This window comes from Mesorhizobium sp. B2-4-1 (assembly GCF_006442185.1).
GTDB lineage: Bacteria > Pseudomonadota > Alphaproteobacteria > Rhizobiales > Rhizobiaceae > Mesorhizobium.
In genome coordinates, this window is the sequence record NZ_VFVN01000008.1 from 223,515 (window position 1) to 281,185 (window position 57,671).

At 64.1% G+C, this 57,671-nt stretch carries 47 protein-coding genes (1 of these 47 only partly in view); 19 read left to right on the forward strand and 28 right to left on the reverse strand.

The features are described 5' to 3' along the window. Nucleotides 1-31 precede the first annotated feature (31 nt). Nucleotides 32-2,608 (reverse strand): response regulator, encoded by a 2,577-nt coding sequence (locus tag FJ949_RS21495; protein ID WP_140498886.1) that lies wholly within the window; start codon nt 2,606-2,608, stop codon nt 32-34. Nucleotides 2,609-2,852: 244 nt separating this feature from the next. On the opposite strand from FJ949_RS21495, the gene FJ949_RS21500 reads away from it, so the two are divergent. Further along, the gene (locus FJ949_RS21500) at nt 2,853-3,590 is read left to right on the forward strand and encodes a flagellar biosynthetic protein FliO (protein ID WP_181167579.1); all 738 of its coding nucleotides are present in this window, start codon (nt 2,853-2,855) and stop codon (nt 3,588-3,590) included. Between the two features lie 135 nt (nt 3,591-3,725). Here the strand turns inward: FJ949_RS21500 and dksA are convergent, their stop codons facing one another. Beyond that, on the reverse strand, nt 3,726-4,142 hold the full coding sequence (dksA, locus tag FJ949_RS21505; protein ID WP_140498888.1) for an RNA polymerase-binding protein DksA: 417 nt from the start codon (nt 4,140-4,142) through the stop codon (nt 3,726-3,728). A 271-nt stretch (nt 4,143-4,413) separates the two neighbouring features. Here dksA and FJ949_RS21510 point away from each other — a divergent pair, with 271 nt between their 5' ends. The 4 genes from FJ949_RS21510 to FJ949_RS21525 all read left to right on the forward strand — a co-directional run bounded on the left by FJ949_RS21510 (nt 4,414) and on the right by FJ949_RS21525 (nt 8,218). Further along, nucleotides 4,414-4,917, forward strand: a complete 504-nt coding sequence (locus FJ949_RS21510; RefSeq protein ID WP_140498890.1) for a histidine phosphatase family protein — start codon at nt 4,414-4,416, stop codon at nt 4,915-4,917. Between the two features lie 62 nt (nt 4,918-4,979). Beyond that, on the forward strand, nt 4,980-6,458 hold the full coding sequence (locus FJ949_RS21515) for a YcjX family protein (RefSeq protein ID WP_140498892.1): 1,479 nt from the start codon (nt 4,980-4,982) through the stop codon (nt 6,456-6,458). Beyond that, nucleotides 6,455-7,576 (forward strand): YcjF family protein, encoded by a 1,122-nt coding sequence (locus tag FJ949_RS21520; protein WP_140498894.1) that lies wholly within the window; start codon nt 6,455-6,457, stop codon nt 7,574-7,576. The genes FJ949_RS21515 and FJ949_RS21520 overlap by 4 nt, the downstream gene beginning before the upstream one ends. A gap of 90 nt (nt 7,577-7,666) precedes the next feature. Continuing rightward, nucleotides 7,667-8,218 (forward strand): hypothetical protein, encoded by a 552-nt coding sequence (locus FJ949_RS21525; RefSeq protein ID WP_140498896.1) that lies wholly within the window; start codon nt 7,667-7,669, stop codon nt 8,216-8,218. 86 nt (nt 8,219-8,304) lie between these two features. On the opposite strand, the gene FJ949_RS21530 is transcribed toward FJ949_RS21525, so the two are convergent. Beyond that, a complete protein-coding gene (locus FJ949_RS21530) occupies nt 8,305-8,571 on the reverse strand; it encodes a hypothetical protein (RefSeq protein WP_140498898.1) in 267 nt (88 codons plus the stop codon). 263 nt (nt 8,572-8,834) lie between these two features. Between FJ949_RS21530 and FJ949_RS21535 the strand changes: the two genes are divergently transcribed. Both FJ949_RS21535 and FJ949_RS21540 read left to right on the forward strand, forming a co-directional pair. Next, nucleotides 8,835-10,670, forward strand: a complete 1,836-nt coding sequence (locus FJ949_RS21535; RefSeq protein WP_140498900.1) for a monovalent cation:proton antiporter-2 (CPA2) family protein — start codon at nt 8,835-8,837, stop codon at nt 10,668-10,670. A gap of 12 nt (nt 10,671-10,682) precedes the next feature. Beyond that, entirely contained in the window at nt 10,683-11,228 is a 546-nt protein-coding gene (locus FJ949_RS21540) for a DUF924 family protein (protein WP_140498901.1), read from the forward strand. Here FJ949_RS21540 and folK read toward each other — a convergent pair. The 3 genes from folK to folP are packed head-to-tail and all read right to left on the reverse strand — an operon-like array spanning nt 11,220 to nt 12,945. Further along, on the reverse strand, nt 11,220-11,747 hold the full coding sequence (gene folK, locus FJ949_RS21545) for a 2-amino-4-hydroxy-6-hydroxymethyldihydropteridine diphosphokinase (protein WP_140498903.1): 528 nt from the start codon (nt 11,745-11,747) through the stop codon (nt 11,220-11,222). The two genes, FJ949_RS21540 and folK, sit on opposite strands and share 9 nt — an antisense overlap. Beyond that, on the reverse strand, nt 11,731-12,090 hold the full coding sequence (gene folB, locus FJ949_RS21550; RefSeq protein ID WP_140498905.1) for a dihydroneopterin aldolase: 360 nt from the start codon (nt 12,088-12,090) through the stop codon (nt 11,731-11,733). The genes folK and folB overlap by 17 nt, the downstream gene beginning before the upstream one ends. Nucleotides 12,091-12,093: 3 nt before the next feature. Next, entirely contained in the window at nt 12,094-12,945 is an 852-nt protein-coding gene (gene folP, locus FJ949_RS21555; protein WP_140498907.1) for a dihydropteroate synthase, read from the reverse strand. A 103-nt stretch (nt 12,946-13,048) separates the two neighbouring features. Here folP and FJ949_RS21560 point away from each other — a divergent pair, with 103 nt between their 5' ends. Continuing rightward, nucleotides 13,049-13,666, forward strand: coding sequence for a DUF922 domain-containing protein (locus tag FJ949_RS21560; RefSeq protein ID WP_181168435.1), 618 nt, complete (start codon nt 13,049-13,051; stop codon nt 13,664-13,666). A 241-nt stretch (nt 13,667-13,907) separates the two neighbouring features. Further along, entirely contained in the window at nt 13,908-15,383 is a 1,476-nt protein-coding gene (locus FJ949_RS21565) for an MDR family MFS transporter (protein ID WP_140498910.1), read from the forward strand. A gap of 11 nt (nt 15,384-15,394) precedes the next feature. On the opposite strand, the gene FJ949_RS21570 is transcribed toward FJ949_RS21565, so the two are convergent. The 3 genes from FJ949_RS21570 to FJ949_RS21580 form a co-directional block, all read right to left on the reverse strand. Next, complete coding sequence (locus tag FJ949_RS21570) at nt 15,395-16,429, reverse strand: NAD(P)/FAD-dependent oxidoreductase (protein WP_140498912.1); 1,035 nt, start codon at nt 16,427-16,429, stop codon at nt 15,395-15,397. A gap of 333 nt (nt 16,430-16,762) precedes the next feature. Further along, nucleotides 16,763-17,083, reverse strand: coding sequence for a 2Fe-2S iron-sulfur cluster-binding protein (locus FJ949_RS21575; protein ID WP_137931040.1), 321 nt, complete (start codon nt 17,081-17,083; stop codon nt 16,763-16,765). A 98-nt stretch (nt 17,084-17,181) separates the two neighbouring features. Next, the gene (locus FJ949_RS21580) at nt 17,182-17,550 is read right to left on the reverse strand and encodes an Hpt domain-containing protein (protein WP_140498914.1); all 369 of its coding nucleotides are present in this window, start codon (nt 17,548-17,550) and stop codon (nt 17,182-17,184) included. A gap of 272 nt (nt 17,551-17,822) precedes the next feature. On the opposite strand from FJ949_RS21580, the gene FJ949_RS21585 reads away from it, so the two are divergent. Beyond that, entirely contained in the window at nt 17,823-23,975 is a 6,153-nt protein-coding gene (locus FJ949_RS21585; RefSeq protein WP_140498916.1) for a kinesin, read from the forward strand. Between the two features lie 96 nt (nt 23,976-24,071). Then, the gene (locus FJ949_RS21590; RefSeq protein WP_140498918.1) at nt 24,072-24,686 is read left to right on the forward strand and encodes a 3'-5' exonuclease; all 615 of its coding nucleotides are present in this window, start codon (nt 24,072-24,074) and stop codon (nt 24,684-24,686) included. A 32-nt stretch (nt 24,687-24,718) separates the two neighbouring features. Here the strand turns inward: FJ949_RS21590 and FJ949_RS21595 are convergent, their stop codons facing one another. The 4 genes from FJ949_RS21595 to FJ949_RS21610 form a co-directional block, all read right to left on the reverse strand. Beyond that, a complete protein-coding gene (locus FJ949_RS21595; RefSeq protein ID WP_224518948.1) occupies nt 24,719-25,318 on the reverse strand; it encodes an ABC-type transport auxiliary lipoprotein family protein in 600 nt (199 codons plus the stop codon). Between the two features lie 94 nt (nt 25,319-25,412). Next, on the reverse strand, nt 25,413-26,786 hold the full coding sequence (locus FJ949_RS21600) for an MlaD family protein (protein WP_140498920.1): 1,374 nt from the start codon (nt 26,784-26,786) through the stop codon (nt 25,413-25,415). A 14-nt stretch (nt 26,787-26,800) separates the two neighbouring features. Next, nucleotides 26,801-27,619, reverse strand: coding sequence for an ABC transporter ATP-binding protein (locus FJ949_RS21605; RefSeq protein ID WP_140498922.1), 819 nt, complete (start codon nt 27,617-27,619; stop codon nt 26,801-26,803). Nucleotide 27,620: 1 nt separating this feature from the next. After that, entirely contained in the window at nt 27,621-28,808 is a 1,188-nt protein-coding gene (locus tag FJ949_RS21610) for an ABC transporter permease (RefSeq protein ID WP_140498924.1), read from the reverse strand. A gap of 77 nt (nt 28,809-28,885) precedes the next feature. Here FJ949_RS21610 and dgcA point away from each other — a divergent pair, with 77 nt between their 5' ends. Beyond that, complete coding sequence (dgcA, locus tag FJ949_RS21615; protein ID WP_140498926.1) at nt 28,886-29,869, forward strand: N-acetyl-D-Glu racemase DgcA; 984 nt, start codon at nt 28,886-28,888, stop codon at nt 29,867-29,869. Here the strand turns inward: dgcA and FJ949_RS21620 are convergent. Together FJ949_RS21620 and FJ949_RS21625 are read right to left on the reverse strand one after the other, a co-directional pair. Beyond that, entirely contained in the window at nt 29,840-31,054 is a 1,215-nt protein-coding gene (locus FJ949_RS21620) for an MFS transporter (RefSeq protein WP_140498927.1), read from the reverse strand. The genes dgcA and FJ949_RS21620 overlap by 30 nt on opposite strands. Before the next feature lie 129 nt (nt 31,055-31,183). Continuing rightward, nucleotides 31,184-31,999, reverse strand: a complete 816-nt coding sequence (locus tag FJ949_RS21625) for a UDP-2,3-diacylglucosamine diphosphatase (RefSeq protein ID WP_140498929.1) — start codon at nt 31,997-31,999, stop codon at nt 31,184-31,186. A gap of 117 nt (nt 32,000-32,116) precedes the next feature. Here FJ949_RS21625 and FJ949_RS21630 point away from each other — a divergent pair, with 117 nt between their 5' ends. The 3 genes from FJ949_RS21630 (at nt 32,117) to FJ949_RS21640 (ending at nt 36,655) form a co-directional block, all read left to right on the forward strand. Next, nucleotides 32,117-32,896 (forward strand): SDR family oxidoreductase, encoded by a 780-nt coding sequence (locus tag FJ949_RS21630; RefSeq protein ID WP_140498931.1) that lies wholly within the window; start codon nt 32,117-32,119, stop codon nt 32,894-32,896. A 160-nt stretch (nt 32,897-33,056) separates the two neighbouring features. Further along, a complete protein-coding gene (locus tag FJ949_RS21635; RefSeq protein WP_140498933.1) occupies nt 33,057-35,381 on the forward strand; it encodes an NADP-dependent malic enzyme in 2,325 nt (774 codons plus the stop codon). A gap of 77 nt (nt 35,382-35,458) precedes the next feature. After that, complete coding sequence (locus FJ949_RS21640; protein ID WP_140498935.1) at nt 35,459-36,655, forward strand: DUF2865 domain-containing protein; 1,197 nt, start codon at nt 35,459-35,461, stop codon at nt 36,653-36,655. Here FJ949_RS21640 and gltX read toward each other — a convergent pair. From gltX to FJ949_RS21665, 5 genes are all read right to left on the reverse strand, one after another. Continuing rightward, the gene (gltX, locus tag FJ949_RS21645; protein WP_140498937.1) at nt 36,573-37,946 is read right to left on the reverse strand and encodes a glutamate--tRNA ligase; all 1,374 of its coding nucleotides are present in this window, start codon (nt 37,944-37,946) and stop codon (nt 36,573-36,575) included. The two genes, FJ949_RS21640 and gltX, sit on opposite strands and share 83 nt — an antisense overlap. A 199-nt stretch (nt 37,947-38,145) precedes the next feature. Further along, the gene (locus FJ949_RS21650; protein ID WP_140498939.1) at nt 38,146-39,951 is read right to left on the reverse strand and encodes an ABC transporter ATP-binding protein; all 1,806 of its coding nucleotides are present in this window, start codon (nt 39,949-39,951) and stop codon (nt 38,146-38,148) included. Between the two features lie 375 nt (nt 39,952-40,326). Continuing rightward, nucleotides 40,327-40,740, reverse strand: a complete 414-nt coding sequence (locus tag FJ949_RS21655; RefSeq protein WP_140498941.1) for a GNAT family N-acetyltransferase — start codon at nt 40,738-40,740, stop codon at nt 40,327-40,329. A 48-nt stretch (nt 40,741-40,788) separates the two neighbouring features. Next, a complete protein-coding gene (locus tag FJ949_RS21660; protein WP_140498943.1) occupies nt 40,789-42,465 on the reverse strand; it encodes an NAD+ synthase in 1,677 nt (558 codons plus the stop codon). 62 nt (nt 42,466-42,527) lie between these two features. Further along, nucleotides 42,528-43,244 carry a DNA-3-methyladenine glycosylase I gene (locus FJ949_RS21665; protein ID WP_140498945.1) on the reverse strand — a complete coding sequence of 239 codons (717 nt, stop codon included), beginning with the start codon at nt 43,242-43,244 and terminating at the stop codon, nt 42,528-42,530. Nucleotides 43,245-43,333: 89 nt separating this feature from the next. Here FJ949_RS21665 and FJ949_RS21670 point away from each other — a divergent pair, with 89 nt between their 5' ends. Further along, on the forward strand, nt 43,334-43,894 hold the full coding sequence (locus tag FJ949_RS21670) for a DUF1003 domain-containing protein (RefSeq protein ID WP_140498947.1): 561 nt from the start codon (nt 43,334-43,336) through the stop codon (nt 43,892-43,894). Then, nucleotides 43,891-44,478 (forward strand): DedA family protein, encoded by a 588-nt coding sequence (locus FJ949_RS21675; RefSeq protein ID WP_140498949.1) that lies wholly within the window; start codon nt 43,891-43,893, stop codon nt 44,476-44,478. Before FJ949_RS21670 ends, FJ949_RS21675 begins: the two co-directional genes overlap by 4 nt. Nucleotides 44,479-44,500: 22 nt before the next feature. On the opposite strand, the gene FJ949_RS21680 is transcribed toward FJ949_RS21675, so the two are convergent. Continuing rightward, nucleotides 44,501-44,860, reverse strand: coding sequence for a diacylglycerol kinase (locus tag FJ949_RS21680; protein WP_140498951.1), 360 nt, complete (start codon nt 44,858-44,860; stop codon nt 44,501-44,503). Between the two features lie 77 nt (nt 44,861-44,937). Next, nucleotides 44,938-45,357, reverse strand: coding sequence for a GFA family protein (locus FJ949_RS21685; RefSeq protein ID WP_140498953.1), 420 nt, complete (start codon nt 45,355-45,357; stop codon nt 44,938-44,940). A 327-nt stretch (nt 45,358-45,684) separates the two neighbouring features. Between FJ949_RS21685 and FJ949_RS21690 the strand changes: the two genes are divergently transcribed. Further along, nucleotides 45,685-46,755, forward strand: a complete 1,071-nt coding sequence (locus tag FJ949_RS21690) for a diguanylate cyclase (RefSeq protein ID WP_140498955.1) — start codon at nt 45,685-45,687, stop codon at nt 46,753-46,755. Nucleotides 46,756-46,801: 46 nt separating this feature from the next. Here FJ949_RS21690 and FJ949_RS21695 read toward each other — a convergent pair whose 3' ends face one another. The 3 genes from FJ949_RS21695 to FJ949_RS21705 all read right to left on the reverse strand — a co-directional run bounded on the left by FJ949_RS21695 (nt 46,802) and on the right by FJ949_RS21705 (nt 52,108). Continuing rightward, on the reverse strand, nt 46,802-48,175 hold the full coding sequence (locus FJ949_RS21695; protein WP_140498994.1) for a 3-deoxy-7-phosphoheptulonate synthase class II: 1,374 nt from the start codon (nt 48,173-48,175) through the stop codon (nt 46,802-46,804). A gap of 136 nt (nt 48,176-48,311) precedes the next feature. Further along, on the reverse strand, nt 48,312-51,809 hold the full coding sequence (gene mfd / locus FJ949_RS21700) for a transcription-repair coupling factor (RefSeq protein ID WP_140498957.1): 3,498 nt from the start codon (nt 51,807-51,809) through the stop codon (nt 48,312-48,314). A gap of 11 nt (nt 51,810-51,820) precedes the next feature. Then, entirely contained in the window at nt 51,821-52,108 is a 288-nt protein-coding gene (locus FJ949_RS21705; protein WP_140498959.1) for a succinate dehydrogenase assembly factor 2, read from the reverse strand. Nucleotides 52,109-52,200: 92 nt separating this feature from the next. On the opposite strand from FJ949_RS21705, the gene recG reads away from it, so the two are divergent. Beyond that, on the forward strand, nt 52,201-54,309 hold the full coding sequence (recG, locus tag FJ949_RS21710) for an ATP-dependent DNA helicase RecG (RefSeq protein WP_140498961.1): 2,109 nt from the start codon (nt 52,201-52,203) through the stop codon (nt 54,307-54,309). On the opposite strand, the gene FJ949_RS21715 is transcribed toward recG, so the two are convergent. The 3 genes from FJ949_RS21715 to glmU all read right to left on the reverse strand — a co-directional run. Beyond that, nucleotides 54,261-55,013 carry a DUF502 domain-containing protein gene (locus FJ949_RS21715; RefSeq protein ID WP_140498963.1) on the reverse strand — a complete coding sequence of 251 codons (753 nt, stop codon included), beginning with the start codon at nt 55,011-55,013 and terminating at the stop codon, nt 54,261-54,263. The genes recG and FJ949_RS21715 overlap by 49 nt on opposite strands. A gap of 93 nt (nt 55,014-55,106) precedes the next feature. After that, nucleotides 55,107-56,930 (reverse strand): glutamine--fructose-6-phosphate transaminase (isomerizing), encoded by a 1,824-nt coding sequence (gene glmS, locus FJ949_RS21720; protein ID WP_140498965.1) that lies wholly within the window; start codon nt 56,928-56,930, stop codon nt 55,107-55,109. 174 nt (nt 56,931-57,104) lie between these two features. Beyond that, nucleotides 57,105-57,671 carry the 3' portion of a bifunctional UDP-N-acetylglucosamine diphosphorylase/glucosamine-1-phosphate N-acetyltransferase GlmU gene (gene glmU, locus FJ949_RS21725; protein ID WP_140498967.1) on the reverse strand. 792 nt of this gene lie beyond the right edge of the window, so 567 of the gene's 1,359 nt are visible here — the last part of the coding sequence; the start codon falls outside the window, past its right edge; the stop codon is at nt 57,105-57,107.

Genomic DNA, 57,671 nt, shown 5'->3' on the forward strand with positions numbered 1-57,671 from the left:
TCGGCCATTTCCCGATTTATGGGTTCACGGCCTAAGACTCCAGCATGTTCTTGACGATCGTTGCCAACTGCTTGAGCGAAAACGGTTTCGGCAGGAATCCGAAATGCGCGTCCGCCGGCAGGTTCCTGGCGAATGCATCCTCGGCATAGCCGGACACGAAGACGAACTTGATGTCCGGCTGGCGCTTGCGCAACTCGCCGAGCAGCGTCGGCCCGTCCATCTCCGGCATCACCACATCCGAAACCACAATGTCGACCTTGCCGCCGAGCGCTTCGAACACTTCCAGCGCCTCGACCCCGGAGGACGCCTCGTGCACGGTATAGCCGCGCGAGGTCAGAGCCCGCATGCCGCCCATGCGCACCGCATCCTCGTCCTCGACCAGCAGCACCGTGGCCGACCCGGACAAATCCTTGCCTGTCTCTGCCGACTTGGCAGGCACCGCTGCCGGTGCTTCCCCGGGTTCGCCTGCCTTCTTTGCCTCGGCGATGTGGCGCGGCAGGAAGATGCGGAAGACCGAACCCTTGCCGACCTCGGAATCGCAGAAGATAAAGCCGCCGGTCTGTTTGATGATGCCGTAGACCATGGACAGGCCAAGGCCGGTGCCCTTGCCGACCTCCTTGGTGGTGAAGAACGGTTCGAATATCTTCTTCAGCACGTCGGGCGCGATGCCGCTGCCGGTGTCCTCGACCTCGGCCACCACATAGTCCGCCGGAGTGAGTTCCCGGTAGGGAAAGGTCTTGCACTCCTCGGCGGTCACATTGCGGGTGCGCACCGTGAGGTCGCCGCCCGCCGGCATTGCATCGCGCGCGTTGACCGCCAGGTTGACCACCACCTGCTCGAACTGGCCGATATCGACCTTGACCGGCCAGAGATCGCGACCGTGGTCGATCTTCAGCTTGATGTCGTTGCCGACCAGACGGGCGAGCAACATCCTGAGATCGGCGAGCACGTCGGTGAGGTTCAGCACTTCCGGCCGCAGCGTCTGCTTGCGCGAAAAGGCCAGCAACTGCCGCACCAGCGAGGCTGCCCGGTTGGCATTCTGCTTGATGTTCATGATGTCGGGGAAGGATGGATCCGACGGCCGATGGTTGGTCAGAAGCAGATCCGACGCCATAATGATGGCGGTCAGCACATTGTTGAAGTCGTGCGCGATGCCGCCGGCAAGCTGGCCGACCGCCTGCATCTTCTGGCTTTGCGCCATCTGCCCTTCGAGCGCCTTCTGCTCCGTCGTCTCGACGGCGTAGACGATGGCCGACTCCTCGGCCCCCTCGCCGCCTGTACCGTCGGCGACCGCATTGACGTAAAAACGGATGTGGCGCTCCTCATTGCCGGGCAGGAGCGTGTCGATCGGCTCGATATCGGCCTGCCGCTGCCGTGCCTTTTCGAAGGCCGCGGCAAAGGCCGGGCGGTCACGTTCGTGGATGACCGTGTCGAGCCGCATGCGGCGGTCGACGGCGTCCCGGTCTACGACCGACGAAAACAGCGAAAGGAATGGCGCATTGGTGCGCAGGATGCGCCCGCTGGCGTCGACGCCGGCGATCGCCATCGGCGTCGAGTTGAAGAAGCGGGTGAACCGCACTTCCGAAGCGCGCAGGTCCGCCGAGGCGTCCTCGCCTTGCGTGCGGTTGAGCACGATCGTGCGCGTCGGACCGTTGAGGCCTTCGCGGCTGGCTGAAACGCGATGCATGAAGCGCACCGGCAGCGCCTCGCCCGTCATTGTCGTGAGGTCGAGATCGATGACCGCGTTGCGCGTCGTACCGGGGTCGGCCTTGACCGAGCGCACCAGCGCCATGCCGTCGCCGGCGACGATCTCCGGCAGGGAGACGGCGCCGGGCGTGAAGCTGGCAAGGTCGATGCCCAGCCATTCGGCGAGCGTGGCGTTGATATAGGTGACGCGGCCTTCCTGGTCGGCGGAAAAGAAGCCGGCGGGCGCGTGGTCGAGATGATCGATCGCCTTCTGCAGGTCCAGGAAGAAACGCTCCTGCTCGGCGCGTTCCTGCGAAATGTCGGCAAGTTGCCAGGCGAGCATCGGCGGCCGCTGGCCCGGCACGCTGAAAGCGCGGGCGCGGGCGCGATACCAGCGCGCGCCTGGCTCAGCGCCAGGCTTGATCGACTGCGCGAGCCGGAACTCGCCGTCGCCCGGCTGGCCGTCACGCAGGCCGGAGGCCAGTCGGTAGATGGTGACCGAAGCTTCCGGAACATCCGAAAGCAGCCCTTCGACCGTCTTCAGGTCGGCCGCGGAAGAGGCTCCGGTCATGTCGGCATAGGCGCGGTTGGCATAGACCACGCGGCCCTTGGTGTCCGTGACCAGAAGACCCTGCGACATCGAATCGACGAATGCCTTCGACAGTTCGTCGCCCGTCGAGCGTGGAGTGATCTGCACGAAGCCGATCGCCGTGGCGAACAGGAAGCCGACGCCGATCATCGCCAGCACGCCGAGCATGCCCAGCAGGAAAGGGTCGCCGAGCCGCTCGCGAAACAGGCCGAAAACGATCGCGGCCCCCGTCAGGACGGCAATGAAGATGACGAGCCGGGTAACGGCGCCCGGCCGCGTGTTCTGATCGACGATCGGTACCGGATAGAAATCGCCGCGCGTTTCCTTGGCCATGTGCCCCCTGCTCTTGAAGTCCGGTGTTCCGATACTCGCCGCAATGTGTGCCGACGCCCGCCCCTGTCGGGTTGAATCATATTCTCCTGGTCCCGAAAAGGCCCGGGCGGCAAATGTCAGATAAAAATGATGTCGGCCGGCCCTCCAGTGTTTCAAGCTGTTCATGAAGCGTGAAAGGCAACTTGCGGTAGCCCGCCGCAACGGTCTAGTGTCGCGTCACTTCCAAACCGATCAGGGGGAACCAATGCTGCAATGGCTGGATAGCGTAGCGGGCCCCGGCTATGTAGCGGCACTGCTGTGGACCTTCGCGGCGCTGGTCCTGCTGGTTATCGTCCTCATCATCGTCAAACTCGTTCGCAACCTGACCTTCGGCACCTTTGTCGCGGGCGGCCGGAACCGCAAGACGCGGCTTGCGGTCATGGACGCCACCGCCGTCGACAGCCATCGCCGCCTGGTGCTGGTGCGCCGCGACGACATCGAGCATCTGCTTTTGATCGGCGGCCCGACCGATGTCGTCGTCGAGCGTGACATCCGCCTTTCTGCGCCACGCCGTCCCGCGCTGACCGGAGATGGCGGTTCGCAGCAGCCTGTCGCGGTGGCAAAGCCGCGTGCGCCTCAGCCCACCCCGGCGCCGGCGAGACAGGCACCTGCTCCGCAGCCGGTGAGTGCAGCGCCACCCGCCCGCCAGCGCGCTCCGGAGCCGGTGCCGAAGCCGGCGGCGCAGGGTTATCAGCCGACCAATGTCACGCCGCTGCCTTCCTACGGCTCCGCAAACGTAAATGCCGTCCGGCATGCCCCGCCGCCGGCTTCACCACCGCCGGGGCAGGAAAGCATCGATGAAACGCTGATGAAGGAACTCGAGGTTTCGCTCGACCAGCCCCGCTCGAGCAGTCCGGCGACCAAGCCGGTGGCAAAAACACCGCCGTCGCTCGACGATGAGATGACCAGGCTTCTGGGCGAACTCTCCAGCCAGAAAAGATGAGCAGCGCTTGCGCCCGGTCCGAAAAACCGATCGGGGTTTTGCGCGCATCGCCCGGGTTCTGAAAAAAGAAATGGCCGGAAAACCGGCCATTTCGAGAGCGATATCGCTGAAATCTTCTTGAATGCAGACCGCAGGCTAATCGTCGCGATAGACCTTCTCGCGGCGCTCGTGGCGCTCCTGCGCTTCGATCGACAAGGTTGCAATCGGGCGGGCATCCAGCCGCTTCAGCGCGATCGGTTCGCCAGTCTCCTCGCAATAGCCGTAAGTGCCTTCCTCGATGCGCTGCAAGGCCGAATCGATCTTTGCGATGAGTTTCCGCTGGCGGTCGCGCGCCCTGAGTTCGATGGCGCGGTCGGTTTCCGAAGAGGCGCGGTCGGCTAGATCGGGATGATTGGCGTTTTCCTGCTGTAGGATTTCGAGGGTTTCGCGCGCTTCGCGCAATATGTCATTCTTCCAGGTGACGAGCTTTGAGCGGAAGTAGGATTTCTGCCGCTCGTTCATGAACGGCTCGTCTTCGGAGGGTACGTAATCGGCGGTAACGGCATCGTTCATTCGACTCACCCAAACAGCCCCAAATTTGGCGCCTATATATTCGCGGTCAAACGCCTGCACAAGCGCAATCGATTACCGATTCACGCAATTGTTAATCTGCCTCGAGGAGCGCGATTGAGGTGATTCGGGCTGGTCTTAGGTACCGGATCCTTCGAACTGGCGGCCGCCGGCTGATGATTCGTCATGTCCGAAAAACGACTGCCATTGTGCGCCACGCCGTTCTTATGGCTAATCACGGCACGGTTCGGGCTGTTGGCACGGTGGAGGTTGGGTGAGCAGGCTTTATCTGTTGAGGCACGCCAAAGCCGGATGGGCGCTGCCCGGCATGCGTGATTTCGATCGCCCTCTCGATGCGTCCGGCCGCGCTGATGCGGAGGCGATGGGCATCGCCATGCGGTCGCGCTCCTATGTGCCCGATCTGACGCTTTGCTCCACAGCCCGGCGCGCGAAGGAGACGCTGGAAGGCGTGGCCGGTCGGGCCGACACCGGCCGGGTTCTGTTCGTCGACGCGCTCTACAGCGAGGACGCGGCCGCGTACCTCAGCCTCATCCGGGACAATGGTGGGGTGGGTTCGATGCTGCTCGTCGGCCACAATCCGATGACGGAGGATCTCGCCATGGCGGTGTCCGGCGATGGCGAGGAAAGCGCCCGCGCCATGCTCAATCATGGTTTCCCGACCTCGGGCCTGGCGGTCGTGCGCTTCAGCGGCGATCTTGCCGGGGCCGCCCAGGGTGCCGGCTATCTCGAGGCATTCCTGACGCCGGCTGACCTCTGACGCCATTTCAAACCAGCATGGCAACGCCTATATCGGACCTGTCGCAGCCTCGAGAGACAATTTTGGCATCATCGCTGACCACTTTCACCGACGAGGCGAGAATTGCCCTCGACACGCTTTCGGGCCGCGCCAGCGGGCTTTTTTCGCCGTCGCTGCGGCTGGGCGTCACGGGCCTTTCCAGGGCGGGCAAGACGGTTTTCATCTCGGCCCTGGTCCACAATCTTATTCATGGCGGGCGCCTGCCGCTGTTCGAGGCGCAGAAATCCGGGCGCATCGCGCGCGCTTTCCTCGAAGAGCAGCCCGACGACGCGGTGCCGCGATTCCAGTACGAGGACCATATCGCCGCCTTGGTGAACGACCGCGTCTGGCCCGATTCGACACGCGCCATCTCCGAATTGCGGCTGACCATCGAATATGAATCGGCCTCCGGCTGGAACAGGATGTTTTCCTCCGGAAAACTGTCGGTCGACATCGTTGACTATCCCGGCGAATGGCTGCTCGACCTGCCGCTGCTCGGCAAGTCCTTCGCCGATTTTTCGCTCGAAGCCTTTGAAATGGCTGCGTTGCCGGTGCGCGAGGACCTGTCGCGCGCCTGGCGGGCGCTATCGGCCGAGATCGACCCGAACGCCGATGCCGAGGAGATGACGGCGCGCCGCCTGGCCGAGGATTTCGCCGCTTATCTCAAAGCCTGCAAGCTCGACGAGCGGGCGCTTTCGACCTTGCCGCCGGGCCGTTTCCTGATGCCGGGCGATCTCGAAGGCTCGCCCGCATTGACCTTCGCGCCTCTGGCCGGCCTGGGCGACAAGCGCCCGCGCAACGGCTCGCTGCACGCCATGATGGAAAGGCGCTACGAGGCCTACAAGACCCATGTCGTCAAACCCTTCTTCCGCGAACACATCACCCGGCTCGACCGCCAGATCGTGCTGATCGACGCCATGCAGGCGCTGAACGTCGGCCCCGGAGCCATGGCCGACCTGGAGCGCGCGGTGACCGAGATCCTCGCCTGTTTCCGTCCTGGACGCGGCAGCTTCCTCACCGATCTTTTCTCGCGGCGCATCGATCGTATCCTGATCGCCGCCACCAAGGCCGACCACCTGCATCACGACAGCCATGACCGCTTGCAGGCGATCGTGCGGCGGCTGGCAGACCGCGCCGTGGCGCGGGCGAATTTCACCGGCGCCGGCGTCGACGTCGTCGCCATGGCGGCGGTGCGCGCAACACGGGAAGGCACCGTCAAACAGGGCCGCGAGACATTGCCGGTCATCATCGGCACACCGCTCGCGGGCGAGACAATCAATGGCGACACCTTTGACGAGAAAGCTGAAACGGCCATATTTCCCGGTGATTTACCGGAGAAAATTGATGCTGTCTTCGAAGCTCCCGGGGGAGCGCACAGGCAGGACAATACCGACCCGGCGATCCGCTTCGTGCGTTTTCGCCCGCCAAAACTCGAGCGCACGGCCGAGGGCGTCATGCTGTCACTGCCGCATATCCGGCTCGACCGTGCCTTGCAGTTCCTGATCGGAGACCATCTGGCATGACCGCGCCCCGCAAGCCGGCGGCATTCCGCATCGAACCGGAGGCCACATCGCAGCAGGACGCGGCGCAGGCGCGCCGTGCCCAGGCCGGGGCGCCGGAGGCGCGCCGTGTCCAGACCGACACACAGCGCAAGCCCCGCGCGGTGAAGAGCGATGTCGCGCTGGTCATCCCGTCGGAGATCGACGTGTTCGACGAGCCGGACATCGTCGCTGCCGAACCGCCGCCGGCGGTCGCTCGCAGGAAACGTTCATTGCTTGGCTCCATCTTCTTCGGCGCGTTCGGGGTGCTGGTTTCGCTGGCCATCGGCCTGTGGACCGATCAGCTCATTCGCGATCTGTTCGCGCGCGCCGAGTGGCTGGGTTGGCTGGCCGCCGGCATGGCTGCCGTCGCCGTGCTGGCGCTGGTGGTGATCCTGATTCGCGAGTTCCTGGCGATCGCCCGGCTTGCCGAGGTCGAAAAGCTGCAGAAGCGTGCGCTCGATGCGATTGCACGCGACGATCCCAAGGCGGCGCGATTGGTGGTCGACGAGCTGTCGGCCTTCGTCGCGGCCAAACCCGAAACGGCTGCGGGCAGGCGCGCGCTGGCCGATCTGCGCGACGAGATCATCGATGGCGCCAATCTGGTGCGTCTCGCTGAGGCGGAGATCCTTGGCCCTCTCGACGCCAGGGCCAAGATCATGATCCTGGAAGCCGCCAAACGCGTGTCGCTGGTGACGGCCGTCAGTCCGCGTGCGCTCGTCGACGTAGCCTATGTCGTGTTCGAGGCCGGGCGCCTCATCCGGCGCCTTTCGGAACTCTATGGCGGGCGGCCGGGAACACTGGGTTTCTTTCGCCTGGCGCGCAGCGTGCTGGCGCATCTGGCGGTCACCGGTTCGATCGCCGTCGGCGACAGTTTCGTCCAGCAGATCGTCGGCCACGGCCTGGCTGCGCGCCTCTCCGCCAAGCTCGGCGAAGGCGTCGTCAACGGCATGATGACGGCGCGCATCGGCATCGCCGCGATGGAGACGGCGCGCCCCCTGCCCTTCAGTGCGGCAAAACGGCCGGGACTGGGTGATTTCCTCTCCGCGCTGACATCGTTCGCAAGCAGGAAGGAAAGCGAGAACACCCCGCCTGGCAAGTGAACGACGACCTTGGCAGTGACGAAGCATTAACCAATCTTGTTCATGGTCGCACTGGTTCCAAAACAGCCTCTTTGTTGCCGGGTGTCGTCGATGAAAAGCGTAATTCTGTCCAGCCTGTTGCCCCTGGCGGTTGCGATCACCACTGTCGCCGGCATTGCCGCACAGGCGTCCGCGGCGGAGCCGGACAAGCAGTTCTTCCGGTCCGCCGAAGGCAAGTGGGTGGGCCCGGGCGAGATCGTCGCCGGCAAATACAAGGGCACGAAGTTCAATTGCAGCTTCACCGGCTCGACGCCCGACGGCAAGATGGGCATGACGCTCGACGGCGGCTGCCGTGTGGGCATGTTCACCCAGCCGATGTCGGCCAAGATCGAGCGCAAGGGGCGCGATTACAAGGGCTCCTTCATGGGCGGCGCGGCCGGTGCCGGCCTCGATATCATCGGCGGCAATGTGGTCGATGCCCGCAAGGTGGTGTTCACCATCAACCGCAACCAGCTGCGCGGCGTCATGCAGGCACGCATCCCCGACGACAATTCGATGACGGTGACGGTTGCAGTGCGCGTCGCGGACCAGCTGGTGCCGGTGATCGGCATGAGCCTGAAGCGGGTCGACGCGATCGAAGTCGGCTCCATCGCGCCGAACTGAGCGCGTATCAACCGCCTGTAACCAAACACAAAAAGAGACGGCGGCCCATCGCCACCGCCTCCTTTTGAAGACGTCGATAGGAACGATCAGCCCTTGATCGCCGCCGTCACCTCATCATAGGCCTTGCAGGCGTCGGCCAGGGTCGTGGTGCCCTGATATTTGGTCGTCACCTCTTGCACCTTGGCCGTCAGATCGGCCGCCTTGGACGGATCCTTGGTAAGGGCCTCCTGCAGCGCGGCGGCCATGTCCTGCGCCTTCTTGGTGGCGACCTCGGCCGTGCACTCAGGCGCCTTGGAGCAAGCCGAGCCGGCGAGCACCGCCAGGCCGACGGCAACGAGCAAAAACTTCTTCATGTCAGTCATCTCCTCAAAAAGGGCGCGGCTTGATCGCCACACCCTCCACTGGCCGAAGCCGAGCGTGCTTAACCTCCGATTGCAGCCAGACGCAACGCGGCCTCGCGCTCAACTTGTGTAACGTGCCTGCAACATTGCCCGCCGCAGGATTCGGGCTGTTACATGCCCGCCGAAGCCCCTATCCTTGGGGCGCTGGCGCCTGATCCGAGGCGTCTTGACCCGACCGCACAGGCTGCGGTCCTCAAACGAGCGGAATGGCGGGAATGGCGGCAGAGGCAGCGGGCAGCGAGCTTGTTCAGGTGGTGGCGCTGCTCGCCGCGGGTGTTGTCGCCGTTCCGATCTTCAAACGTATGGGCCTGGGTTCGATTCTCGGCTATCTGGCCGCGGGCGTGGTGATCGGCCCGTTCGGCATCGGTGTGTTTTCCGAATCGGGAGCCATCCTCCACGTCGCCGAGCTCGGCGTCGTGATGTTCCTGTTCATTATCGGGCTGGAGATGCAGCCGTCGCGGCTCTGGGGCTTGCGCCGCGAGATCTTCGGCCTGGGCGCGCTTCAGGTCGGGGTCTGCGCGGTCTTGCTGACCGGTGTGGGAATAGCCGGAGGCTTTTCCATCGCGCAATCCTTCGTCGCCGGAGCCGGCTTCGTGCTGACCTCGACGGCGATCGTCATGCAGCTTCTGGAAGAGCGCGGCGAAATCGCCTCGCCCAAGGGCCAGCGCATCGTCTCCATCCTGCTGCTGGAGGATCTGGCGATCGTGCCGCTGCTGGCCCTGATCGCGTTCCTGGCGCCAGGCGGCACCGACACCAGCCTGTCGGAGCGGCTGGCCGAGGTCGGTATCGGCCTTGCCGCGATCATCGGCCTGGTGCTGGCCGGACGTTTTCTGCTCAACCCTTTCTTCCGTATCCTGGCGGATGCCCGCGCTCGCGAGGTGATGACGGCGGCCGCCCTTCTGGTCGTTCTCGGATCCGCCCTTGCCATGCAGCTCAGCGGCCTGTCGATGGCGATGGGCGCGTTCCTGGCCGGCGTGCTGCTGTCCGAATCGACCTTCCGCCACCAGCTCGAAGCCGATATCGAACCGTTTCGCGGCATCCTGCTCGGCCTGTTCTTTCTCGCCGTGGGCATGTCGCTCGACCTGCATGTGGTGGTTCAGAACTGGCGGCTGATCGCCGTCTATGTCGTTGCCTACATGGTCATGAAGGCGCTCGGCATCTACATCGTCGCCCGCATCCTGAAGTCGGGCCATCGCGAGGCGCTGGAACGCGCCGTCTTCATGGCGCAAGGCGGCGAATTCGCCTTCGTCCTCTATTCGGCCGCCGCTTCCGTCGGCATCATCGACGGCCAAGCCAACGCGACGCTGACGGCCATCGTCATCATCTCCATGGTGCTGACGCCGCTGGCGATCGTCGCGTTGCGGTATCTGACGCCGCGCGACGAGCTGTCGCTGGATGGCGTCGACGTCGCCGAAGGGCTGACCGGCAGCGTGCTGATCATCGGATTCGGCCGCTTCGGCCAGATCGCCAGCCAGCCATTGCTGCTGCGCGGCATCGACGTGTCGATCATCGACAACGATGTCGAGATGATCCAGGCGGCGGCCGATTTCGGCTTCAAGGTCTACTACGGCGACGGCACGCGGCTGGACATCCTGCACGCTGCCGGTGCCGGGCGCGCACGCGCCGTGCTCATCTGCGTCGACAAACCCGATGCCGCCGTACGCATCGCCGAGCTCGTCAAAGCCGAGTTTCCCTTGCTCACCGTGCTGGCGCGCGCCTTCGACCGAGGCACCGCGCTACAGCTCATCCGCACAGGCGTCGACTATCAGCTGCGTGAAACATTCGAATCGGCGCTGGTTTTTGGCGGTTCGACGCTGGAGGCCCTGGGCGTAGACCCGGAAGACGTCGCCGAGGTGGTCGAAGACGTCCGCCGCCGCGACACCGCCCGCTTCGAGACGCAACTCGCCGAAGGCATCCGCTCCGGACAGCGCTTCCTGAAGGGCAATATCGGCACGCCGATCCCGACGCCGCTCTCCACGCCGCGCCGCCCCGGCCAGGCGCTCAACGAGGAAACGGCCGGCGTTCTGCACAAGTCCGAGGCGGCGGATTGATAGGAGAAAAGCATGGATTTGGACAGCAGAGCCCTGTCGGTCACCACATTCTGGCGTGATGCCGGAGCGGACGCATGGTTCGAGAAAAGCGATGTTTTCGACGGCGATTTCCGCAACCGCTTTCTTGAGCTGCACTACGCGGCCGCACGGCGCGAATGCGACGGCTGGTCGGAGCATGCCGAAGGCTCGCTGGCGCTGATGATCCTGCTCGACCAGTTTCCGCGCAACTGCTTTCGCGGCACCGGCCACATGTACGCCACCGACCCGCTGGCGAAGCATTTTGCCCAAAAAGCTGTGACGGCAGGCCAGGATCTGGTGCTCGAACCGGAATTGCGGGTGTTCCTGTATCTGCCGTTCGAACATTCGGAATTGCTCGCCGACCAGGAACGGTCGGTCGAGCTCACCGCGGCCAACGCGCCGGACTACCTCAAATACGCCGAAGAACACCTCGACATCATCCGGCGCTTCGGCCGTTTTCCGCACCGCAACAAGATGCTCGGCCGCGAAACCACGCCGGAGGAAAAAACCTTTCTGGACGATGGCGGGTTCTCAGGCTGACGCTGGTCTATCCAGCCACCAGTCGCGGCCCGACGGCAGGCGTTCGATACCGGCCGCATCGACGGCGGCCAGCCGCTCCGAGACGCTTCGCCCGCTTACCGCAAGATCGGGCGCGATCTCGGCCAGCGGCGCCAGCACGAAGGCACGTTCAAGCATGCGCGGATGCGGCACTTCCAAGCCGGTTTCGTGGATGACGCGGTCGCCGAAAACCAGGATGTCGATATCGATCAGGCGCGGCCCCCAGCGCTCCTCGCGCACGCGCTTCAGCTTGCGCTCTGCATCGAGGCACAGGTCGAGCAATGCCCGCGGCGAGAGCCGTGTCGAGAGTTCCGCGGCGGCGTTCAGGAAGTCGGGCTGGTCGAGCTTGCCCCAGGGCGGCGTGCGGTAGAGCGAGGACACCGCGGCCACGCGAGTGGCGGCATCGGCGTCGAGCAGGCGCAGCGCCGCCGCCATCGAACTCGCCGGATCGCCGAGATTGCCGCCAAGGCTGAGATAGACGGTGTTACTGCGGCCAGACAACGGTCACCTCGACGTAATCGAGCACGCCGGGCACCGGCGCATTCGGCTTGCGGACCGTGATTTCGGCTTTCCTGATCTGCGGGAAGCGTTCCGTCAGGGCTTTTGCGACTTCCAGGGCCAGCGCCTCGATCAGGAAGCGCCTGTGTCCGGTGATGATCTCCTCGATCACCGTGAAGGCAACGCCGTAGTTGACGGTTTCCCCGATGGCATCGTCGACCAGCGCGCGCCCGGGCTCCACGGTGAGCGAGGCGTCGACATAGAAGCGCTGGCCGAGCGCCTCCTCCTCGTCCAGCACCCCGTGCCGGGCAAAGAAGGCGCAATTCTTCAGGCGGATGACATACATGGTTCAGCGTTCCGAAACTGCGGTTTCGCGCGCCAGCATAGCATCCGCCACGGCCAGCGCGTCCACGTTGATTGCGACATCGTGGACGCGAAACAGGTCGGCGCCCTTCAATCTCAGTATGACGCTCGTCGCCGCAGTCCCAGCCCCTCTTTCGGCGGCATCGCGGCCCGTGACGGTGCCGATGAAGCGTTTTCGCGAGGTTCCGGCCATCAGCGGAAATCCGAGGGCGTTGAGCTCGGAAAACCGCGCCATCAGGTCGAGGTTATCCTCGGCCGTCTCCTTGGCGAAGCCGAAGCCGGCATCGAGAACGATATGATCGTCGGCGATGCCGTGTCGGCGGGCGATTTCCAGTGATTTTTCGAGGAACGCGAACTGGTCGGCGATGACGTCGGGCAGTTTTCGGCGATCCCGCCCGGTATGCATGATGATGAGCCCCGCGCCGGTTTCGGCTGCGATACGCGCAATGTCCGGCTCGCGCTGCAAGCCCCAGACGTCGTTGACGATATGCGCCCCGGCCGCGACGGCAAGCCGCGCGGTCTCGGCGCGATAGGTGTCGACCGAAATCAGCACCTCGCCGGAACCCGCCAGCGCCTCGATCACCGGCAGGATGCGCGCCTGCTCCTCGCCCGCCGTGATCGCGGACGCGCCCGGCCTTGTCGATTCACCGCCGACATCGACGACCCGGGCGCCTTCGCCCAGCATGCGGCGCGCCTGGACCAGCGCGGTCTCGGCGGCATCGAACAGACCGCCGTCGGAAAAACTGTCGGGCGTGACATTGAGAATGCCGACCACCACGGCCTTGTCGCCAAGGTCGAGATGGCGTCCGTGCGCCAACTGCCATCGCCTCGCCGTCATTGCTCATCAACCATGGGGCTCATCAACCATGTGTGATCCGCACCAGATCAATTCCGTTGCGCCGGCAGTGGCCGTAAAGCAAGGTAGGGCGAGAGGCAACCTGATGAAACGAACCCTGCTTTGCGCATTGCTGCTTGCCGCCACCGCCGTTCCGGCGGGCGCGGCCAATCTCGTCAAGACATATAGCTACTTCGCCGTCGGCGGCAGGACGCTAGAAGACATCGAGGCACAGCTTTCCAAACGTGGTCCGCAGGTGAAGAGCACGGGCTCGCGGCATCCCGGCGCCACACAGATGGCCTTCACCACGCGCATCAGCTATGCCGGGCAGTCCGGCTCCTGCCGGATCGCCGATGCCGCGGTGACCGTCAAGGTCAAGGTTATCCTTCCCGAATGGCGCCGTCCACGCAAGGCCGACGCGGATGTGCGGCTGTTCTGGGACACGCTGTCGGCCGACATCAAGCGCCATGAGGAACGCCATGTCGAGATCGCCAAGAATCACGCCCGCGAACTGGAAGACGCGCTGAAAGCCGCTTACCCGCAGAAGGACTGCGATGCGGCGAAGGCCAAGGCCGCCCAGATCACCGCCGCCATTCTCGCCAGACACGACCGTGCCCAGGTGCAGTTCGATCGTGTCGAAAGCGTCAATTTCGAAAGCCGCATCCTGCGGCTCCTGCGCTATCGCGTCGAGCGCATCGGCAACGGCCGGTTGCCGCCGACCTGAATGTCCTGATGCATGTCGCCTAAAGGGGCGGCGGTGCGAGCCAACCGGGCCGAAGCGTAGTGCCAGCTTCGAAAAATTTTCGGGCAACGGTCGAAATCGGCCTATACGGGACGACATATCAGGGGTTGGCAAGGGCACGACCTTTCAAACACGAGCATCACGACCGATCGCGCCGCGGATGCAACCCGGCTAGCCCAGCCGACGCAGCGGACGGCGCGCGCAAGCATATGGACGAAAGACTATGGACCAGGCTGTCGACAAGCAGGCCGTGGCGGCCGCGAGCGCGCCGCTGACGGAAAGCGAGAAGAACGCCATTATCGGCGGCGTTCTCCTGTCGATGCTGCTGGCAGCACTTGACCAGACCATTGTGGCGCCGGCCATGCCGACCATCGCGCGAGCGCTCGGCCACGCCGAGTACCTGCCCTGGATAGTGACCGGATATCTCCTGACCGCAACCGCCATGGCGCCGCTCTACGGCAAGATCTCCGACGTCTACGGCCGCCGGCCGACCGTCTATGGCGCGATCCTCATCTTCCTCGCCGGCTCGCTGGTCAGTGCGATGGCGCCCAACATGTTCGTGCTGGTGATCGGCCGCGCGATCCAGGGCGCCGGCGGCGGCGGGCTTTTCGCCCTGGCGCAGACCGTCATCGGCGACCTCGTGCCGCCACGCGAGCGGGCACGCTATGCGGCCTGGATCTCGGGCACATGGGCAGTCGCCAGCATCGCGGGGCCGTTGCTCGGCGGCACGTTCGCTGAACATCTCCATTGGTCGCTGATCTTCTGGATCAACATTCCGCTCGGCATCCTGGCCATGGCCATCATCAACAAGCCGCTGCGCAAGCTGCCAGTCGCGGCAAGACGGCATCGCATCGACGGGCTCGGCGCGCTGCTTCTCGTCGCCGCCACGGCCCTGCTGCTTCTGGCGCTGAACTGGGGTGGCAGCGAATACCCCTGGCTATCGACGGAGATCCTCGGGCTCGTCGCCAGTTCCTTGGTCCTGTGGGGCGCCTTTGCGCTGCGGCTGCTGCGCGCAACCGAGCCGCTGATTTCGCTCGAGGTACTGAGCAACCCGATCGTCCTTGCCGGCACGCTCTCCATGTTCCTTCTGCAGGCGGCCAATATCGGCCTGTCTGTCTACTTGCCGGTCTATCTCCAGTCGGTCATCGGCCTGTCGGCAAGCGAATCCGGCACCGCCCTCCTGGGGCTGATGCTTGGCACGGTGGCCGGCGCGACATTCAGCGGGCGCACCATTCCGCGTTTCGTCCATTACAAGCGGATCGCCATCTTCGGATTGGCCTTCGCCGTTCTATGCCTCGGCGCCCTCAGCCTGGTGGCGGGGCACGCCTCGCTGCTGGTTGTCGAGATCCTGACGACATGCGTCGGGCTCGGCAGCGGAACCACCTTTCCGGTGGCCACGGTGTCTGTCCAGAACGCAGTCGACCCTAGGCACCTTGGCGTCGCCACCGGCGTTCTGACGTTCCTGCGCTCGCTGGGCAGTGCGCTCGGCGTTGCTATCCTCGGTGCGGTCGCCCTGGGCAACGGGCTGCCGCTGGCGGGCGAAGGCGCGCAGGCGACCGGCGCCGGTGCCGAAGCTGCCGCCTTCGGGCTGATCTTCGTCGCCGCCGTGGTGATGTTGATCATGGCGCTGCTGACGCTCAGCCTGATGCCCGAAAAACCGCTGCGCGGCCATCCCGAGGCCCCCGTGCTGGCGGACTGAAGCGATACGCGTCAGGAGGCCTCCGCCACACCGAGCTTCTTCTGCAGGCTGGTCGACGAGGTCGTGTATTGGAAGACGATGCGTTCGCCCGGGCTGACGATGCGCTTGGCGGCCTGGGCCATCAGCGCGACCTCGTGAAAGCCCGACAGGATGAGCTTCAGCTTGCCGGGATACCAATTGATGTCGCCGACCGCGAAGATGCCCGGGACCGACGTCTGGAACTTCTCGGTGTCGACCGGAATCAGGTTCTCGTGAAGGTTGATCCCCCATTCCGCGATCGGTCCGAGCTTCATGGTCAGGCCGAAGAAGGGCAGCATCCGCGTGCAGGGAATTTCGATGTCGCCCTCCGGCCCCCTGATCAGGGCGGACGACAGTTGGCCGTCGGCGCCGGTCAAGCCGGTCACTTGCCCGACCTGGAAATCCAGCTGCTTCATTTCCTGCATGGCGTACATCTTGTTGACGCTGTCGGGCGCGGCGCGGAACTCCGGGCGCCGGTGGACCAGCGTCACGCTTTTTGCCACCGGCTGCAAATTGAGCGTCCAGTCCAGCGCTGAATCGCCGCCGCCAACGATAACGAGGTCGTGGCCGCGAAAATCTTCCATTCGGCGCACCGAATAGAAGACGCTCTTGCCCTCATAGGGTTCGATGCCCGGGATGGGCGGGCGTTTTGGCTGGAAGGAGCCGCCGCCGGCGGCGATCACCACCACCTTGGCCTCGAACACCTCATTCTCGTCGGTGGTGACGCGAAAGCCGCCGTCCTCCAGTCTCTCGAGACTGGAGACCATGCGATTGTAGGTGAAATCAGGCTTGAACGGCGCGATCTGCTCGAGCAGCTTGTCGACCAGGCCTTGCGCCGAGATCGAAGGCCAGCCGGGAATGTCATAGATCGGCTTCTCCGGATAGAGTTCCGCGCATTGGCCGCCGGGCCGGTCGAGAATGTCGATCAGGTGGCACTTCATGTCGAACAGGCCGAGCTCGAACACGGCGAACAGCCCGACCGGGCCTGCCCCGACAATGAGTACGTCTGTCCTGGTGATGCCGGTCATGGTGCGCGCCTCGCTGCTGGATTGGCGTGAGACTGCATGACCTCCGGCTTGCTGCCAAGCGGCAGCCGCAAAAATCAGAGCTGCGAACTCGGGTTGCAAGGGATGGACGACTGCCAGTCCGGCTGCCCCGCCACCTTTTCATGGCAGGGCAGCTTCTCACGATAGGAATTTTTTCTTGACGGGGTGCCCGCAACTATGGTAGATATTTGGTTATGGTGCTGAGTTGCGCCGGAGGCCCGCCGCACAGGCGGGTTTTCCATTCAAGGCGACGTCAACAGCCGGCCCCCAAGGAACCCCCTGCCCGGATTCATTGCCTCGGGCAAAAATCGGCTTTTAGCCTTGGCGCTCGGGCACCCGCACCACCAGTCCGTCGAGCGCGTCGCGCACCTTGATCTGGCACGATAGCCGCGAATTCGGCTGGACGTCGTAGGCAAAGTCCAGCATGTCCTCTTCCATTGCTTCCGGCTCGCCGACTTCCGCCGTCCAGGCCTCGTCGACATAGACGTGGCAGGTTGCACAGGCGCAGGCGCCGCCGCACTCCGCCTCGATACCCGGCACGGCATTGCGGATGGCGTTTTCCATGACCGTCGAGCCGTTCTCGGCATCCACGTCGAAATGTGTGCCGTCATGGGCAATGAAGGTCAGTTTGGTCATTTGTCACCTGAGGGAGTTTCCGCCGAGATAATCACTCGGGCACACAAGTCAACTGCGGCGAGAAAGCGCCGCTCGGTGACGTTTTTCCGCAAACGGGTCTAGCGGTTGATGGCGGCGATGAAATCGCGCACTTCGTCGATCAGTTTGCCGAGCCGCGTAAGCGTCTGGCTGTCTTCCGGCTGCCGTTCTATCTCGGTGGCGCAATCGGCAATGGCAAAGGCCCCGACACCACGCGCCGAACCCTTCAGGCCGTGCGCCAGGAGCAGCCGGTCCTTGATGTCCGCATCGACTATCCTGTCGCGCACCGACAGCGCCTGTTGTACAAAGAGCGCCAGCACCTCCTGTTCGAGGCCGCGGTCGCCCATCGTCTGCCGCGCAAGGTGTGCCAAATCGATCGGTCGGGACCGCCTCGTTCCCGATACATCGCCCCCGGGCATTGAGAAGGCAATGCCGCTTTCGCCACGCATGAACTCGAACTCCGCTTCTTCGGCCGCCTGAAAAACTAGGCGAATCCAATGGACAACGGGTTAATGGATGGCCGGAAAAAATGTTGCGAAAGCGGCGCCGGAATCACGCTTCCGTTAACCTTATATTTAAAGTTTTACGTATCCCGCGGAATGCATGTTTTCTTTACCCCCCTGTGTCATTACGATACGAGGGGTCCATTTTCAGCCTCCTGCGCGTGGGTGCGACAACCAAAATCATAAGCCCGCGGCAGCTAGTACAGGGTAGCGAAGGCATGGCGAAGAAAACAACGACGACCAGATCTCTGGACAACGATGTGGCCAGGGAACTCGAGAAGGCACTCGATCTCGACCTCAGCGGCGACACCGGCAGCGGCGACCTCGATATAGCGGCCTCGATGGAAGATCTGGAAGCGCAGATATCCCAGGCCGCCGACGAATTGGCGCGCGAGGGACGCAATCAGACGCAGGCACCCGTCGTCAACCAAGCCCAGGCCGCGAATCCCGCGCCAAAGACCAGACCCGCCGAACTGCGCCCCGTCGAAACACGCAATGGCGGTCAGCCCGCCGGCTTCTCGCCGGCCAATGACGATCGTCAGAAGGACTACAAGACGCTTCTGCACAGCCTCAACCGGCGCGCCTCGAACACGATCTACTGGGTTATCGCCTTCGTTTCGCTGGCCTGGATCGCCGGCGCGGGCGGATTGGCCAACCTCCTCTTCGGGCCGAGCATCTGGAGGATCCGCACGCTCGACCAGTTCTTCGCCCGTCCCGAACTGATCGGCCTTGCTGTCGCGGCCATCGTGCCGGTCATCCTGTTCTGGGCCTTCGCCGCCATGATTCGCCGCGCGCAGGACATGCGCATCGCCGCCCAGTCGATGACGGAAGTGGCCTTCCGCCTCACCGAGCCGGAAAACATGGCCCAGGATCGCGTCATGATGATCGGCCAGGCCGTCCGCCGCGAGGTGGCCGCCATGGGCGAAGGCATCGAACGCACGCTGGCCCGCGCCGTCGAACTGGAAACGCTGGTCCACAGCGAGGTCAACCAGATCGAGCGCTCCTATTCGGAAAACGAAACCCGCATCCGCTCGCTCGTCGACGGGCTCGGCAGCGAGCGCGAGGCGGTCGTCAGCCATGCGGAGCGGGTTCGCGCTTCGATCGCCGGCGCGCACGACACCCTCAAGGACGAAATCGGCGCTGCCAGCGACCTCATCCGCGACAGCATTCTCAATGCATCGACCAAACTGTCGATGACCATCACCAATTCCGGCGACACGCTTATCGACCGCATCAACGAAAGTTCGCTGTCGATCTTCGATTCGGTGGAAGGACGGCTCGACACCATAACCGACAAGCTTTCGACTTCCGGCGAGGCTTTCGCCAGCCTGCTCGACACGCGCATCGCCAAGCTGACGGACACGACAGACGGCCTGACCCGGTCGTTGACCGACCTGCTCGACGATCGCACCAACGGCATGGTGTCGCTGCTTGGTGGCGCCGCGCGCACACTCAATTCGGAATTCGAGGCCAGCCTCAACGGCATCGAGCGCACGCTCGCCGAGCGCGGCCAGGCGCTGATCAGCGAGTTCCAGACCCGCGCCGAGGCCCTCGATACCGGCACGCAGAAGCTCAACGCAGCACTCGAAGCCCGCGCCCGGCAGATCAACGAAACGCTGGTCGAACGCGCGCGCGAAATCGCCCACACCTTCGCCGAGAGCAAGGACACGCTGACGGCGATGATCGACCAGGGCAAGACCCAGATCGGCGCCGACATGGCCGATATCGTCACGTCGACCTCGTCCATGCTCGAAGCGCGCGCCAGCGATTTCGCCGGACGCATGGAAGCGGCGCGCCACGTCGTCTCGCGCTCGTTCGATGCCGATATCCAGCGGCTTGCCGATGCCCGCGTGGGTATAGAAGAAGCGGTCGAAAATCACAGCCGCAGCCTTTCCGAGAGCCGCGAGCGCATGGCGGCCGCGATGCAGGCCGATCTGGCCAAGTTCGCCGAGAGCCGTGCCGGCATCGATGCTGCGGTAACCGACCAGGTGCAGAAGCTGGCCGAAGGCCGCAGCCTGATCGCGCGCGCGCTCGAAGAAGATCTGCGCAAGGTCAACGAATCGCGCGCTGCCATCGACGCTTCGCTCGGCAGCCACCTCGAAAGGCTGGAAGAAGGCCGCAACCGGCTCTCCCAGGCTCTCAACGAAGACTCCGGAAAGCTGGTGCAAGCCCGTACAATCATTGACGAAATGGTTGCTGGACATGTTGGCAAGCTGGCCGAGGGCCGCAACATTCTCTCGCGCGCGCTCGAAACCGACCTCGGCAAGCTCGTGGACACGCGCGCCGACATTGATGGCCTTGTCGCCGGTCAGGTCGAGAAGATCGCCGAGGGCCGCGCGGTACTCGCCAAGGCGCTGGAGAACGACATCGCCGGCATCAAGGACCTCATCGAGGCGCATTCGGCGAAACTGGCGGAAGACCGCTCGCAGCTCGGCCGTTCGCTGGAGGACGATCTGTCCAGCATACGCGGGCTGATCGAAGACCATTCGGGCCGCCTGGCCGAGGATCGCAGCCTGCTGTCGCAGACCCTTGAAGCCGACCTTGCCAAGCTCGCCGAGAGCCGCTCGAGCATCGACGGCCTGGTCGCCGGTCAGGTCGAGAAACTGGCCGAAGGCCGCGATATTCTCAGGCGGGCGCTGGAATCCGATCTCAACGCGATCAAGGGCGTCATATCGAGCCAGTCCGAAAGGCTGGCCGAGGACCGCGGGCAGCTGTCGCGGGTTCTCGAGGCCGACTTGCAGAATGTGAACAGCGTCATTGCCGACCACATGAACAAGCTGGTCCAGGATCGTTCGACCTTGTCGAAAGCGCTTGAGGAGGATCTCGCCAAGCTGGCCGAAAGCCGTTCGAGCATCGACGGGCTGGTGGCCGGCCAGGTCGAGAAGCTGGCCGAAGGCCGCGACATCCTGCGCCGTGCGCTGGAAGCCGATCTCAACACGATCAAGAGCACCGTCGCCGATCAGTCCCAGAAACTGGTCGAAGATCGGGGACAATTCGCCCGGGCGCTCGAAGCCGACCTCGAAAACGTCAACAGTCTCGTTAACAGCCACTCGGAAAGGCTTGTCCAGGACCGTTCGGCGCTGTCGAAGGCACTCGAAGACGATCTGGAAAACGTCAACGGACTGGTCAACAGCCACTCCGAGAGGCTTGTCCAGGAGCGTTCGGTGCTGTCGAAGGCGCTCGAGGACGATCTCGCCAAGCTGGCCGAAAGCCGCTCGAGCATCGATGGCCTTGTCGCCGGCCAGGTCGAAAAGCTGGCCGAAGGCCGCGACATCCTCAAGCGCGCGCTGGAGGCCGATCTGCAGAGGCTGTCGGAGAGCCGTGGCGATCTCGACGGCATCATCGCCGGACATGTCGGCAAGCTGGCCGAAGGCCGCGACGTGCTGAGCCGCGCGCTGGAAGACGATCTCGGCAGGCTCGCCGAGACCCGCAAGGATATCGATCGTTCACTGTCGGGTCACATCGACCAGATCGCGGCCAGGAGCACCGACATCTCCGCTGCGATCGCCGCCGACGTGGACAAGATCGAGCAGGCGTTCAGTCGCCAGACCGGCATCATCGAGGAGCGTGCGGGCACCATGGAGCGTGCGCTGTCGACAGGCGTCGACAATGTGCGCAACGTGCTCGAGAAGAGCGCCGTCTTCGTGGCCGGCGCCTTGCGCGAGAAGGTCCTGGAAGTCACCAGCGTCCTGCATGAGCAGGCGGGCCAGGCCTTCTCCGATGCGGATCGCAAGATCGCCGAGCGCGCCGAGCAGACCTCGGCCGCCCTGCTGGCCCGGGCCGAAGACATCGCCCGCAGCTTCGAGGAGGCGGATCGCCGTCTCCACGCCCGTGCGGAAGACACGTCGAGCGCCTTGCTTGCCCGCGCGGACGATGCGTCCAGTTCCTTGCTGGCGCGAGCCCATGAAACCGCCGATCAGCTTGCCGCCCGTGCAAGCGAAATCGCCGGCACGTTCGACGCGGCCGACCAGAAGCTGGCCGCCCGCGCCCAGGAGACCGCCGACCAGTTGGCGGCTCGGGTGAGCGAGATTGCCGGCACCTTCGACGCGGCCGACCAGAAGCTGGTTGCCCGGGCCGTCGAAACGGCACAGTCGCTGGCCGCGCGCGCCGGCGATATCCTGCGCAATTTCGAAGGCGCCGATCAGCGGCTCGGCATGCGCATCGGCGAATCGGCCGAAGCTCTTGCCGCGCGTGCAGCGGATCTCGGCCGCATCTTCGACGCCGCCGACCAGCACCTGGTCTCGCGCATCGCCGAAGGTTCGGAAGCGCTGTCAGGCCGCGCCTCCGAAATCGCCCGCATCTTCGATGATGCGGACAACCGACTGGTTTCCCGCATCGCCGCCAGCACCTCGACCATCGGCGAACATGCTGAGAGCATCGTCGGCGCCTTCACCAGCACAGAGCAGAGGGTCGCCGACCGTGCGCGCCAGACCGGCCAGGAGCTGGCCGCGCATGCCCGTGAAATCGAGCAGGCGCTCGCCGGCGCCGACGAGCGGCTCGCATCGACCGCGGCAACGGCTGCTGCCCGCGTCGAAGAGCAGATCGCCAGCGTCGAGAACCGGCTCGCCCATACCGCCGAGACGATGGGCCAGAAGCTCAACGAGCAGGTGTCGAGCGCCGAGGCGCAACTCGTGTCGCGCGCCAATGTCATCGCGGAGACCTTCACCGCGGTCGGCCAGCATATCGGCCAGAGCACCAACGACGCCGCCAAGACGATCGGCGCCAACACCCGCGAGCTCAACACCATGCTCGCGGCACGGTCGGCGGAGATGTCGAAGATCCTCGACGAGACCGCGCGGCCGCTGGTCGAGCGTTTCGCCCAGGGCGGCTCGGAACTGCAAAAGAGCATGGAAGAGGTCACCGAACGTGCCGCCGAGAAGCTGCGCAGCGAAAACGCAGCCCTCGTCAACGCGCTCGCCAGCCGCACCGCCGAGACCCTTTCGGCGGTCGAAGGTGCCCGCTCGTCGCTATCCGACAGTGTCGCCGACCTGATCGGCCGAATGACCACGTCGAGCGCGCAGCTCGGTCAGCTGATCGAACAGGCCGCGGCCAATCTCGGCCAGGTCGACGAACGCCTGACCGGCAGCACGCAAAGCTTCGCGGCAACCACCGAGAAAGCGGCGCAGACCTTCGCCAGCTCGGCAAGGCTGGTCGATTCGAACACGACAAGGCTGACGGAACTGTCGTCGTCGACCTTGCGCGAGGTCGCGTCGATCGCCACCAAGTTCGATGAACACAGCCGCCTGCTCGCCGGTGCTTCGGACCTCCTGAGCTCGGCCCAGAGCAACCTCGAACACACGCTAGAAAGGCAGTCTTCACTCGAGGATCTCGCTGTCGGCCTGGTCAAGAAGTCGGAGGATCTCGAAAGGGTCATGCGCTCGTTCGAGAATCTGGTCGGCCAGACGCTGCAAAATGCGGAAGGCAGGACGCTGGAATCGGCCGACAAGATCCGCAACGCCATCACCGACGTCGTCGATTCGGCAACCAAGCGCTTCTCCGACGCGACCGAGGAGATGCGCCGCACCGCCGGCGCCATCAAGAGCGAGCTCGACCTCACCCGCGCCGAGCTCAAGAAAGGCGTCATCGAGATGCCGGAAGAGGCCAAGGAATCGACATCGGCCATCCGCCGCGCGGTTTCCGAGCAGATCAACGCCCTGAAGGAGCTTTCGGACATCGTTGCGAAGTCCGGCCGCAGTGGTGGAGAGCCCTTGGAATCGCGCAATCTGCGCCCGGCGCCGCAAGCCCCGGCAGCGTCCCGCGCGGCAGAGCCGCCGCGCCGCGCTCCCGCGCCACAGCCGGAACTTCGCGCGCCGCAGGCGCCGTCGGGCGGCACGGCGCTACGCGGCACGCTTGACCTGGAGCGCCCCGCCGACACGGCGCCGCGCCAGCGTCCCGACGCCGGCGCCCGCACGCAACAGGGCGGCTGGGTGCGCGATCTCCTGAGCGGGGCGTCACGCGAGGACGAAGCCAAGCCGGCAACACCCGCCGACGCGCCGCGCGCCGCCCCTGCCCAGCGCTCGCCGCTTCATGTCGTGGAATCACTGAACTCGCTGTCCGTCGACATCGCACGGGCCATCGATCACGATGCGTCGATCGAACTGTGGAACCGGTACCGGCGCGGCGAGCGTGACGTGTTCACGCGGCGGCTCTATACGCTGAAGGGGCAGCAGACGTTCGACGAGATCCGTCGCAAGTACCAGACGGAGGCAGAGTTCCGCGCCGCCGTCGACCGCTATTGCGATGATTTCGAGAAGCTGCTGAAGGACGTGTCGCGCAACGACCGCGACAACATCATGGCGCAGACCTATCTGACCTCGGATACAGGCAAGGTCTACACCATGCTGGCCCACGCCAGCGGCCGCCTGCACTAGGCAGCGGCAGACAGCCAATGAAAAAGGCGGGGGACTTGTCTCCCGCCTTTTGGCTTGGAAGGGTGGACGTCGCATCCGGAACTGGATCTCTGACTTGTGAAGACGGCGATCATACTCGACTGCGAGTTTCTTTGTCTTGAGGGCTCGCAACGCAGATTCTGGTGCGCGGCTCACGATCCGGATCCGGTCATCGCGCAGATCGGCGCGGTCAGGCTTGGGCTCGAAGACGACTTTCCCGTCCTGGGCACGCACAAGGCCTATGTCAGACCGATCGACCGGTTTGGCAGGAGATACGCGCTCGACCCTTTCTTCACCGAACTGACTGGCATCACAGAAGAAAAGCTGGAGATCGAGGGGGTCGCGCTAGGAGAAGCCCTTGTTGACGTCGATCGTTTCTCCAATGGGGCGCGATTTTGGTCCTGGGGCAAGGACGAACTGAACATGATAGCCATCAGCTGCTATATCGCAGGCATCCCCGCTTCCATCCCGGCGGCCCGCTTTGACAATGCCGTAAAGCTGCTGATCTCGGCCGGGATGCCGATCGAGGACCTGGCAAGGACGCCGAGCAACAAGCTTGCCGACTATTATGGCGTTCAACACCCGCCATTGCAGGGACACGATGCGCTCGATGACGCGCTGTCCGTAGCCTACACCCTGCAGCACCTGATGAAGACCGGAAAGCTGCGGCCGGACGCCTTCGACCGCTTGTAGCCTGGTGGCTGGCGCCCACCCGGCATCGCCGCTCAGATCGCCGAATCAGTCCAGCGCACGATCTGTTTGGCCGCGTCGCCGAAGGCAGCATCGAGCGCGCCGACATAGCCTTGGTTGCCGCTGCCCGAGACGGGCGCGGTCGCCGTAAAGCTCTTGGACGCACGCACCTCGCCATTGCGGTCGTTGAGGATGCGCACGAACAGGTCGACCTCGGCATGATCGCCGCCGTCGACGCGGACTTCGAACGAACGGATCTCGACAATGACCTGGTAGTCGATCGCCAGCCCCTCGCCCGGCTTGCCCACGCCGGCGAAGCTGCCAGAGCGCTGGAACGTCTCCGCCAGCCGAGCCTGCACGATCAGCGGCAGCCGGTCCGCCCATTGCGCGCCCTTGAGGTACTGGATCGAGCGTGGGGACGGCTTTATGACGATGTTCTGGCTGTCCAGCGCCTTGAGCGCGGACGGCTGGGCGATCAGGATCTGGCGACGGCTGTGGCCATGCGCCTCGACCGACGGCGCCGACAGTTCGAACGTGTCAAGCGGCGCAGGCCCGCCGCCCGGCAGCGCGGCACAACCGGCAAGGGTCAAGGCAAGCAAGGCCACGCCCGATCTGAACACAATCGTCGACTTCACGCGCGATCCCTGCTGTCCCCGGCCTCACTATCCCTGGATTGTAAAAACAACCCGCGGATGCAGACACTGTTTCTGGGGCGAGCCGAGACCGAAGTCAACGCCGCGCCCTGCCATCATACTGCCGAACCTCGCCCTCGCCGCCCGACAGGATGCGCTGCGGATTGCGGCTGAGGTCGGTAACCGCCTCCTCGATGCGGCTGATCGAACGGCGGCTGTCCTGAACCAGCGCCTCGACATTCGAAAGGCCCTGGCCGGAAAACCGGGCTATATTGTCTGTGATGACGCCAAGCCGCGAATTCAGCGTATCGGCAACCTGCTTGAACGACCTCAGCGTGTCCCTGGCGTCCGCCATCACGCCGTCCGCCTGGCCCGAGCCGAGCAGCTTGTCGACCTTGGCCAGGATGCCGTCGACGCGCACCGAGGCGTCGTTGAGCCGCTGCGCGAGCTGCCTCGCATCCTTGATCGTCTCGTCTATGTCGTCCGCCCTGTTCGCGAATTTGCCGGTCACCTTGGCGATGTCCGAGGCCGCCTTGTCGGCGCTTTCGCTTGCCTTCTGGATGTTGGCCAGAGCCGTGCGCACTTGCGCCGGATCGATGCCGTCGAGCACGCCGTCGACCTTGGCCAGCGTACCTTGCGTCTGCTTGGCGAAATCATTGACCGATCCCACGGCCGTATCGACATTCCTGATCACCCCATCGAGCTGTTTGGACGTTTCCTTGAGGTTGCCGGTCACCGTATCGACATTGGCGACGATGCTCTTGATCTTGTCCTTGTCGACCGCATTGAGCAGCCCTTCGGCCGCCTTCAGCGTGCCGTCGAGCTTGCCCGAGACGCCCTTCAGCTCATCGGACAGCGCGCTGACCGCGGACAGGAACTTGTCGACGCCATCGGAATTCCTGGCCAGCGCGTCGGAGAACGTCTGCACATTCTGCACGGTCTGCGTCAGCGGCCCGCGCACATCCTTGGTGAACCCCTCCAGCTGCGTCAGTACCGTGTCGGCGCGCGTGAAGATGTTCTGCGCCGTCTGCAAAAGATTGGTCACCGCCGACGGGTTGGCCACGATCTCGGCGACCTTGCCTTCCTTCTCGGCCTGGTCGAGAAGTTTTACTTCCTTGGGGTCGGCGCCCTTGAGTTCGATATTGGCCTGTCCGGTCAGGCCCGCCAGGCCGATATCGGCCTGCGTCGATTTGGTGATCGGCGTCATGCGGTCGATCTCGGTGTCGGCGATTGCGACCGTCGGATTGTCGACATCGATATAGACGCGCCTGACGTCGCCGACCTTGACGCCGTTGAACAGCACGAAGCTGCCGCGGCCAAGTCCGGAAGCCGAGCCAGGGATGCGCACGCGCAACAACGTGGTCTCGCCTTTGTCGCCGATCGCCGCCGTCCAATAGACGAAGCCGAACGCCGCCAGGATCGCCACCAGCGTGAAGATGCCGACAATAACGTAGTTGGCTCTGGTTTCCATTGCTTCACTTATGGCTATGCGCGCGCGGCAAGATCAAGTTGCCGGGCTCGTTTTCCGCGGAAATACGATTTTACCCACGGTTCTTCACTCTTCAGCATGTCGTCTATGGTGCCTTCGACCAGCACTTTCTTCTTGCCGAGCACGGCGACGCGGTCGCAGGCGGTGAAAAGCGTGTCGAGATCGTGGGTCACCATGTAGACGGTCAGGTCCATCGTATCGCGCAGCTTGACCACCAGCTCGTCGAATTCCGCCGCGCTGATCGGATCGAGGCCCGAGGTCGGCTCGTCGAGGAAGACGATGTCGGGATCGAGCGCCAGCGCGCGAGCCAGTGCCGCGCGCTTGATCATGCCGCCCGACAGCTCGGACGGGAATTTCTGCGCCGCGTCCGGCGGCAGCCCGACCAGTTCGACCTTGAGCATCGCCAGTTCGTCCATCAACTTGCGCGGCAGGTCGAGATATTCGCGCATCGGCACCTGGACGTTTTCCAGCACCGTCAGCGCCGAGAACAGCGCGCCGTGCTGGAACAGCACCCCAAGGCGCATGTCGATGCGCAGCCGTTCGGCATCGTCGGCCTTTTCGATATCCACGCCGAACAGCTTGATCGTGCCGGACTGCTTGCGCGTCAAACCAAGGATGGTGCGCAGCAGAACTGATTTGCCGGCGCCCGAAGCGCCGACGAAACCGAGGATCTCGCCGCGCCAGATATCGAGCGACAGTTTGTCGAGGATCAGGTTGTCGCCGAAGGAAACGGTGATGTCATGCGCCGAAAGCACGACCTCGCTGTCATCCGCGCCCTCCTTGGCCCTGGTCTCGATGCCGTTTCCCATCGCCATTTCAGAACTCGATCGCTGCATAGAACATGGCGAAAAGCCCGTCGAGGATGATGACGACGAAGATCGATTTCACCACCGAGGCGGTCACGTGCTGACCAAGCGATTCGGCGCTGCCGCCGACCTTCATGCCCTCGACCGAGGCGATGGTGCCGATGATCATGGCCATGAACGGCGCCTTGATCAGGCCGGCGAAAATGGTGCTGAGGTCGATGGCAACGCGCAGCCGATCGATGAAGGCGGCGGGTGCGATGTCGGAATAGAGCCAAGCCGCGAGGATACCGCCGCCGAGTGCGGCAAAATTGGCGATGATGGTCAGGCAAGGCAGGGCGATCACCAGCGCCACCAGGCGCGGAAAGACCAGCACGCCGATGGGGTTAAGCCCGATGACCTTCAGCGCATCCACTTCCTCGCGCATCTTCATCGAGCCGATTTCGGCGGTGATGGCGCTGCCCGAGCGGCCGGCGATCATGATTGCCGTCATCAGCACGCCGAGTTCGCGCAGGATCAACACGCCGACGAGGTCGACGACGAAGATGTCGGCGCCGAAATAGCTGAGCTGGTAGGCGCCCTGCTGGGCAACGATGGCGCCGACGATCGCCGACATCAGCACCACCACCGGAATGGCTCCGACGCCCATGCGGTCGATCTGGTTGAAGATCGCCGCCGGATTGACGGCATGGCCGCGGCCGAGCTTCATCTGCGCGCCACGGATCGTGGCGCCCAGTATGTTCATCGAGGCGAGAAAATCGTCGCGCATTTCGTAGACGCGGCGGCCGACCGCCTCCAGCGTGCGAATGACGATGTTGGGCGGCCCGACCGGCCCCGATTCGGGCTCGCGCCGCACCGCATCGCCGACCGCGCCGAGCAGGATCGAGGCAACGTCGCTCTGGCCCTGCAACCTGACCTCGACGCCCTTCTTCTCGAAAGCGCTGACCAGGCGGTCGATCAGCCAGGCGCCGGCGGTATCGATCTTCTCGATATGCGAAAGATCGAGCGCCAAGGTATTGAAACCGCTCCGTTTCTCGATTTTGCGCATCTCTGCGTCGATCGCGGCCACGGTGCGCGTCGTCCAGATTCCCGAGAAGGCGCAGCCGAGAACGCCTGCTTCCTCACCGACCGACACGCGCGGTTCGTGGTCAGCCTCCGAGGCGGTCTTGCCGCTTGCGTCGCGCTTGCCGATGGTCAACATGGCGTCCTGTTTAGCCTGACGGGTCCGGCCTTGTCGATTTGCCGACGACCCTTCTCGCACAGCCGGAGCAGAAAATTATGGCGCGTGTCATTTCGGTCGAGGCCGAGCGTTTTCCAATCGCCGGCACCTTCACCATTTCGCGTGGTTCGAAGACCGAAGCCGAAGTGATCACCTGCACGATCAGCGAAGGCGATTACACGGGCCGTGGCGAATGCGTGCCGTACAAACGCTATGGCGAGACCATGGACGGGGTTCGCGCCGCGATAGAGGCCATGCGCGGGCAAATCTCTGCTGGCATGGACCGGACAGCCCTGCTCGGCGCCATGCCGGCAGGCGCGGCGCGCAACGCCATCGATTGCGCCTTGTGGGACCTGGAAGCCAAGATCAGCGGCAAGGCGGTGGCGGACGTAGTCTGGCCGGCTCCTTTGCATCAGCTCGAGACGGCCTACACGCTGTCGCTGGGCGAACCCGAGGCGATGGCGGCGCAGGCCCGTGCCAACGCGGCGCGCCCGCTGCTCAAAGTCAAGATCGGCGGCGACAACGACATTGCGCGCATCCGCGCGGTCCGGCAGGCCGCGCCCGGCAGCCGCATCATCCTCGACGCCAACGAGGGCTGGAACGACGACACCATCGCCGCGAACCTCGCCTTTGCCGCCGAGCAAGGCATCGCGCTTATCGAACAGCCGCTGCCGGCGGGCCATGACGGCATCCTGCGCCACATCGCGCATCCGGTGCCGATCTGCGCGGACGAGAGCGTGCATGAGGCGGGGGATCTGGCCGCGCTCGCCGGTCTCTACGATGCCGTCAACATCAAGCTCGACAAGTCGGGCGGGCTGACGGCGGCGCTCGTGCTGCGCGACCGCGCCCGCGAACTGGGTTTCGGCGTCATGGTCGGCTGCATGGTCGGCACGTCGCTGGCGATGGCGCCGGCGGTGCTGCTCGCCCAGGACGCCGATTTCGTCGACCTCGACGGACCGCTGCTGCTTGCGCGGGATCGTGTGCCCGGCCTCGCCTATGAGGGATCCTTGGTTTCACCGCCCGATCCGGCGCTTTGGGGCTGAGCGCGCCGCGAGTCCGACCAGCACCAGGCCGATGATCGCGATCGGGATCATGGCCAGGAAGCCGTCGACCCCGAAACGGTCGTAGAGCGGGCCGGAGGCGAGCGTCACGGCGGCCATGAAGAAGCCGTTGAAGAAATAGGCGACGCCCTGTGCGGCACCGGTGCGCTCTTCCGAGACCGTTTCGCCGATCATTTTCTGCAGGCCGATCAGCACCATGGCCACCGACACCGAATGCAGGGTCTGGACGCCGAAAAACCCGGCGACGCCGAGGCCAAGCGGCCAGATCAGCGGAAAGGCGATCCAGCGCACGACCGCGCCGATGCCGGCAATCACCATCACCCTGACGACCGACACGGAGGCGAATATGCGGTTGAAAAACACGAACATGCAGACTTCGGCCACCACGCCCCACGCCCACAGAAGCCCGACGACGGTGTCGCCGATGCCGATCGACTTCCAGTAGATCGACACGAAGCCGTAAAGGAAGGCGTGGCTGGCGGTGAGGATGCCGACACCCAGGGTGAAATAGACGAAATAGGCATTGAAGAGACTTGGTGCCGAGTGCTGGATCTCCGCGGCCGAAAGCGGTGAGGCAAGGCGCGGCCGGCCAAGACGCGGCGCAAGCAGCGCGGCAAAGAGCGCGGCACCCAGTGCCGCGAAAATGATCGCCGGGACGGCTTGCGCCCCTGCCGCGGTCAGGATGAAACCACCGGCCACGTTGGCGCAGAGATACGAGATCGAACCCCACTTGCGCATGCTGGTGTAGTTGGAGCCGAAGCGGCGCACGCCCGAAAGCGCGAGCGAATCGGCCATCGGCGAATGCGGTGTCCATACGATCGTCAGCGCCAGCGACACCGCAAGCACGACGGCGTAGGAGGCCGGCAGAAAATAGCCGGCGGAAATGATCATCGATGCCGCGACGAGCGCGATATAGACGTCGGCGCGGTCCCTCGCCCGGTCCGCGAGCGCGGTGAGCAGCGGCGTCGTCACGACGCGCAGGAACATCGGAGCCGCCAGGATGACGGCGATCTGCTCGGCGTGAAAACCTTTCGCCTGCAGCCACAGCGGGAAGTAGGGCAGATGCGTGCCCTGCGACACGAACAATGTCGCGAAGATCAGGCTCATGCGCAGTTCGAAATGGCGAGGCTTGACGAGCTGTTCGGGTGAAAGCGGCGGCAGCGGCATGAATCGATCCAATAACGCTGCCGTCCACGAACGGCGAGCAGTGTGGATTGACCCTTAACATGAGGAAAAACCGGACGAAACCGATTGGCCTAATCGATTAACACCGGAATCTGTGCCTGGCACCCGCAGTCAGGCGGCCTGCACCACCCGGTCCTCGATCAGCATCGGGATGAATGGTTCGTCCGGCGCCTCGGGCAAGACATGCGCCCAGGTCAGGATTTCCATCCGGCCGTCGAAATGTTCGACCACCGCCGTGCAGCTTTCCACCCAGTCGCCGGTGTTGATGTACTGAACGTCGCCATAGCTTTCGATCGCGGCATGATGGATATGGCCGCATATGACGCCGTCGACATGCGAGCGCCGCGCCTCGTCGCTGAGTACCGTCTGGAACGAGCCGATGAAATTCACCGCCTTCTTGACCTTGACCTTGGCCCAGGACGAAAACGACCAGTAAGGCAGGCCGAGCAGCTGGCGCAGCCGGGTGATCACACGGTTGACCTGCATGGCGGCGTCGTAGGCATGGTCGCCGAGATAGGCGAGCCAGCGCTGATTGTGCACGACCGTGTCGAACTGGTCGCCATGAATAACGAGCAGCCGCCTGCCGTCGGCGGTTTCGTGAATGGCGCGGTCGGCTACGACGATGCCGCCGAAATGCACGCCCTGGAACTGGCGAGCGAATTCGTCGTGGTTGCCGGCGATGTAGGTGATGGTGGCGCCCTTGCGCGCCTTGCGCAGCAATTTCTGCACGACGTCATTGTGGCTCTGCGGCCAGTGCCAACTGCGCCTCAGGCGCCAGCCATCGACGATATCGCCGACGAGATAAATGATGTCGGCATCGTGATGTCTAAGGAAATCGATCAGGAAATCGGCCTTTGCCGCCTTCGACCCGAGATGGACGTCGGAGATGAACATGCTGCGGAACGTGCGGGGCTCTTGGCCGGACATCGCGAATTCACCGTTGCTTTCGCGAGCCTATGCCCCGATTCATGCAACAACCGTATGACGGTTGCGATTGGTCCAGCCCAAGAGCTAGCCTGCCGGCGAATCACAGGAGAAATCGTCATGGATCTCGGCATCCGCGGAAAGAAGGCCATCGTCTGCGCTTCGAGCAAGGGGCTCGGAAAAGGCTGCGCCATGGCGCTGGCCGAGGCTGGTTGCGACGTCGTCGTCAACGGGCGCAACGCCGAGCTGGTGGCCAAAACCGCTGCGGAGCTGCGCGAGCGTTACGGCGTGACCGTCACGGAAGTCGTCGGCGACGTATCGAAGCCCGAGGTGCAGAAGGCGCTTCTCGCCGCTTGCCCCGAACCCGACATACTGGTCAACAATAATGGCGGCCCGCCGCTGCGCGATTTCCGCGAGCTCGATCGTGCCAAGATGCTCGAAGGCGTGACCCAGAACATGGTGACGCCGATCGAGCTGGTGCAGGCAGTGATCGACGGCATGGCCGTGCGCGGTTTCGGCCGCATCGTCAACATCACTTCGCTATCGGTCTATGTCCCCATCCCCGGCCTTGATCTGTCGTCCGGCGCGCGCGCCGGCCTGACCTCCTTTCTTGCCGGCGTGGCGCGCACGGTGGTCGACCGCAACGTGACCATCAATAGCCTGCTGCCCGGCAAGCTGGATACCGACCGGCTGCGCGGTCCGCACGAGGCCGGCAGCGTTGAAGACCCGGCCGCGGCAGCCGCCCGCAAGGCGCGCATCAGTGCCGACGTGCCGGCCAAGCGGCTCGGCACGCCGGAGGAATTCGGCCAGATCTGTGCCTTCCTGTGCTCGGTCCATGCCGGCTACCTGACCAGCCAGAACATACCGGTGGACGGCGGCCTCTATGTCAGCGCCTTCTGAGACCCGGTAGCGCCGGCGTCGAAGGAATTCCGCCAAGCTGTTGAAACAGATTGATTATCCCTGCTTCGTCAACGTGAATGGCGATTGCGTCATTTGGCGTCGCGAAAAACCTTGGCCGCATGCTAAGAAGGCGGCACGCAGGATCGCAGGGAGGCCCGGAATGAACGGCGAGAGCAAGAAAACGGCACGTTCGGACCTCGACGAAGCCGCGCTCTACTTCCACAAGCACCCGACGCCGGGCAAGCTCGAAATCCAGGCCACCAAGCCGCTCGGCAACCAGCGCGACCTGGCGCTCGCCTATTCGCCGGGCGTGGCGGCCCCTTGCCTCGAAATCCGCGACGATCCGGCGACCGCGGCCGACTACACGGCGCGCGCCAATCTGGTCGGCGTCGTTTCCAACGGCTCGGCCGTGCTCGGCCTGGGCAATATCGGCCCGCTCGCTTCGAAGCCGGTCATGGAAGGCAAGGCGGTCCTGTTCAAGAAATTCGCCGGCATCGACGTCTTCGACATCGAGATCGACGCGCCCGAGATCGAGCGCATGGTCGAAACGGTGGCGGCGCTGGAACCGACCTTCGGCGGCATCAACCTCGAGGACATCAAGGCGCCGGAATGCTTCGAGGTCGAAGAGCGACTGAAGGCCCGGATGGGCATACCGGTTTTCCATGACGACCAGCACGGCACCGCCATCATCGTCGCCGCCGCAGTGCTCAACGGCCTGGAATTCGCCGGCAAAACCATTGCCGACATCAAGATCGTCACTTCGGGCGCCGGCGCGGCGGCATTGGCCTGCCTCAACCTGCTGGTCTCGCTCGGCGCCAAGGTCGAGAACATCTGGGTCACCGACCGGTTCGGCGTTGCCTACAAGGGCCGCACCGACGAGATGGACCGCTGGAAAGATCCTTATGTGAAGGACACGGAGGCACGCACGCTGGCCGACGTCATATCGGGCGCCGACGTGTTCCTCGGGCTTTCGGCCGCCGGCGTGCTGAAACCGGAATTGCTCCAGCACATGGCGCCGAAGCCTTTGATCCTGGCGCTGGCCAATCCCAATCCGGAAATCATGCCGGAAGTGGCGCGGGCGGCGCGCCCCGACGCGATGATCTGCACGGGCCGGTCCGATTTTCCAAATCAGGTCAACAACGTACTGTGTTTTCCTTACATCTTCCGCGGCGCGCTGGACTGTGGCGCCAGCGCCATCAATGAGGAGATGAAGATGGCCGCGGTGCGGGCCATCGCCGCCCTTGCCCGCGAAGAACCTTCGGATGTCGCCGCGCGCGCCTATTCCGGCGAGACGCCGGTGTTCGGACCCGAATTCCTGATCCCCTCGCCCTTCGATCCGCGGCTCATCCTGCGCATCGCCCCGGCCGTCGCCAAGGCGGCCTGCGACACCGGTGTCGCGACAAGGCCGATCAGCGACTTCTCCGCCTATATCGACAAGCTCAACCGCTTCGTCTTCCGCTCCGGCCTGGTGATGAAGCCGGTGTTCTCGTCGGCCAAGGCGTCGAGCGCCAAGCGCGTCATCTATGCCGACGGCGAGGACGAGCGCGTGCTGCGCGCCGCGCAGGTGGTTTTGGAGGAAGGCATCGCCGAGCCGATCCTGATCGGCCGTCCGCACGTCATCGAGGTGCGATTGAAGCGCTACGGACTGCGCATCAAGCCCGGCGTCGACTTCGGCCTGATCAACCCGGAGGACGATCCGCGCTACCGCCATTACGTCGACCTCCTGATCGAGCTGGCCGGCCGGCGCGGCGTGACGACGGAGGCCGCGCGCACCATGGTGCGCACCGACAACACGGTGATCGCGGCCCTCGCATTGAAGCGCGGCGACGCCGACGCCATGGTCTGCGGCCTCGAAGGGCGTTTCGAGCGGCACCTGCGCAACGTCACGCTGATCATCGGGCCACGAACCGGCATCAAGGACCGGGATCTGTCGACGCTGTCCATGCTGATCTCGCAACGCGGCATCATCTTCCTGACCGACACCCATGTTTCTGTCGACCCCACCGCCGACGAGATCGCCGAAATGACCGTGCTGGCGGCCGAGGAGATCCAGCGCTTCGGCATCGAGCCCAAGGCGGCGCTGCTGTCGCATTCGGATTTCGGCTCGCGCGATTCGCCGAGTGCGCTCAAGATGCGGCAGGCGGCGGCGATCCTGGCGCGCATCGCGCCCGAGCTGCAATGCGACGGCGAGATGCATGCCGATTCCGCGCTGTCGGAACATCTGCGCCAGCGCGTCTATCCGCATTCGCGTCTGAAGGGCGAAGCCAATCTCCTGGTGTTCCCCAACCTCGATTCCGCCAACATCACGCTGACAGCGCTCAGGACCATGATGGATGCCCTGCATGTCGGCCCGATCCTGCTCGGCACCGACAAGCCGGCGCATATCCTGACGCCCTCGGTGACTTCGCGCGGCGTCGTCAACATGACAGCGCTGGCGGTGGTCGAGGCCGCCCACAAGGCGCAAGCTGTCGTCGATCTGGGCTGAACACCAATTCGGGGGTAAACTGCGGTTTAACCACGAGCACGTAGCGTGCGGCGAACAACCAAGCAGGGTTTCGGCGGATGATGGGCAAAGGGTGGAAGCAGGCGCATCTCGCCGTGCTGCTTGGCCTGCTGCTTTCGGGCGCCGCCGTCTCCGAGCCGCAGGCCGCCTCGCGTGTCTGCCGCCAGCTCGAGACCGATCTTGCCGCGACCTCGCGCGGCAGTGGCGGTCCGGCCCTGATCCGGAAATATGACGCCGCGATCGACCGGCAACGCGAGCAGATTTCAAAGGCGCGCGGCCAGTCCAGCAGCGCCGGCTGCGGCTTCTCTCTATTCAGCCGCAATGTCAGCCAATGCGCTGGGTTCAACGCCACCATCGAGCGCATGAACGCCAATCTCGATAGCTTGCAGGCCAAGCGCGCCCGCCTCGCCGGCGGCGGTTCGCGGCGCGATCGCGCACGCATCCTGGCCGCGCTCGACACCAATGGCTGCCGCGAGGACGCGGTGGCGCCCCGCCGCGAACTCTTGCGCGAAGCGAAACGGGAACAAGGCAACGGCAATCTGTTCGACCAGCTGTTCGGCGGCGACACACGCCGGCTCGATACGCTCGACCAGTCTGACGATCCCGACGAGGAGCGCAATATCCGCCGCGTGCCGGGCCGGTCCGGCATACCGGATTTTCCGGGCGTCGGCGGCGAGTTCCGTACCACCTGCGTGCGCACCTGCGACGGCTACTTCTTCCCGATGTCGAATGCCGCCTCGGTCGGCGATTTCGAGCGCGACCAGAAGAACTGCGAATCGAGTTGTCCCGGCACCGAGATCCAGGTCTTCTATTCGCGCGGCATGGGCGACGATTCAGCCGACATGACATCGTCGGTCACCGGCCGACCCTACAGCGAACTGCCGACGGCCTATCTTTACAAGCAGCCCAACCTGTCGCGGCCGCCGGCCTGCGGCTGCAACGCCGCGCAGAACTTCCAGATCATCGGCGGCAATCCGCCAAGCCAGCAACAGTCGCGGCCGCAAACGGAGGGCGCCCCGTTCATTCCGGTGCCTGCCTCCAAACCCGATCCAGGTGCCGATCCCGAGACGCTGGCAAACGCCGCAGGCGGGCTGGACCGCGACGCCATCAAGCGGCTTGCGGTCAAACCGGTCACATCGCCGGTCTCGGTGTTGCCGCCGGAACAGCGGAAGGTCAGGGTCGTCGGGCCAACGTTCCTTCCCGACCCATCAGCGGCAATAGATCTGCAAGCTCCGGGCCCGAAGTCAGTCCGGTAAGGGCGAGCCTCAGCGGCATGAACAGCGCCTTGCCCTTGCGGCCGGTCGCTTCCCTGATCTTGGCCGTCCAGTCCTTCCAGACGGTCCCGTTCCAAGGCTCCTCGGGCAGCAGATCGATGGCCTGGTGAAGAAAATCTCGATCGGCGTCGGAAAATTCCGGCTTCTCCTGCGGCCCTTCGCGCAGGATGCGCCACCAGCCGACAGCATCGGCCAGCCTGTCGAGATTGCCGCGCACAGCCAGCCAGAACGGTTCCGCCTGCTCGCCCGATATGCCGAGCACCACCAGCCGATTCTGCGCTTCGGAGAACGGCATTTGGTGCAGCAGCGTCCGGTTGAGCACGAAAAGCTCGTCCGGGTCGAACTTTGCCGCCGACTTCGAGGTCGCCGCCGGGTCGAAACGGCTGGCGAGTTCGGTCAGGTCGTGCGCGGCGGCGACATTCTCCGACGTGCCGACGAGCACGGCCAGCGATGCGACCGCCATCGGCTCGATGCCGTCCTCGCGCAGGCTTTCGATGGAGAGTGCGCCGGTGCGCTTCGACAGCCCCTCGCCCGAAACGGTGGTCAGCAGATTGTGGTGGCCGAATTCCGGCGGCTCGGCACCCAGCGCCCGGAACAGCGCGATCTGCACGCCGGTGTTGGTGACGTGGTCGTCGCCGCGGATGACATGGCTGACGCCCATCTCGATATCGTCGACGACGGATGGCAGCGTATAGAGATAGGTGCCGTCCTCGCGCACCAGCACCGGGTCCGACAGCGAAGCGAGATCGACGGTTTCCTGCCCGCGCACCAGGTCATTCCAATGGATTTCGGTGCGCTCCGGCTGCTGCGGATCGCCGGTGAAATTGGGCAGCATGAAGCGCCAGTGCGGCCGGCGGCCATCGGCCTGATATTCGGCGATCTGTTCCGACGTCAGCGTCAGCGCCTCGCGGCCATAGACCGGCGGCAGGCCGCGCGTACGGCGCACCTTGCGCCTGAGGTCGAGCTCCTCCGGCGTTTCATAGCAGGCATAGAGAACGCCCGCCGCCTTCAGCCGCTCGACCGCCGCGTCATAGATCTCGAAGCGACGCGACTGGTATTCGGTGGTGTCGGGAAAGATGCCAAGCCAATGCAGGTCGTAAAGGATGGCGTCGGAAAATTCCTGCTTCGAGCGCGCGACATCGGTGTCGTCGAAGCGCTGGATGAAGCGCCCCTTATGGTTCATGGCGAACAGCCAGTTGAACAGGGCGGTGCGCGCATTGCCGATATGGATGCGGCCTGTCGGCGAAGGGGCGAAACGAACGGTAACTGTCATGAGCGGGGCGTACCGGATGCTTTTGTGATTGACAAGACGCGCCCCCGTGCCGTGCCGCAGACATAGAACATGGCGCAAGCAATGAAAAGACTTGGCGGACGCGGCTCCGCCAGTAATCGCATGTCCCGCGCCGCCCGCCCGTCAGGCCGCCGGCGCCTGATGGGATGGCCTCCGGGCCAGAGCCGGAGGCCATCCCCGATCAGGTGACAAGTCCCTTGGTCAATTCGAGCGCCTGGCGCTCGAACAGGCGGCGGTAGATGCCGCCCGGCAGCCGGATCAGCGCGTCATGCGAGCCTTCCTCGGCGATCTTGCCGCGATCGAAGACCAATAGCCTGTCGAGCGCCCGCACCGTCGAAAGCCGGTGCGCGATGACCAGCGTGGTGCGGCCGACCATCAGCCGCTCCATCGCCTGCTGGATCAGCACCTCCGATTCTGAATCGAGGCTCGACGTCGCCTCGTCCAGGATCAGGATGCGCGCATCGGCGAGGAACGCGCGTGCGATCGCCACGCGCTGGCGCTCGCCGCCCGACAGCTTCACGCCGCGCTCGCCGACGAGCGTGCCGTAGCCCTTCGGCAGGTTGACGATGAAGTCGTGCGCGCTCGCCAGCTTTGCCGCGTGCTCGATCTCGGCCTGCGTGGCGCCGGGCCGGGCATAGGCGATGTTTTCGGCCAGAGAGCGGTGGAACAGGATCGGCTCCTGCTGCACGATGGCGATCTGCGCGCGCAGCGACGCCTGCGTCACCTCCGAAATGTCCTGGCCGTCGATCAGGATCCGGCCGGCGTTCACGTCATAGAGCCTCTGGATCAGCTTGACGAAAGTCGTCTTGCCCGACCCGGAATGGCCGACCAGCCCGACCCGCTCGCCCGGCGCGATATCGACCGAGAAATCGCGATAGAGCGGCGAACGGTGACTGCCATAATGGAAGGTGACGTCGTCGAAGGCGATGCCCCCTTGCGTGATGCGGATCGGTCCGGCGCCGGGCCGATCCTCGATGCCGAGCGGTTCGGACTGGAAATCGACCAGTTCCTCCATGTCGTTGATCGAGCGCTGCAGGTTGCGGATATGCGTTCCGATATCCCTGAGATAGCCTTGCAGGACGAAGAAAGAAGTCAGCACGAAGGCGACGTCGCCGGCCGTTGCCTGCCCCCACGACCACAGCATCAGCGCCAGGCCGATGACCGCCGCTCTCATCACCAGCAGCAGCACCCCTTGCGTGGTACCGTTGATGGTGCCGCGCACCCAGGTGCGCCGCGTGCGGGCACGCCATTTGGCGACGACCTTCGCAAGCCGGTTCTCCTCGCGCTCCTCGGCGCCAAACCCCTTGACCACGGCGTTGCAGCTCACCGCGTCGGCCAGCGAGCCGCCAAGGCGCGTGTCCCAGGTGTTGGCGAGCCTGGCCGCCGGCGCGACATAACCAAGCGACAGCATCGCCGTGACAGCGATGAACAGCACCGAGCCGGCGGCGACAACCGCTCCCATCAGCGGCCAGAACCAGCCCAGCAGCAGCGTCGAGCCGACGAGCATGACGATCGACGGCAGCAGCGCGATCAGGATCGTGTCGTTGAGCAGGTCCAACGCCCACATGCCGCGCGTCACCTTGCGCACGGTCGATCCGGCGAAGCTGTTGGCGTGCCAGTCGGTGGAAAAGCGCTGGACACGATGGAAGGCGTCGGCGGCGATGTCGGCCATCATCTTCAGCGTCAGTTCGACGATACCCATGAAGGCCAGATTGCGCAGGACGACACCTGCCAGCGCCAACGCCATCAGCATGGAAAACGCGGTCATCGCGGCATTCCAGGCGATCTCGTCGGCGCCGGCGCTGCTGGCGACGGCATCGACCAGCCGGCCGGAATAGAGCGGCGTCAGCACATCGGCCAGCGTCGACAGCAGGAAACCAGCCATGATCAGCGAAAGCCGCCAGGGCTGGCGCCGCCAATGGGTGAAAGTAAAGCCAAGAACGCTGCGAAAGGCGCTCGCGCGCAAATCGATTCGAAAACGAGCCATGATGTCATTCGGGCGCAAAAAGCCCGATCCCGGTAAGGTCGAAAATGAAAAAACCGCGCAAGGGGCTCAATGCCCGGGAATGCGGAGGTTCGGTTATGAATGGCCGCTTGCCCGAAGGCGGCGACCGGCATCGGCAAAGGCCTGTTCTCGATCCGGCTTCGTTCCGAGGGTGAAAACCCTGCGGCGCGCCGGTCGGGACCTAGGCTTCGCGGCCTCGCATAACGATGTCAAATCCTGGCATTCGGTCCTCCCTAAAGGGAATCGCGGAGAGGTCCTTATAGAGATGCCTCATCGCATCGCCAAGGCTGGCAGTCGCCAAAACGGCATCTGGTCCAAGCACTGGGATAAATTTGCAACAACGGCAATGGCGCTTGGTCAGCGGATCGGCTTACGATCGAGGCGCATGTACCGGCCATCGGTCGATGCCTTGAATCCCAGTCTTTCATAAACCCCATGCGCGTCGCTGGTCGACAGGCTCCAGTGCGAAACGCTACCGAGCTCGGGGTGATCGATCAGCGCCTGCACCAGCCGCGAGCCGATGCCCTGCCCGCGATGCTGCGGCCAGACGATGATATCGGCCAGATAGGCAAACACTGTGCGGTCGGTGATCGCCCGGCCGAAGCCGACCTGTTTACCTTCGACATAAGCGCCGACGCAGAGCGAATTCGCGAAGGCGCGGCGGTGGGTCTCGTCACTGCGCCCGCCGCCCCAATAGCTTGCCATCAACAGGTCGGATGTCGCCCTGAAGTCGATCCGTGACAGGTCGAAGCTGATTTCACACTCGGGCATCGCTACCCTCGCCTGCGGCATGACGCGAATTTTCGGCCGGAACGGTGTCTAGCCGCGGTCCCTGAACCGGTTGGTGATGGGATAGCGACGGTCGCGGCCGAAATTCTTCCTGGTGATCTTCACGCCGGGCGCCGCCTGCCGGCGTTTGTATTCGGCGACGTAGAGCAGGTGCTCGATGCGCGTCACCGTCGCCCGGTCATGGCCGCGCGCGACGATGTCGTCGACGCCCATCTCGTTCTCGACCAGGCATTCGAGGATGTCGTCCAGCACCGGATAGGGCGGCAGCGAATCCTGATCGGTCTGGTTCTCGCGCAGTTCCGCCGACGGCGCCTTGTCGATGATGTTCTTCGGGATCACCTCGCCCGACGGTCCGAGCGCGCCCGGCGGCACATGGCTGTTGCGCCAGCGCGACAGTGCATAGACCTGCATCTTGTACAGGTCCTTGATCGGATTGAAGCCCCCATTCATGTCGCCATAGAGCGTGGCATAGCCGACCGACATCTCGCTCTTATTGCCTGTCGTAACCACCATCGAGCCGAATTTGTTGGAAATCGCCATCAGGATGGTGCCGCGCGCGCGGCTCTGCAAGTTCTCCTCGGTGATGCCTTCCTTGGTGCCTTCGAAAAGCTGCGTCAGCGCATGAAGGAAACCTTCGACCGGCTCGAAGATCGGCACGATGTCATAGCGGCAGCCGAGTGCGCGGGCACAGTCTTCAGCATCCTTGAGCGAATCCTTCGACGTATAGCGGTAAGGCATCATCACCGCGCGCAGCCGCTCCTCGCCCAGCGCATCGACGGCAAGGGCCGCGCAGATGGCCGAATCGATGCCGCCCGACAGGCCGAGCACGACGTTCTTGAAACCGTTCTTGTTGACGTAGTCGCGCAAGCCCAGCATGCAGGCGCGGTAGTCGGCCTCCTCCCGTTCGGGGATCTTCGACATCGGTCCTTCCGAACAGACCCAGTTTTCGCCTTGTCTCCTCCAGGTGGTGATGTCGACCGCCTCCTCGAACTGGCTCATCTGGAAAGCAAGCCGCTTGTCGGCACCTATGGCAAACGACGCGCCGTCGAAGATCAGCTCGTCCTGGCCGCCGAGCTGGTTTGCATAGATCATCGGCAGCCCGCATTCGATGACCTGGCGGATGACGACCTGGTGGCGCACATCGATCTTGGCGCGGTAATAGGGCGAGCCGTTCGGCACCAGCAGGATTTCCGCGCCGCTCTCGGCCAGCGTCTCGCAGACGCCGATGTCGCCCCAGATGTCCTCGCAGATCGGGATTCCCAGACGCACGCCGCGGAAATTGACGGGCCCCTGGATCTCCGGTCCGGCCTGGAAGACGCGCTTCTCGTCGAACTCGCCATAATTCGGCAGATCGAGCTTATAGCGCTCGGCGATGATCTTGCCGCCATCGGCGAAGACGATCGAGTTGTGGGTGCCGGTCTTGCGCTTTAGCGGCGTGCCGATGATGACGCCGGGACCGCCATCGGCGGTGTCGGCGGCAATCTCCTGCGCGGCCCGCTCGCAGGCCTTCAGGAAGGCGGGCTTCAGCACCAGATCCTCAGGCGGATAGCCGGCGAGGAAAAGCTCGGTGTAGAGCACGAGATCGGCGCCTTGACGCGCGGCATCCGCCCTCGCCTCGCGGGCCTTGGCGAGATTGCCGGCGACGTCGCCGACTGTCGGATTGAGCTGGGCAACGGCGATGCGCAGTATGTCGGGCTTCTTGGTCATGCTGCTGACTTAGCGCGGCAAAATTCGCCCCGCAATGGCGTTTGCTTGGGCCAATTTCGACATCAGTCGTTGCCCATATAGTCGCGCAGCGCCTGCGGCGAATGGTTCTCCCCGATCGACATCGCCAGGATGCGCGAAATGTGCCGGCGCGGCAGGCCGGTATCCGCAACCCAACGGTTGACCTGGGCCTGGATCTTGTCGAGATCCTTCTTCGACGTCGGGCTTTCGGCGATATCGAGCCCGGCATCGCGAAGGGCGGCCGCCATGTCGGCCGAAATGACGAAGGCGTCCCAACCCAGCCAGCGCAGGAAATACTGGCCGGTATTGCCGCCGAGCCGGCTGCCATGCTTGCCGAGATAGGCCATCAGCCCGACCTGGTCGTCGGCGGGCCACTCGGCGAGGAATGTGCCGAAGCCGCCATGCTCTTTTGACACGCGCTCGACGAAGGCAGCGTTGTCGCGAACGGATTTGATCTTCTGCGGATTGCGCACGATGCGCTGGTCGGATGCCAGTTCATGCCAGAAATCGTCAGGCTGGAACAGCAACCGCTTCGGCTCGAAGCGCAGGAACACCTCTTCGAATCCGGGCCATTTCTGCTCGATGACGCGCCAGACGAAACCAGCGGCGAAGACGCGCTCGGCCATCGTCGACAGGATACGGTCATCGCCGATGTCGGCCACGGCGGCGTTGTCGGGAATCGGCCCGAGCAGCGAGACCAGTTCCTCCTCGCCGCCCTTGCGCTTTGCGGCGCGAGCGCGAATTTTCTTGAAGTCGACCATAAGTCCCTCCGGTTCCCATCAAATCTAGCACTTCCCGCGCGGCCCGGCAGCCTCTACCTCTATCGCCAGCCAAGCCCTTGGAGACGGCCATGAACAAGACCATCGACGATCTGGCGAACCGCTGGCTGAGACGAAAGCCGGACGGTCTCAGTGCCCTGGAGAACCGGGTGCTGCAGTCGACGCTCGAGCGCACCACGATCTCGAGGGACACCAACAAGGCCGTCGCCTTCCACCAGACCTTTGGCGACCGCCTTGCCGATAGCATCGCCCGCATTGGCGGTTCCTGGTCGTTCATCCTTGGCTTCATTGCCTTCCTGATCGTCTGGACATCAGCCAATGCCTGGCTTCTGGCGCGCGACGCCTTCGACCCCTACCCGTTCATCTTCCTCAATCTCGTCCTGTCCATGGTCGCGGCGCTGCAGGCGCCGGTGATCATGATGGCGCAGAACCGCCAGACCGAGCGCGACCGCATCGATGCCGCCCACGACTACGAGGTCAATCTGAAGGCCGAGATCGAGATCATGGCGCTGCATGAAAAGCTGGACGAAATGCGCCACGGCCAGATCATCGGCATGCGCGACGAGATCGTGCGGCTGACCGAACTGGTCAAGCGGATCGACGAGAGGCTGTCGCAGCAATCGCCGTCATGAGCGACGCGATCCATCATTTCATCGAACAATACGGGCTGATCGCCGTTTTTCTGGGCTGTGTCGCCGAGGGCGAGAGTGCCGCCATACTCGGCGGCTTCTTCGCCCATCAGCATATCTTCGTCCTCTGGCAGACTGTCGTCGTGGCAGCGCTTGGGGCCTTCGCCGGCGACACCTGCTTCTTCATCCTGGGGAGAAGTTTCGCGGACCATCGCTATGTCGTCGGGTTGCGCAAGCGGCCCGGCTTCCGCCGCGCCTATCGTCTGCTCAACACCCATCCCAACATCTTCGTGCTGTCGAACCGCTACGTCTATGGCATGCGCCTGGTCGGTGGCATCGCGGCCGGCCTGTCGAACATCGCAGCACCCCGCTTCATCGTCTTGAACGCCATTTCCTCGGCGGTCTGGGCGGTGCTGTTCAGCACCATCGGCTATGTCTTCGGGTTGGGCGCCGAGCATTTCATCGGCCAGGCGCTGCTTCGCCATGAGCGGATATTGGTGGGCCTGGCTATCGGCCTGGCCGTGGCCGTACTCGCCTGGCTCATCGCCCGCCATTTCGCCCGAAAGGAACGTGCCAGGGAAAACTGACCGCCGGCCGGCGGTCGAAAGCTCAGATCGGCAGCCCGACGATACGCTCGATGATCGCGATGCCCCAGACGCCGGCGACGATCGCCACGGAGATCAGTACCGCCAGCGAACCGCAGTCCTTGGCCAGCTGGATGTCGACATTGAATTCGCGGCTAAAGGCATCGCAGGCCGCTTCGATGCCGGTGTTCAGCACCTCGACCATGATCAGGAGCAGCACCGCGCCGATCAGCAGCGCGTAGCCGCGCCACGACACCGAAACGAACCAGCCGATCGGAAGGGCAAGGGCGAGCAGCGCCAGCTCCTGCTGGAAAGCTTTTTCAGTTGCGGTCAGCTTGCGGAACGCCCGCAGCGAGTTGAAATAAGCGTCGATCAGCCGCTGCATGCCAAACCCCTTTGCGAATCACCGGCACGGGATAAAGCAATGGCCCGATCAATGGAATAAGCTGGCTCGCCCAAAATTCATTCGTCGGCGACCTTCACCGATGGGGTCGACTTCTCGAATTGAGGCAGCGCGTCGTCGATCGAATAATAATCGCCCTTGTCACCCACGAAAATGTGGCATTGGCCCTCGAGGCCTGTCGGTTCATCGAACGATCCCGCCAGAACCGAAACATAGGCGTTGTCCCGCGGTTTCCAGAAAAGCAGCGATCCGCATGTCTTGCAAAAACCGCGCCCGGCGAAGGCGGACGCCTCATACCAGGTGATGTTGTCGGCGCCGTCGATATCGATATTGGCGTCCCGGACATTGGTTGCGGCGTAGAAATGTCCACTCTGCTTGCGACATTGCGAGCAATGGCAATAGATGACGCCGCGCAACGGCCCTCGTGTCCTGAAGCGAACCGCTCCGCATAGACACGATCCCGTATGATTTTCACTCATCGCACCATCCCAAAAGAAATCGCTGCTGAGAGGATCCCAGCTTTTCGATGGCTGCGCGCAAGAAAATGCGACATGCATTTGGCACGCTCGGGAATTGTTTGTTCACGGATGAAAGGCCTGTCCAGCCGGAATCAGCGAAAAACAGGCCGGATTCAGCGGATTAAGGAAACTTTAGCGCTGCTGCATCTATGATCCTCGCAAGCGAAAGTCGTGAGTGGGGACGCGCCTTCTTCGCAAGATGGACTGGAATGGCCAGCGTTCCCCAGGTCGGCGACATTGGATGCCTGCGAATGTCGCAGCGTGTTCCCGGGGAAGAGTGAACAGAACATGCAGCCGGCAGCCGCCCAGAGCGAACGAAGCACCGATATTGCGAGCACCGTCCTCGCCACAATGCGCCAGCTCGGCGTGCTCGGCCTGCCACGCAATTACGAGATCTTCTACGAGGCCTTGAGCGGATCCAATCGCGAGCTCAGCCTTGCCGTCGTGTCGCTGAGCGGCCGACCGACACAGGACGACCTCGACCGGATCGGACGCGCCTTCTTTGCCCAGAACCATGGCTCCGGCATCGTCGAGCATGCCAGGGAAGTCATCGCCAACGAACTCGAGGACATCGCTTCGCTGCTGAGGAGCGAGCGCAGCCACATCGAGAAATACGGCAGGATCCTAAACGAAACGTCGAGCGGACTCGGCAGAAACAGCCTGCTGTCGCCGGATGTTCTGCAGAAGATCGTCAATGCCATGGCGGTCGCCACCAATTCGACGATCGATCATGGCCGGCAAGTTGCCTCGACGCTCAGCGACAAGACCGCGGAACTGGAAAGCGTCAAGTCGAAGCTCGAGGAATACAAGCGCCTGGCCGACACCGATCCCCTGACGCAAATCTGGAACCGTCGCGCCTTCGACAAGGAACTCACCAGGATCTACAACAGCAACAAAGGCATCCTGTTCAATGCATTGATCCTCGCCGACATCGATCGGTTCAAGGACATCAACGACAGGTACGGCCATCCCGTCGGCGACAAGATCCTCCAGATCATCGCCGATATATTCCAGACCAGCATTCGCGCCGACATGTTCGTCGCCCGCACCGGCGGCGAGGAATTCGCGCTGATCGTCGAGGGCGCAAGCGAGGACGCCACCTACGAAATCGCCGAACGCATTCGCGCGCTGATCGAGCAGTCGCCTTTCACCAGCAGCCAGACCGGCATGAATTACGGCACCGTCACCGTCTCGATGGGCATCTGCATGGCATCCGAAGCCGAGGGCCCTGAAGACCTCTACAGCAAGGCAGACCGGGCGCTTTACCGCTCAAAGGTCAGCGGACGTAACCGCGTGACCAGGCATTCGATGATGGCGGGCCGCGCCGGCAAGAGCTGGCTGCTCTACAAGCAAGACTGATTTTTCGGCAGGAAGCGCTTTTCCTGTGAACTGCTTTGGACGAGGTTCAGCCGTTGGCGACCTGCTTGTGTTGCACAGGGTGGCTTTTCTTGAGCAGGTCCGACACCAGGAACGCCAGTTCGATGGCCTGGTCGGCATTGAGGCGCGGGTCGCAATGGGTGTGATAGCGGTCCTGCAATTCCTCGGCGGTGATGGCGCGGGCACCGCCAGTGCATTCAGTCACGTTCTTGCCGGTCATCTCGACATGGATGCCGCCCGGATGCGTGCCTTCGGCGCGGTGCACCTCGAAGAAGGTCTGCACCTCCTTCAGGATGCGGTCGAACGGCCGCGTCTTGTAGCCGGCCGCCTCGATCGTGTTGCCGTGCATCGGGTCTGACGACCAGACGACGCTACGGCCTTCCTTCTGCACCGCCCGCACCAGCTTCGGCAGATGCTCGGCGACCTTGTCGGAACCGAAGCGCGCGATCAGCGTCAGCCTGCCTGGCTCGTTCTCGGGGTTGAGCAGGTCGATCAGTTCCAGCAAGCCGTCCGGCGTCAGCGACGGGCCGCATTTCAGGCCGAGCGGGTTCTTGATGCCGCGGCAATATTCGACATGCGCATGGTCCGGCTGGCGGGTGCGGTCGCCGATCCAGATCATGTGGCCAGACGTCGCGTACCAGTCGCCGGAGGTGGAATCGACACGCGTCAGCGCTTCCTCATAGCCGAGCAGCAGCGCCTCGTGGCTGGTATAGAAATCAGTCTCGCGCAGCGCGAAATTGGTTTCGGAGGTGATGCCGACCGCGCGCATGAAATCCATCGTCTCGGTGATGCGATTGGCGAGCGACTCGTATTTTTCGGCCTGCGGGCTGTCGGAGACGAAACCGAGCATCCAGCGATGCACATTCTCCAGGCTGGCATAGCCGCCCTGCGCGAAGGCGCGCAGAAGGTTGAGCGTCGCCGCCGACTGGCGGTACGCCATCTCCTGGCGGGCAGGATCGGGAATGCGCGACTTGGCGTCGAATTCAATGCCGTTGATGATGTCGCCGCGATAGCTCGGCAGCGTCACCTCGCCCTTGGTCTCGTTGTCGGACGAGCGCGGCTTGGCGAACTGGCCCGCAACGCGGCCGATCTTCACCACCGGCTGCGCACCGGCGAAGGTCAGCACCACCGACATTTGCAGGAACACGCGGAAGAAGTCGCGGATGTTGTCCGCGCCATGTTCGGCAAAGCTTTCGGCGCAATCGCCGCCCTGGAGCAGGAATGCCTCGCCGGCAGCGACGCTGGCCAGTTGCTTCTTCAGCTTGCGCGCCTCGCCGGCAAAAACCAGCGGCGGAAAGGTGGCGAGCTGGGCCTCCGTGTTCTTCAGCGCGGCAAGGTCCGGATAAGCAGGGACCTGCTTGATCGGCTTTGCCCTCCACGAATTCGGCGACCATTTCGTCATCGCTGCACCCAACGCTCTTTCCGGCAAGCACCCTCGCCCGCCATTTCCAGCCCCCATGTGGGGTGGCGGCTCCATACACGAAGCCGATTTCCTATTCTAGACCGGAATTTCAGCGCTGGCGAATGGGCCGGGCTGGCTACGCCGCCTTCTCCACCAGCCGCGCCAGTTGCGTCATCACCACCGCCGAGCCTGCCAGCCGCTTCTCGGCGGTTGGCCAGTCGCGGGTGAAGACGACGCTTTGGTCGGGTCGGATCTTGGCCAGCGAGCCCTGCTCGCCGATGAACTTGACCAGTCCGACCGGGTTGGGGAATTCGCGCTTGCGGAAATGGATGACGACGCCCTTCGGCCCGGCATCGAGCTTCTCGACATTGGCCTTGCGGCAGAGGGCTTTGATGAAGACGATCTTGAGCAGATGCTTCACCTCCTCCGGCAGCGGGCCGAAACGGTCGATCAGCTCGGCGCCGAAAGCATCGATTTCCTCGGTGCTCTCGAGGTCGCCGAGACGCCGATAGAGCGCCAGCCTGAGCTGCAGGTCCGGCACATAGCTCTCCGGGATCATCACCGCCGTGCCGACGGCGATCTGCGGCGACCAGCCGCCATCCAGCACCTCGCCGGAATCCTTCACCTCCGCGACCGCCTCCTCCAGCATCTGCTGGTAGAGCTCGAAGCCGACTTCCTTGATGTGGCCGGACTGCTCTTCGCCGAGCAGATTGCCTGCGCCTCTGATATCGAGATCGTGGCTGGCGAGCTGGAAGCCGGCGCCCAGCGTGTCGAGCGACTGCAGCACTTTCAGTCGACGTTCGGCGGTGTCGGTCAGCTTGCGGTTGGCCGGCAGTGTGAACAGCGCGTAGGCGCGCACCTTCGAGCGCCCGACACGGCCGCGCAACTGATAGAGCTGCGACAGGCCGAACATGTCGGCGCGATGGACGATCAGCGTGTTGGCGGTCGGGATGTCGAGGCCGGATTCGACGATGGTGGTCGACAAGAGAACGTCGTACTGGCCGTCGTAGAAGGCGTTCATGATGTCGTCGAGTTCGCCTGGCGGCATCTGGCCATGGGCCACCGCCACCTTCAGTTCCGGCACGGATTGGTTCAGGAAATCATGGATTTCCGCCAGATCGCTGATGCGCGGCACGACATAGAAGGAATGGCCGCCGCGATAACGCTCGCGCAACAACGTCTCGCGAATAACCAGCGGATCGAAGGGCGAGATGAAGGTGCGCACCGCCATGCGGTCGACCGGCGGCGTGGCGATCAGCGACAGTTCGCGCACGCCGGTCAATGCCAGTTGCAGCGTGCGCGGGATAGGCGTCGCCGACAGCGTCAGCACGTGGACGTCGGTCTTCAGGTCCTTCAGCCGTTCCTTGTGCTTGACGCCAAAATGCTGCTCTTCATCGATGATCAGGAGGCCGAGATTCTTGAACGAGATCGCGCTGCCGAGCAGCGCGTGGGTGCCGACCACGATATCCACCGTCCCTTCGGCAATGCCCTTCTTGGTCTCTGCCAGATCCTTTGCGCCGACCAGCCGCGATGCCTGGGCGACGCGGATCGGCAGGCCGGAAAAGCGCTGCGAGAAGGTCTTGAAATGCTGGCGGGACAACAGCGTCGTCGGCACCACCACCGCGACCTGGAACCCTTCCATCGCCGCGATGAAGGCGGCGCGCAGCGCCACCTCGGTCTTGCCGAAACCGACATCGCCGCAGATCAGCCGGTCCATCGGCTTGCCGGCCGCCAGATCGTCCCTGACGGAATCGATCGCCGTTTGCTGGTCATCGGTCTCCTCATAGGGGAAGCGCGCGGCGAACTCGCCATAGAGGCCTTCCGCCGGCACCAGCGGGGGTGCAGCGCGCATCTGCCGTTCGGCGGCGATGCGGATCAACTGCCCGGCCATGTCGAGCAGGCGTTTCTTCAGCCGCGCCTTGCGCGATTGCCAGGCGCCGCCGCCGAGTTTGTCGAGTGTCGCCTCGGCTGTGTCAGAACCGTAGCGCGACAGGAGCTCGATGTTTTCCACCGGCAGGAACAGCCGGTCGTCGCCGGCATAGTGGATTTCCAGGCAATCATGCGGCGCCCCGACGGCTTCGATTGTGCGCAGGCCGATGAAGCGGCCAATGCCGTGGTCGGCATGGACGACGATGTCGCCAGCCGACAGGGCCGAGGCTTCGGCAATGAAGTCGGACGCGCGCTTCTTGCGCTTGGAGCGCCGGATCAGACGGTCGCCCAAAATGTCCTGTTCGGCTACGACGACCAGTCTTTCGGTCTCAAAACCGGATTCCAGCGGCAGCACGGCCAATGCCGCCTGCCCCGGCTCGAGTTTCTCCGCCTCCGCCAAGGTCGCCACCGGCGCAAGATTGCCCAGACGATGTTCGGCGAGAATTTGGCCGAGCCGGTCGAGCGAGCCCTCGGTCCAGCCGGCGACAATGACGCGGCGGCGTGCCGCGCGTTCGTCGGCGATGTGCTTCACCGCCACGTCGAAGACATTGACGTTGGGGTCGGCGCGCTCTTCCGCGAAGCTGCGGCCATGGCGCGAGCCGGCGTGGAAGACCTTTCTTGCTCCCGCATCCGGTGCGTCGAAGGCGGTGAAGTCGATCGCTTCGCGCGGTCCGAGAGAAGCGACGAGATTTTCCGGCGAGAGGTAAAGCAGGTCCGGCGCCACCGGCTTGTAGGGCACCGCGTCCTTCAGCGCACCTTCGGCCTGCTTTTTGCGCGCCTCGTAGTGATCGAGGATCAGCGTGTGGCGTTCGGCAAGCGCTTCATGCGCCAGATGGTCGAAAACGACAGGCGTGTCCGGCAGATAGTCGAACACGGTCTCCAACCGCTCGTAGAAGAACGGCAGCCAATGTTCCATGCCCGCGAAGCGCCGACCTTCGCTGACCGCGGCGTAAAGCCCATCGTCACGCGACGGCGCGCCGAACGCTTCGATATAGGCGCGGCGGAAGCGGCTGATCGTCTCCGGCGTCAGCGCCACCTCGCTCATCGCCTGGAGCGCCATGGACTTGCGCTGCCCGGTGGTGCGCTGCGTGGCCACGTCGAAGACGCGGATGGATTCCAGCGTATCGCCGAAGAAATCGAGCCTCAGCGCCTCGGTCCAGCCAGGTGCGAACAGGTCAAGGATACCGCCGCGCACGGCGAACTCGCCGATGCCGCGCACCGTCGGCACCCGCTCGAAGCCCGATGTCTCCAGCCGCGACACCAGCGCGTTCATATCGATCTGGTTGCCAGGTTTGGCGTGAAAGGTCTGCGCCTCGATGAGATCCGCGGGCGGAATGCGCTGGAGCAGCGCATTGGCGGTGGTGAGAATGACGGCGCGATGCGGCTTTTTCGCCAGCGCGATCATGGCGGCGAGCGCGTCGAGCCGCCGGGCGGCCGCATCCGAGCCGGGCGAGACGCGGTCATAGGGCAGGCAGTCCCAGGCGGGCAGTTCCAGCACGGGCAGGCCGGGAGCGGCAAAGGCCAGCGCCTCTGTGATTGCCGGCAGGCGCTGCCCGTCGCGCGCCACGAACAGCACCGGCTTGTCGGGCGCGATCTCGCGCGCCGCCTGCAGCAGCGCGAAGGCTTCATAGCCGTCGGCGACGCCGTCGACGATGAACTGGCCGGCACGGCCTTTCGGCAAGCCGATGGTGGGAATGAGGCTCATGGAAGCGTTCTTCAAAAGGTCATTGTCCGGCGTGAAGCCATGATTTTTTGCAGGACCGCACAATCAATTTCGGCGGGAACAGGACGTTCGCCGGTGATCAAGGGCAGGAACTCGGTGTCGGGAATATCGAGGAGCTTTTCATATTGGTCGATTTCATCGCCGGTCAAGGCGCCGATCTCAGCATCGGCGAAGGTGCCAAGGATAAGGTCCATCTCGCGCATGCCGCGGTGCCAGGAGCGGAACAAGAGCTTGCGGCGGCGGGCGTCGAGCCCCTCGCTTGATCGTTTCGTTCCCGTCATTGTGCCGCATCCTCACTTGCTGCGGCGCATATAGCGTGGATAGAAGGGGCTGTCAGCCTTGCGCTGCAGCCGCCGCGACATAAGCTGACATCATGCGTCCTTCCATCCTCGACCCGCTTTTCGTCCCGATCACGTCGCTCGCCGGTGTCGGGCCGAAGGTCGGCGCGCTGATCGAAAAGGTCGTCGCGGCCGATCTCGGCGACCGCGCGGCGCGCGCCGGCGATCTCCTGTTCGTGCTGCCGCATACCGTCATCGACCGCCGCAACCGGCCGGGCATTGCCGGCTCGGCCGAAGGCGCCATCGTGACGCTCGACCTGCGCATCGACCGCCACCAGCCGCCGCCGCGCGGCAACAGGTCGGTGCCTTACCGGGTCTACGCCCACGATGATACCGGCGAAGTGGCGCTGACTTTCTTCCACGCCCATGCTGCCTATCTGGAAAAATCGATGCCGGTGGGTGAGCATGTCGTGGTCTCCGGCCGCATGGAATGGTTCAACGGTCGCCCGACCATGGTCCATCCAGATCATATCGCCTTAGCCGGCGACGCCGAAAACCTGCCGCTGGTCGAGCCGGTCTATCCGCTCACGGCAGGACTGTCCGGCAAGGTGCTGCGCCGCGCCATCGGCCAGGCGCTCGGCCGTTTGCCGGAGCTGCCCGAGTGGCAGGATGGCGCTTTCATGCGCCGCCAGAGTTTCCCGTCTTTCGGTGACGCGCTGGCCCGCATCCATCATCCCGCAGACCCGATCGATGTCGCCATCGAAGGCGCCGCATGGCGGCGTCTTGCCTATGACGAGTTGCTGGCGGGCCAGGTGTCGCTGGCCCTGGTCCGGTCGAGGGTTCGCAGGCTGTCCGGCCGGCCACTCACCGGCGACGGCCAGGTCGTCGAGAAGCTGCGCGCGGCCTTGCCCTATTCGTTGACCGCGTCCCAGGAATTCGCGCTCGCCGAAATCAATGCCGACCTCGCCGACCCCGAGCGCATGCTGCGCCTCCTGCAAGGCGACGTCGGCTCCGGCAAGACGGTCGTTGCGCTGCTGGCCATGGCGCGTGCCGTCGAGGCTGGCGGCCAGGCTGCCCTGATGGCGCCGACAGAGATCCTGGCGCGCCAGCATCTGGCGACGATCGCTCCCTTGGCGGAACGGGCAGGCATGCGCACGGCCATCCTCACCGGTCGCGAAAAGGGCCGCGAACGCGCCGAAACGCTGGCGGGGCTGGCCGGCGGCGAGATCGACATTGTCATCGGCACGCACGCGCTGTTCCAGGAAACGGTGGCGTTCCACGACCTCGTCCTTGCCGTCGTGGACGAGCAGCATCGCTTCGGCGTTCACCAGCGGCTTGCCATCACCGCCAAGGGCGACGCGCCAGACATGCTGGTGATGACAGCAACCCCCATTCCGCGCACGCTGGTGCTGACCGCCTTCGGCGACATGGACGTCTCCAAGCTGACGGAAAAGCCGGCCGGCCGGCAGCCGATCCGCACCGTCACGCTGCCGCTTGAGCGGCTGGACGAACTCGTCGATCGCATGGTGGAAGCGGTGGCCGGCGGCCAGAAAATCTACTGGATATGCCCGCTTGTGGAAGAATCCGAAGAGATAAAGCTGATGTCGGCCGAGGACCGCTTTGCTTCCTTGAAGCCGCTGTTCGGCGACCGGATCGGCCTTGTCCACGGCCGCATGAAGGGCGCCGAGAAGGACGAAGCGATGCGCGCCTTCAAGCAAGGCGAGACGCGCATCCTGATTGCCACAACCGTCATCGAGGTCGGCGTCGACGTGCCGGACGCGACCATCATGGTCATCGAACACGCCGAACGTTTCGGCCTCGCCCAGCTGCACCAGTTGCGCGGCCGCGTCGGGCGCGGCGACAAGCCTTCGTCCTGTGTATTGCTCTACAAGGATCCGCTCGGCGAAACGGCCAAGCGGCGCCTGTCGGTGATGCGCGAGACCGAGGATGGTTTCGTGATCGCCGAGGAGGACCTGAAGCTGCGCGGCGAAGGCGAATTGCTTGGCACCCGTCAGTCCGGCACGCCGGGCTTCCAGGTCGCGCGCATCGAGGCGCATGCGGACCTGCTCGAAGCGGCCCGCGATGACGCAAGGCTGATCCTGTCACAGGATCCGGACCTGCAGACCGAGCGCGGCGAAGCGCTGCGCCTGCTGCTCTACTTGTTCGGCCGCGACGAGGCGGTGCGGCTCCTGCGGGCGGGATAAGGCCCGAGCGGCGGATTGGCCAGGGTGCCCGTGATCGGCTCGCCATTCAGCATCACCAGCTTCGTTTTCACCTCCGGCGCCACCAGCCCGGCCGAGACGATCAGCTTGGCGCCATCCTCGATCGTCATGTCGAGCAGCACGATGTCCGATTTCGGCACATACATCAGGAAGCCCGTCGTCGGATTGGGCGTGCAAGGCATGAAGACAGCGGTCAGCGGATCGCCTTCCTGGTCAAGCTTCTGGTTGATCTCGGTTTCCTTCTCGCTGGCCACGAACACCAGCGACCAGACCCCCTTGCGCGGATATTCGACCAAGCCGACCTGGCGGAACATGTCACCTTTGTTCGACAGCACGGTTTCGAAAATCTGCTTCAGCGAGCGATAGATGCCCCGCACCAGCGGCATGCGGCCAAGCAGGCGCTCGCCGAAATTGACGATGGCACGGCCGACGATATTGGCGGTCATGAACCCGATCAGCGTGATCAGGACGAGCGCCACGATCAGCCCGAACCCCGGAACCTGGAACGGCAGATAGGTATCGGGACTGTAGCGTGCCGGAATATAGGGTTTGACCCAGGAATCCACCCAACCGATGAAGGACCACGCGATATAGGCGGTGATCGCCAGCGGCGCGCAGACGACGAAGCCTGTGAGGAAATAGTTCCTCAGCCGGGTCATGCCGGAGGTCTTGAGAGCATCTGACATGGTTCACCGGGGCGCGAGTTGCAGCGCAAACATTAGTGAACCGGAAGGCGCTTTGGAACTGCGAAGTTTTTAAAGCACCTGTTTAAAAAACGCCTACTCCACCGTCACCGATTTCGCCAGATTGCGCGGCTGGTCGACGTCGGTGCCCATGAAAACGGCGGCGAAATAGGCCAGCATCTGGATCGGCAGCGCGTAGATGATCGGCGAGATGATTTCCGGCACGTCCGGAAGGATGATCGTCTCCATCGTCTTCACGCTCGCCTGCGCGGCGCCCTTGGCGTCGGTGATCAGGATGATCTTGCCGCCGCGCGCCGCCACTTCCTGCATGTTGGACACCGTCTTCTCGAAGATGCGGTCATGCGGTGCGATGACGATGACCGGCATGTTCTCGTCGATAAGCGCGATCGGGCCATGCTTCAACTCGCCCGCGGCATAGCCTTCGGCGTGGATGTAGGAGATCTCCTTGAGCTTCAGCGCGCCTTCCATGGCGAGCGGGAAATTGGTGTCGCGTCCGAGATAGAGCACGTCCTTGTAGCGCGACAGTTCCCGCGCGATCCGTTCGATCTGCTCTTCGAGCTTGAGCACCTGGTTGGCATAGCGCGGCGCCTCGGAAAGCGCCCGCACCAGCGACTTTTCCTCGTCCCGCGAAATCGTGCCGCGCGCCACGCCTGCCCGGACGGCGAGCGAAGCCAGCACCGACAACTGGCAGGTGAAGGCCTTGGTCGAGGCGACACCGATCTCCGGCCCGGCCAGCGTCGGCAAGATGACGTCGGATTCGCGCGCCATGGTCGATTCCCGCACGTTGACGACGGCGCCGATCTTCATGCCGGCCTTGCGGCAATAGCGCAGCGAGGCCAGCGTGTCGGCGGTCTCGCCCGATTGCGAGATGAAGAAGGCGGCGTCGTTCTTCGACAGCGGCATTTCGCGGTAGCGAAATTCAGAGGCGACATCGATGTCGACCGGGAGCCGAGCGTAGCGCTCGAACCAGTATTTGCTGATCAGCCCGGCGAGATAGGCGGTACCGCAGGCCGAAATCGCCAGCCGGTTAATCGTAGCAAAGTCGAACGGCAGGTCGAGCGGCTTGGAGACGCCGGAAACAAAATCGACATAATGCGCCAGCGTGTGCGAGATCACCTCCGGCTGCTCATGGATTTCCTTCTCCATGAAGTGGCGGCGATTGCCCTTGTCGACCATGAAGCTGGTCGAGAGCGACTGCTGGCGCTTGCGGTCGACCTTTTCGCCGTCAATGTCGAAGATGGCGACACCGCTGCGGCGCACCACCGCCCAGTCGCCGTCTTCCAGATAGGTGATCGAATTGGTGAACGGGGCAAGCGCGATGGCGTCGGAGCCCAGGAACATCTCGCCGTCGCCATGGCCGACCGCCAGCGGTGGGCCGTTGCGAGCGCCAACGATGAGGTCCTCGTCGCCCGTGAACATGATCGCCAGCGCAAAGGCGCCTTCCAGCCGCTTGAGCGCCTTGTGCGCGGCATCGACCGGCTTCAAGCCTTTCGCGACTTCCCGCGCCACCAGATGCGCGACGACCTCGGTGTCGGTCTGCGACGAGAAGGAATAGCCGTCGCGGATCAGTTCGTCGCGCAGCTCGGCGAAATTCTCGATGATGCCGTTGTGGACGATGGCGACGCCATTGGAGAAATGCGGGTGCGCGTTGGTCTCGTTCGGCACGCCATGCGTGGCCCAGCGGGTGTGACCGATGCCGATCGTGCCGTCGAGCGGCTCGTCCTTCAGCCGGCGTTCGAGATTGACCAGCTTGCCTTCGGCGCGGCGGCGGCCAAGCGCCCCCTTCTCTATGGTGGCGACGCCGGCCGAATCGTAGCCTCGATATTCAAGCCGCTTCAGCGCATCGACGATGAGCGGCGCAACCTGCGAATGGCCGACAATTCCAACGATACCGCACATGCAGACAGTCCCCAATCCCCGGCAGAACCCGGCGCTATCTACGGATTGCCGGGCTCTCGCGAAAGTTACTTTGCGTTTCGTTCCGTGTAATGGGAACAGTCTCGTACGCATGCATCATGACACAGCGCACTTGCAATCCAGTTACTGCAATCGTTCAGTTTTTGAAGACCGGTTTTACCTCTTTTTGGCAACCGCGGCCGACGCGAAGCGCTCGCGCAATTCCTTGCCTTTGCCGGGGATCGTCTTCTGGCGGGCGCGCCCGAAGGCCAGCGCATCGTCGGGCACGCTTTCGGTGATGACGCTGCCCGAGGCGATATAGCCGCCCTTGCCAATGGTGACCGGCGCGACAAGCGAGGAATTCGATCCGACAAAGGCGCCCTCGCCGATATCGGTGAAGTGCTTCAGATAGCCGTCATAATTGCAGGTGATCGTGCCGGCGCCGATGTTGGCCCCGGCGCCCACCCGCGCGTCGCCGATATAGGTCAAATGGTTGACCTTGGCGCCCTCCTCGATGACGGCCTGCTTGACCTCGCAGAAATTGCCGACCTTGGCTTTCTGTTTGAGATCGGCGCCCGGCCGCAGCCGCGCGAAGGGGCCGACATCGCAATGAGCGGCGACGATGGCGCCTTCGATATGGCTGAAGGCGTGAATCCTGGCGCCGCCTGCGATCTTCACACCGGGCCCGAACCAGACGTTCGGCTCGACAATGGTGTCGGCGCCGATCTCGGTATCGTGCGAGAA

Coding starts and splice junctions, on each gene's coding strand:
- FJ949_RS21495 (WP_140498886.1), bottom strand. CDS start 2,608: ATGGCCAAGGAAACGCGCGGCGATTTCTATCCGGTACCGATCGTCGAT.
- FJ949_RS21500 (WP_181167579.1), top strand. CDS start 2,853: ATGCTGCAATGGCTGGATAGCGTAGCGGGCCCCGGCTATGTAGCGGCA.
- dksA (WP_140498888.1), bottom strand. CDS start 4,142: ATGAACGATGCCGTTACCGCCGATTACGTACCCTCCGAAGACGAGCCG.
- FJ949_RS21520 (WP_140498894.1), top strand. CDS start 6,455: ATGACCGCGCCCCGCAAGCCGGCGGCATTCCGCATCGAACCGGAGGCC.
- FJ949_RS21525 (WP_140498896.1), top strand. CDS start 7,667: ATGAAAAGCGTAATTCTGTCCAGCCTGTTGCCCCTGGCGGTTGCGATC.
- FJ949_RS21530 (WP_140498898.1), bottom strand. CDS start 8,571: ATGAAGAAGTTTTTGCTCGTTGCCGTCGGCCTGGCGGTGCTCGCCGGC.
- FJ949_RS21535 (WP_140498900.1), top strand. CDS start 8,835: ATGGCGGCAGAGGCAGCGGGCAGCGAGCTTGTTCAGGTGGTGGCGCTG.
- FJ949_RS21540 (WP_140498901.1), top strand. CDS start 10,683: ATGGATTTGGACAGCAGAGCCCTGTCGGTCACCACATTCTGGCGTGAT.
- folB (WP_140498905.1), bottom strand. CDS start 12,090: ATGTATGTCATCCGCCTGAAGAATTGCGCCTTCTTTGCCCGGCACGGG.
- folP (WP_140498907.1), bottom strand. CDS start 12,945: ATGACGGCGAGGCGATGGCAGTTGGCGCACGGACGCCATCTCGACCTT.
- FJ949_RS21560 (WP_181168435.1), top strand. CDS start 13,049: ATGAAACGAACCCTGCTTTGCGCATTGCTGCTTGCCGCCACCGCCGTT.
- FJ949_RS21565 (WP_140498910.1), top strand. CDS start 13,908: ATGGACCAGGCTGTCGACAAGCAGGCCGTGGCGGCCGCGAGCGCGCCG.
- FJ949_RS21570 (WP_140498912.1), bottom strand. CDS start 16,429: ATGACCGGCATCACCAGGACAGACGTACTCATTGTCGGGGCAGGCCCG.
- FJ949_RS21575 (WP_137931040.1), bottom strand. CDS start 17,083: ATGACCAAACTGACCTTCATTGCCCATGACGGCACACATTTCGACGTG.
- FJ949_RS21580 (WP_140498914.1), bottom strand. CDS start 17,550: ATGCGTGGCGAAAGCGGCATTGCCTTCTCAATGCCCGGGGGCGATGTA.
- FJ949_RS21585 (WP_140498916.1), top strand. CDS start 17,823: ATGGCGAAGAAAACAACGACGACCAGATCTCTGGACAACGATGTGGCC.
- FJ949_RS21600 (WP_140498920.1), bottom strand. CDS start 26,786: ATGGAAACCAGAGCCAACTACGTTATTGTCGGCATCTTCACGCTGGTG.
- FJ949_RS21605 (WP_140498922.1), bottom strand. CDS start 27,619: ATGGCGATGGGAAACGGCATCGAGACCAGGGCCAAGGAGGGCGCGGAT.
- FJ949_RS21610 (WP_140498924.1), bottom strand. CDS start 28,808: ATGTTGACCATCGGCAAGCGCGACGCAAGCGGCAAGACCGCCTCGGAG.
- dgcA (WP_140498926.1), top strand. CDS start 28,886: ATGGCGCGTGTCATTTCGGTCGAGGCCGAGCGTTTTCCAATCGCCGGC.
- FJ949_RS21620 (WP_140498927.1), bottom strand. CDS start 31,054: ATGCCGCTGCCGCCGCTTTCACCCGAACAGCTCGTCAAGCCTCGCCAT.
- FJ949_RS21625 (WP_140498929.1), bottom strand. CDS start 31,999: ATGTCCGGCCAAGAGCCCCGCACGTTCCGCAGCATGTTCATCTCCGAC.
- FJ949_RS21630 (WP_140498931.1), top strand. CDS start 32,117: ATGGATCTCGGCATCCGCGGAAAGAAGGCCATCGTCTGCGCTTCGAGC.
- FJ949_RS21635 (WP_140498933.1), top strand. CDS start 33,057: ATGAACGGCGAGAGCAAGAAAACGGCACGTTCGGACCTCGACGAAGCC.
- FJ949_RS21640 (WP_140498935.1), top strand. CDS start 35,459: ATGATGGGCAAAGGGTGGAAGCAGGCGCATCTCGCCGTGCTGCTTGGC.
- gltX (WP_140498937.1), bottom strand. CDS start 37,946: ATGACAGTTACCGTTCGTTTCGCCCCTTCGCCGACAGGCCGCATCCAT.
- FJ949_RS21650 (WP_140498939.1), bottom strand. CDS start 39,951: ATGGCTCGTTTTCGAATCGATTTGCGCGCGAGCGCCTTTCGCAGCGTT.
- FJ949_RS21655 (WP_140498941.1), bottom strand. CDS start 40,740: ATGCCCGAGTGTGAAATCAGCTTCGACCTGTCACGGATCGACTTCAGG.
- FJ949_RS21660 (WP_140498943.1), bottom strand. CDS start 42,465: ATGACCAAGAAGCCCGACATACTGCGCATCGCCGTTGCCCAGCTCAAT.
- FJ949_RS21665 (WP_140498945.1), bottom strand. CDS start 43,244: ATGGTCGACTTCAAGAAAATTCGCGCTCGCGCCGCAAAGCGCAAGGGC.
- FJ949_RS21670 (WP_140498947.1), top strand. CDS start 43,334: ATGAACAAGACCATCGACGATCTGGCGAACCGCTGGCTGAGACGAAAG.
- FJ949_RS21675 (WP_140498949.1), top strand. CDS start 43,891: ATGAGCGACGCGATCCATCATTTCATCGAACAATACGGGCTGATCGCC.
- FJ949_RS21680 (WP_140498951.1), bottom strand. CDS start 44,860: ATGCAGCGGCTGATCGACGCTTATTTCAACTCGCTGCGGGCGTTCCGC.
- FJ949_RS21685 (WP_140498953.1), bottom strand. CDS start 45,357: ATGAGTGAAAATCATACGGGATCGTGTCTATGCGGAGCGGTTCGCTTC.
- FJ949_RS21690 (WP_140498955.1), top strand. CDS start 45,685: ATGCAGCCGGCAGCCGCCCAGAGCGAACGAAGCACCGATATTGCGAGC.
- FJ949_RS21695 (WP_140498994.1), bottom strand. CDS start 48,175: ATGACGAAATGGTCGCCGAATTCGTGGAGGGCAAAGCCGATCAAGCAG.
- mfd (WP_140498957.1), bottom strand. CDS start 51,809: ATGAGCCTCATTCCCACCATCGGCTTGCCGAAAGGCCGTGCCGGCCAG.
- FJ949_RS21705 (WP_140498959.1), bottom strand. CDS start 52,108: ATGACGGGAACGAAACGATCAAGCGAGGGGCTCGACGCCCGCCGCCGC.
- recG (WP_140498961.1), top strand. CDS start 52,201: ATGCGTCCTTCCATCCTCGACCCGCTTTTCGTCCCGATCACGTCGCTC.
- FJ949_RS21715 (WP_140498963.1), bottom strand. CDS start 55,013: ATGTCAGATGCTCTCAAGACCTCCGGCATGACCCGGCTGAGGAACTAT.
- glmS (WP_140498965.1), bottom strand. CDS start 56,930: ATGTGCGGTATCGTTGGAATTGTCGGCCATTCGCAGGTTGCGCCGCTC.